This is a genomic window from Mycolicibacterium brumae (assembly GCF_025215495.1).
GTDB lineage: Bacteria > Actinomycetota > Actinomycetes > Mycobacteriales > Mycobacteriaceae > Mycobacterium > Mycobacterium brumae.
The window spans coordinates 839,021-894,424 of the sequence record NZ_CP104302.1 but is presented as its reverse complement, the minus strand read 5'-3'; the positions used below and the strand labels follow the sequence as shown (position 1 = coordinate 894,424).

General features: G+C 69.2%; 56 protein-coding genes (2 of these 56 only partly in view). 23 read left to right on the top strand and 33 right to left on the bottom strand.

All coding sequences use genetic code 11. The features are described from left to right. The 3 genes from L2Z93_RS04635 to L2Z93_RS04625 form a co-directional block, all read left to right on the top strand. Positions 1-58: the 3' end of an SDR family NAD(P)-dependent oxidoreductase gene (locus tag L2Z93_RS04635; protein WP_090586930.1), read on the top strand. It extends 773 nt beyond the left edge of the window; 58 of the gene's 831 nt are visible here — the last part of the coding sequence; its start codon lies off the left edge, out of view; it ends in the stop codon at positions 56-58. Between the two features lie 166 nt (positions 59-224). Then, positions 225-1,223 carry an AurF N-oxygenase family protein gene (locus tag L2Z93_RS04630; protein WP_090586932.1) on the top strand — a complete coding sequence of 333 codons (999 nt, stop codon included), beginning with the start codon at positions 225-227 and terminating at the stop codon, positions 1,221-1,223. Then, a complete protein-coding gene (locus L2Z93_RS04625; RefSeq protein WP_090586933.1) occupies positions 1,223-2,653 on the top strand; it encodes an FAD-dependent oxidoreductase in 1,431 nt (476 codons plus the stop codon). Before L2Z93_RS04630 ends, L2Z93_RS04625 begins: the two co-directional genes overlap by 1 nt. On the opposite strand, the gene L2Z93_RS04620 is transcribed toward L2Z93_RS04625, so the two are convergent. Next, the gene (locus L2Z93_RS04620; protein WP_090586935.1) at positions 2,633-3,361 is read right to left on the bottom strand and encodes a TetR/AcrR family transcriptional regulator; all 729 of its coding nucleotides are present in this window, start codon (positions 3,359-3,361) and stop codon (positions 2,633-2,635) included. The genes L2Z93_RS04625 and L2Z93_RS04620 overlap by 21 nt on opposite strands. A 35-nt stretch (positions 3,362-3,396) precedes the next feature. Continuing rightward, complete coding sequence (locus tag L2Z93_RS04615; RefSeq protein WP_234786037.1) at positions 3,397-4,197, bottom strand: glycine betaine ABC transporter substrate-binding protein; 801 nt, start codon at positions 4,195-4,197, stop codon at positions 3,397-3,399. A 175-nt stretch (positions 4,198-4,372) separates the two neighbouring features. Here L2Z93_RS04615 and L2Z93_RS04610 point away from each other — a divergent pair, with 175 nt between their 5' ends. After that, positions 4,373-5,491 (top strand): magnesium and cobalt transport protein CorA, encoded by a 1,119-nt coding sequence (locus tag L2Z93_RS04610; protein ID WP_090586939.1) that lies wholly within the window; start codon positions 4,373-4,375, stop codon positions 5,489-5,491. 60 nt (positions 5,492-5,551) lie between these two features. Here L2Z93_RS04610 and L2Z93_RS04605 read toward each other — a convergent pair whose 3' ends face one another. From L2Z93_RS04605 to L2Z93_RS04580, 6 genes are all read right to left on the bottom strand, one after another. Then, positions 5,552-6,139 carry a suppressor of fused domain protein gene (locus L2Z93_RS04605; protein ID WP_090586942.1) on the bottom strand — a complete coding sequence of 196 codons (588 nt, stop codon included), beginning with the start codon at positions 6,137-6,139 and terminating at the stop codon, positions 5,552-5,554. Between the two features lie 9 nt (positions 6,140-6,148). Beyond that, on the bottom strand, positions 6,149-7,321 hold the full coding sequence (locus L2Z93_RS04600) for an ABC transporter ATP-binding protein (RefSeq protein WP_090586945.1): 1,173 nt from the start codon (positions 7,319-7,321) through the stop codon (positions 6,149-6,151). Positions 7,322-7,323: 2 nt separating this feature from the next. Continuing rightward, positions 7,324-8,163, bottom strand: a complete 840-nt coding sequence (locus L2Z93_RS04595) for a carbohydrate ABC transporter permease (RefSeq protein ID WP_090586948.1) — start codon at positions 8,161-8,163, stop codon at positions 7,324-7,326. Then, complete coding sequence (locus tag L2Z93_RS04590; RefSeq protein ID WP_090586951.1) at positions 8,160-9,065, bottom strand: carbohydrate ABC transporter permease; 906 nt, start codon at positions 9,063-9,065, stop codon at positions 8,160-8,162. Before L2Z93_RS04590 ends, L2Z93_RS04595 begins: the two co-directional genes overlap by 4 nt. Further along, positions 9,062-10,462 carry an extracellular solute-binding protein gene (locus tag L2Z93_RS04585; protein ID WP_090586954.1) on the bottom strand — a complete coding sequence of 467 codons (1,401 nt, stop codon included), beginning with the start codon at positions 10,460-10,462 and terminating at the stop codon, positions 9,062-9,064. The genes L2Z93_RS04590 and L2Z93_RS04585 overlap by 4 nt, the downstream gene beginning before the upstream one ends. Positions 10,463-10,595: 133 nt before the next feature. Continuing rightward, positions 10,596-11,123, bottom strand: a complete 528-nt coding sequence (locus L2Z93_RS04580; RefSeq protein ID WP_090586957.1) for a YflT domain-containing protein — start codon at positions 11,121-11,123, stop codon at positions 10,596-10,598. A gap of 87 nt (positions 11,124-11,210) precedes the next feature. Between L2Z93_RS04580 and L2Z93_RS04575 the strand changes: the two genes are divergently transcribed. After that, the gene (locus L2Z93_RS04575; protein WP_090586959.1) at positions 11,211-11,768 is read left to right on the top strand and encodes a DUF4190 domain-containing protein; all 558 of its coding nucleotides are present in this window, start codon (positions 11,211-11,213) and stop codon (positions 11,766-11,768) included. Here L2Z93_RS04575 and L2Z93_RS04570 read toward each other — a convergent pair. Further along, positions 11,765-12,781 (bottom strand): HpcH/HpaI aldolase/citrate lyase family protein, encoded by a 1,017-nt coding sequence (locus L2Z93_RS04570; protein WP_090586962.1) that lies wholly within the window; start codon positions 12,779-12,781, stop codon positions 11,765-11,767. The two genes, L2Z93_RS04575 and L2Z93_RS04570, sit on opposite strands and share 4 nt — an antisense overlap. Positions 12,782-12,793: 12 nt before the next feature. On the opposite strand from L2Z93_RS04570, the gene L2Z93_RS04565 reads away from it, so the two are divergent. The 4 genes from L2Z93_RS04565 to L2Z93_RS04550 all read left to right on the top strand — a co-directional run bounded on the left by L2Z93_RS04565 (position 12,794) and on the right by L2Z93_RS04550 (position 17,958). Next, positions 12,794-14,068, top strand: coding sequence for a magnesium transporter MgtE N-terminal domain-containing protein (locus L2Z93_RS04565; protein ID WP_090586964.1), 1,275 nt, complete (start codon positions 12,794-12,796; stop codon positions 14,066-14,068). Beyond that, positions 14,065-14,649 carry a DUF1003 domain-containing protein gene (locus tag L2Z93_RS04560; protein ID WP_234786033.1) on the top strand — a complete coding sequence of 195 codons (585 nt, stop codon included), beginning with the start codon at positions 14,065-14,067 and terminating at the stop codon, positions 14,647-14,649. Before L2Z93_RS04565 ends, L2Z93_RS04560 begins: the two co-directional genes overlap by 4 nt. 426 nt (positions 14,650-15,075) lie before the next feature. Beyond that, positions 15,076-16,773 carry a lytic transglycosylase domain-containing protein gene (locus L2Z93_RS19285; RefSeq protein ID WP_264000683.1) on the top strand — a complete coding sequence of 566 codons (1,698 nt, stop codon included), beginning with the start codon at positions 15,076-15,078 and terminating at the stop codon, positions 16,771-16,773. Between the two features lie 45 nt (positions 16,774-16,818). Beyond that, the gene (locus tag L2Z93_RS04550) at positions 16,819-17,958 is read left to right on the top strand and encodes an Mrp/NBP35 family ATP-binding protein (protein WP_090589332.1); all 1,140 of its coding nucleotides are present in this window, start codon (positions 16,819-16,821) and stop codon (positions 17,956-17,958) included. A gap of 15 nt (positions 17,959-17,973) precedes the next feature. Here L2Z93_RS04550 and tatB read toward each other — a convergent pair whose 3' ends face one another. From tatB to sigE, 4 genes are all read right to left on the bottom strand, one after another. After that, positions 17,974-18,414, bottom strand: a complete 441-nt coding sequence (tatB, locus tag L2Z93_RS04545; protein WP_090589331.1) for a Sec-independent protein translocase protein TatB — start codon at positions 18,412-18,414, stop codon at positions 17,974-17,976. A 1-nt stretch (position 18,415) separates the two neighbouring features. Then, positions 18,416-19,945, bottom strand: a complete 1,530-nt coding sequence (gene htrA, locus L2Z93_RS04540) for a serine protease HtrA (protein ID WP_090589330.1) — start codon at positions 19,943-19,945, stop codon at positions 18,416-18,418. 101 nt (positions 19,946-20,046) lie between these two features. Continuing rightward, positions 20,047-20,466 (bottom strand): zf-HC2 domain-containing protein, encoded by a 420-nt coding sequence (locus L2Z93_RS04535; RefSeq protein ID WP_109395662.1) that lies wholly within the window; start codon positions 20,464-20,466, stop codon positions 20,047-20,049. Between the two features lie 83 nt (positions 20,467-20,549). Then, positions 20,550-21,200, bottom strand: a complete 651-nt coding sequence (gene sigE / locus L2Z93_RS04530) for an RNA polymerase sigma factor SigE (protein WP_370745842.1) — start codon at positions 21,198-21,200, stop codon at positions 20,550-20,552. Between the two features lie 587 nt (positions 21,201-21,787). Here sigE and L2Z93_RS04525 point away from each other — a divergent pair. The 6 genes from L2Z93_RS04525 to L2Z93_RS04500 all read left to right on the top strand — a co-directional run bounded on the left by L2Z93_RS04525 (position 21,788) and on the right by L2Z93_RS04500 (position 27,086). Then, positions 21,788-22,417 carry an O-methyltransferase gene (locus L2Z93_RS04525; protein ID WP_090589384.1) on the top strand — a complete coding sequence of 210 codons (630 nt, stop codon included), beginning with the start codon at positions 21,788-21,790 and terminating at the stop codon, positions 22,415-22,417. An 89-nt stretch (positions 22,418-22,506) separates the two neighbouring features. After that, positions 22,507-23,163: a TetR/AcrR family transcriptional regulator gene (locus tag L2Z93_RS04520; protein WP_090589328.1), complete on the top strand. Its 657-nt coding sequence runs from the start codon at positions 22,507-22,509 to the stop codon at positions 23,161-23,163. After that, a complete protein-coding gene (locus tag L2Z93_RS04515) occupies positions 23,163-24,062 on the top strand; it encodes an ABC transporter ATP-binding protein (protein WP_090589327.1) in 900 nt (299 codons plus the stop codon). The genes L2Z93_RS04520 and L2Z93_RS04515 overlap by 1 nt, the downstream gene beginning before the upstream one ends. Then, positions 24,059-25,705 (top strand): ABC transporter permease, encoded by a 1,647-nt coding sequence (locus L2Z93_RS04510; protein ID WP_090589326.1) that lies wholly within the window; start codon positions 24,059-24,061, stop codon positions 25,703-25,705. The genes L2Z93_RS04515 and L2Z93_RS04510 overlap by 4 nt, the downstream gene beginning before the upstream one ends. Positions 25,706-25,727: 22 nt before the next feature. Further along, entirely contained in the window at positions 25,728-26,396 is a 669-nt protein-coding gene (locus L2Z93_RS04505; RefSeq protein ID WP_090589325.1) for a methyltransferase family protein, read from the top strand. Between the two features lie 45 nt (positions 26,397-26,441). Then, on the top strand, positions 26,442-27,086 hold the full coding sequence (locus L2Z93_RS04500) for a DUF4126 domain-containing protein (RefSeq protein WP_234786155.1): 645 nt from the start codon (positions 26,442-26,444) through the stop codon (positions 27,084-27,086). A gap of 61 nt (positions 27,087-27,147) precedes the next feature. On the opposite strand, the gene glgC is transcribed toward L2Z93_RS04500, so the two are convergent. Then, positions 27,148-28,362, bottom strand: a complete 1,215-nt coding sequence (gene glgC, locus L2Z93_RS04495; RefSeq protein ID WP_090589324.1) for a glucose-1-phosphate adenylyltransferase — start codon at positions 28,360-28,362, stop codon at positions 27,148-27,150. Between the two features lie 127 nt (positions 28,363-28,489). Between glgC and glgA the strand changes: the two genes are divergently transcribed. Next, complete coding sequence (gene glgA, locus L2Z93_RS04490; RefSeq protein WP_090589323.1) at positions 28,490-29,647, top strand: glycogen synthase; 1,158 nt, start codon at positions 28,490-28,492, stop codon at positions 29,645-29,647. Between the two features lie 55 nt (positions 29,648-29,702). Here glgA and L2Z93_RS04485 read toward each other — a convergent pair whose 3' ends face one another. From L2Z93_RS04485 to dapE, 8 genes are all read right to left on the bottom strand, one after another. Next, on the bottom strand, positions 29,703-29,870 hold the full coding sequence (locus L2Z93_RS04485) for a DUF3117 domain-containing protein (protein ID WP_162561930.1): 168 nt from the start codon (positions 29,868-29,870) through the stop codon (positions 29,703-29,705). A 375-nt stretch (positions 29,871-30,245) separates the two neighbouring features. Then, positions 30,246-30,800: a DNA-3-methyladenine glycosylase I gene (locus L2Z93_RS04480; protein ID WP_090589322.1), complete on the bottom strand. Its 555-nt coding sequence runs from the start codon at positions 30,798-30,800 to the stop codon at positions 30,246-30,248. Next, positions 30,797-31,186: a DivIVA domain-containing protein gene (locus L2Z93_RS04475; protein ID WP_090589321.1), complete on the bottom strand. Its 390-nt coding sequence runs from the start codon at positions 31,184-31,186 to the stop codon at positions 30,797-30,799. Before L2Z93_RS04475 ends, L2Z93_RS04480 begins: the two co-directional genes overlap by 4 nt. Positions 31,187-31,205: 19 nt before the next feature. Continuing rightward, positions 31,206-32,150: a glucosyl-3-phosphoglycerate synthase gene (locus L2Z93_RS04470; RefSeq protein ID WP_090589320.1), complete on the bottom strand. Its 945-nt coding sequence runs from the start codon at positions 32,148-32,150 to the stop codon at positions 31,206-31,208. Beyond that, a complete protein-coding gene (gene folP, locus L2Z93_RS04465) occupies positions 32,147-32,971 on the bottom strand; it encodes a dihydropteroate synthase (RefSeq protein WP_090589378.1) in 825 nt (274 codons plus the stop codon). Before folP ends, L2Z93_RS04470 begins: the two co-directional genes overlap by 4 nt. An 85-nt stretch (positions 32,972-33,056) precedes the next feature. Further along, positions 33,057-34,838, bottom strand: coding sequence for a long-chain-acyl-CoA synthetase FadD6 (gene fadD6, locus L2Z93_RS04460; RefSeq protein ID WP_090589319.1), 1,782 nt, complete (start codon positions 34,836-34,838; stop codon positions 33,057-33,059). 14 nt (positions 34,839-34,852) lie between these two features. Further along, positions 34,853-35,425 (bottom strand): cytokinin riboside 5'-monophosphate phosphoribohydrolase, encoded by a 573-nt coding sequence (locus L2Z93_RS04455; protein ID WP_090589318.1) that lies wholly within the window; start codon positions 35,423-35,425, stop codon positions 34,853-34,855. 55 nt (positions 35,426-35,480) lie between these two features. After that, positions 35,481-36,545: a succinyl-diaminopimelate desuccinylase gene (dapE, locus tag L2Z93_RS04450; RefSeq protein ID WP_090589317.1), complete on the bottom strand. Its 1,065-nt coding sequence runs from the start codon at positions 36,543-36,545 to the stop codon at positions 35,481-35,483. Between the two features lie 66 nt (positions 36,546-36,611). Here dapE and dapD point away from each other — a divergent pair, with 66 nt between their 5' ends. Further along, on the top strand, positions 36,612-37,565 hold the full coding sequence (dapD, locus tag L2Z93_RS04445) for a 2,3,4,5-tetrahydropyridine-2,6-dicarboxylate N-succinyltransferase (RefSeq protein ID WP_090589376.1): 954 nt from the start codon (positions 36,612-36,614) through the stop codon (positions 37,563-37,565). 11 nt (positions 37,566-37,576) lie between these two features. Here dapD and L2Z93_RS04440 read toward each other — a convergent pair whose 3' ends face one another. The 4 genes from L2Z93_RS04440 to pruA are packed head-to-tail and all read right to left on the bottom strand — an operon-like array spanning position 37,577 to position 41,927. Next, positions 37,577-37,921 (bottom strand): VOC family protein, encoded by a 345-nt coding sequence (locus L2Z93_RS04440; protein WP_090589316.1) that lies wholly within the window; start codon positions 37,919-37,921, stop codon positions 37,577-37,579. Continuing rightward, on the bottom strand, positions 37,918-39,318 hold the full coding sequence (locus L2Z93_RS04435; protein ID WP_090589315.1) for an acyl-CoA synthetase: 1,401 nt from the start codon (positions 39,316-39,318) through the stop codon (positions 37,918-37,920). Before L2Z93_RS04435 ends, L2Z93_RS04440 begins: the two co-directional genes overlap by 4 nt. A gap of 21 nt (positions 39,319-39,339) precedes the next feature. Then, positions 39,340-40,299, bottom strand: a complete 960-nt coding sequence (locus tag L2Z93_RS04430; RefSeq protein ID WP_090589314.1) for a proline dehydrogenase family protein — start codon at positions 40,297-40,299, stop codon at positions 39,340-39,342. After that, positions 40,299-41,927, bottom strand: a complete 1,629-nt coding sequence (gene pruA / locus L2Z93_RS04425) for an L-glutamate gamma-semialdehyde dehydrogenase (protein ID WP_090589313.1) — start codon at positions 41,925-41,927, stop codon at positions 40,299-40,301. Before pruA ends, L2Z93_RS04430 begins: the two co-directional genes overlap by 1 nt. A gap of 84 nt (positions 41,928-42,011) precedes the next feature. Between pruA and L2Z93_RS04420 the strand changes: the two genes are divergently transcribed. Further along, entirely contained in the window at positions 42,012-43,577 is a 1,566-nt protein-coding gene (locus tag L2Z93_RS04420; protein WP_090589312.1) for a PucR family transcriptional regulator, read from the top strand. A 58-nt stretch (positions 43,578-43,635) separates the two neighbouring features. Here the strand turns inward: L2Z93_RS04420 and dapC are convergent, their stop codons facing one another. Then, positions 43,636-44,721, bottom strand: a complete 1,086-nt coding sequence (gene dapC, locus L2Z93_RS04415) for a succinyldiaminopimelate transaminase (RefSeq protein WP_193438872.1) — start codon at positions 44,719-44,721, stop codon at positions 43,636-43,638. A 35-nt stretch (positions 44,722-44,756) separates the two neighbouring features. Beyond that, a complete protein-coding gene (fdxA, locus tag L2Z93_RS04410) occupies positions 44,757-45,077 on the bottom strand; it encodes a ferredoxin (RefSeq protein WP_090589310.1) in 321 nt (106 codons plus the stop codon). Between the two features lie 180 nt (positions 45,078-45,257). Between fdxA (L2Z93_RS04410) and L2Z93_RS04405 the strand changes: the two genes are divergently transcribed. Further along, positions 45,258-47,282, top strand: a complete 2,025-nt coding sequence (locus L2Z93_RS04405) for an NADPH-dependent 2,4-dienoyl-CoA reductase (protein WP_090589309.1) — start codon at positions 45,258-45,260, stop codon at positions 47,280-47,282. A 605-nt stretch (positions 47,283-47,887) separates the two neighbouring features. Then, positions 47,888-48,244, top strand: a complete 357-nt coding sequence (locus L2Z93_RS04400) for a hypothetical protein (RefSeq protein WP_090589374.1) — start codon at positions 47,888-47,890, stop codon at positions 48,242-48,244. Positions 48,245-48,583: 339 nt separating this feature from the next. Here L2Z93_RS04400 and L2Z93_RS04395 read toward each other — a convergent pair whose 3' ends face one another. The 4 genes from L2Z93_RS04395 to fdxA (L2Z93_RS04380) are packed head-to-tail and all read right to left on the bottom strand — an operon-like array spanning position 48,584 to position 50,416. Continuing rightward, the gene (locus L2Z93_RS04395) at positions 48,584-49,012 is read right to left on the bottom strand and encodes a group III truncated hemoglobin (protein WP_090589308.1); all 429 of its coding nucleotides are present in this window, start codon (positions 49,010-49,012) and stop codon (positions 48,584-48,586) included. 2 nt (positions 49,013-49,014) lie between these two features. After that, on the bottom strand, positions 49,015-49,452 hold the full coding sequence (locus L2Z93_RS04390; RefSeq protein WP_090589307.1) for a hypothetical protein: 438 nt from the start codon (positions 49,450-49,452) through the stop codon (positions 49,015-49,017). Then, positions 49,449-50,078, bottom strand: a complete 630-nt coding sequence (locus L2Z93_RS04385; RefSeq protein WP_090589306.1) for a helix-turn-helix transcriptional regulator — start codon at positions 50,076-50,078, stop codon at positions 49,449-49,451. Before L2Z93_RS04385 ends, L2Z93_RS04390 begins: the two co-directional genes overlap by 4 nt. Continuing rightward, the gene (gene fdxA, locus L2Z93_RS04380; protein ID WP_090589305.1) at positions 50,075-50,416 is read right to left on the bottom strand and encodes a ferredoxin; all 342 of its coding nucleotides are present in this window, start codon (positions 50,414-50,416) and stop codon (positions 50,075-50,077) included. Before fdxA (L2Z93_RS04380) ends, L2Z93_RS04385 begins: the two co-directional genes overlap by 4 nt. 75 nt (positions 50,417-50,491) lie before the next feature. On the opposite strand from fdxA (L2Z93_RS04380), the gene L2Z93_RS04375 reads away from it, so the two are divergent. Next, the gene (locus L2Z93_RS04375; RefSeq protein ID WP_090589372.1) at positions 50,492-50,977 is read left to right on the top strand and encodes a DUF309 domain-containing protein; all 486 of its coding nucleotides are present in this window, start codon (positions 50,492-50,494) and stop codon (positions 50,975-50,977) included. Positions 50,978-51,046: 69 nt separating this feature from the next. Then, positions 51,047-51,385, top strand: coding sequence for a hypothetical protein (locus tag L2Z93_RS04370; RefSeq protein ID WP_128111808.1), 339 nt, complete (start codon positions 51,047-51,049; stop codon positions 51,383-51,385). A gap of 28 nt (positions 51,386-51,413) precedes the next feature. Here L2Z93_RS04370 and L2Z93_RS04365 read toward each other — a convergent pair whose 3' ends face one another. Beyond that, positions 51,414-53,993 (bottom strand): bifunctional FO biosynthesis protein CofGH, encoded by a 2,580-nt coding sequence (locus tag L2Z93_RS04365; protein ID WP_090589303.1) that lies wholly within the window; start codon positions 53,991-53,993, stop codon positions 51,414-51,416. A 250-nt stretch (positions 53,994-54,243) separates the two neighbouring features. Here L2Z93_RS04365 and L2Z93_RS04360 point away from each other — a divergent pair, with 250 nt between their 5' ends. After that, positions 54,244-55,404 carry the 5' portion of a hypothetical protein gene (locus tag L2Z93_RS04360; RefSeq protein WP_090589302.1) on the top strand. 72 nt of this gene lie beyond the right edge of the window, so only the first 1,161 of its 1,233 coding nucleotides appear in the window; its start codon is at positions 54,244-54,246; the stop codon falls past the right edge of the window.

The following is a 55,404-nucleotide window of genomic DNA, read 5'->3' as shown; positions in this document are numbered from 1 at the left end:
GGGCTACCAGCGGTTGTTCTCCACAATGATGGGCAAGCTCGTCCCCGGCTCGCACTGACGGAGTCGAGCGGTGAGCTTGCGAACCGCGAAGAGCTCCGTCACCAATAGGCACCGCCTGCCGCCCCCCTCGGACTGGACGGCCGTCAACTATTTACTGGGATGCATAGTCCCGGTAAACTGTGTGACATGCGCCATGAGTTTGCCAACCGAGCGAAGGGGCGAGAATGTCTTCGGTAGCCGCCACCACGACCACAGCGCGCAACCCGCAGTACGCGGCGACGCTGGCGATGCTGTCCGAAGGCTCGGTGCGCCGGCACTTCGACCCGTACGCCGACATCGACTGGGACGCCCCGGACATGCAGATGGACCCGGGCGACCCACGCTGGGTGCTGTCGCCGACGCTGGACACCCTGGGCGGCACCGAGTGGTACCGGAATCAGCCCCTGGAACGGCAGATCGAGATCGGCCGCTGGCGCACGCTCAACAGCGTCAAGGTGGGCGCGGCCTTCGAGAGCATCCTGATCCGCGGGTTGATGGCGTTCATCATGAAGCTGCCGAACAACTCCCCGGAGTTCCGCTACGCGTTGCACGAGATGACCGAGGAGTGCAACCACATCCAGATGTTCCAGGAGTTGGTGAACCGCTCCGGCACCGACGTGCCCGGGATGCGGCCGCTGTTCCGGAAGCTGTCGCCCTACATCGGGCTCGTGGGGCATTACTCCCCCACCGCGTTCATGGCCGGCATCCTGGCCGGTGAAGAGCCCATCGACCACTTCCAGAAGGGCGTGATCCGCGAAGGCGCGAACGTGCCGCCGGCGGTGCTGCGCACCATGCAGATACACATCGCCGAGGAGGCCAGGCACATCTCGTGGGCCAACGAGTTCCTCAAGACGCACATGGCCAAGCGGTCCCGGGGGTTCAAACTCTTCGCGACGTTCGCGTTCCCGCTCACCCTGCGCTGGCTGGCCACCGAGATCATGACACCGCCGAAGTCGATGGCCCGTGAGCTCGGCATCCCGCGCAAGGTGTGGAAGGAAGCGTTTTGGCGCGGCCCGCACGCGCGCAAGGTCATGGCCGGGTATTTCCCGGAGATGCGGGCGCTGAGCCACGAACTCGGGATCATGACACCGCTCGGCCGCCGGATGTGGAAGCTCGCGCGGATATCCGGTGAAGAGGCGCGTTACCGCGGCGAGCCGGACCGCGAAGCGATCGCGATCGCCTGATGCCGCACGTCGTCACGCAGTCGTGTTGCAGCGACGCCTCCTGCACGTACGCATGTCCGGTGAACTGCATCCATCCGACCCCGGATGAACCGGACTTCCACACCGCCGAGATGCTCTACATCGATCCGGTCGACTGTGTCGACTGCGGCGCCTGCGTGTCGGCCTGCCCGGTGGACGCGATCAAGCACTACAGCACGCTGACCGCGCAGGAGTCGGTGTTCGCCGACTTGAACGCGGACTTCTACCGGGAGCCGCGCCCACGGCCGCTGCTGGCGCCCCCGGTCCCGGCGCTGCAGGTGCGCTCCGGCGCGGATCTGCGGGTCGCCATCGTCGGCTCCGGACCGGCCGCGATGTACGCCGCCGACGAGATCCTGACCATCCCCGGCGCCCGGGTGCGGATGTACGAGCGGTTGTCCGAGCCCTACGGCCTGGCGCGGTTCGGCGTGGCGCCGGATCACCAGCGCACCCGCCGCGTCACCCGCCAGTTCGACACGATCCGCGAGGATCCCCGGCTGGAGCTGATCCTCGGGACTCAGGTCGGCGTCGACGTCACCCACGAGGAACTGCTGGCGTCACATCACGCGGTCGTCTACGCCGTCGGCGCCTCCACCGACCGCCGCCTCGATATCCCGGGGGCCGAGTCTTCCTGCTCGGCAACGGAATTCGTGGCGTGGTACAACGGGCACCCCGACTTCGCCGACCGCGCCTTCGACCTGTCACAGCCGAACGCCGTCGTGATCGGCAACGGCAACGTCGCCCTGGACGTGGCGCGCATCCTGACCATGGACCCCGAGGCGCTGGCCGGCACCGACATCGCTGGGTATGCGCTGGACGCCCTGCGCCGCAGCAAGATCGAGGAAGTCACCGTCGTCGGCCGGCGGGGCGCCGAACAGTCCGCGTTCACCGTCGGAGAGCTCATCGGCCTGTGCTCCACGCCGGGTGTCGACGTGGTGGTCGCCGACGAGCACCTCGACAGCCTGCCGGACTCCGATCCGCGCGCCGACATTCTGCGCGGCGCGACACCTCGCGCCGGAAGCCGCAATCGGCGCGTGGTTCTGGACTACCTGCTGTCCCCAACCGCCATCGACGCCGGTTCGGTGCGTTTCGTCCGCAACGAGCTCGTTCCCGCTCCGGATGGATCCATGCGGGTCAAACCCACCGCCGACGAGCACGCCATCGACGCCGGTCTGGTGCTGACCTCCATCGGCTATCGAGGGGTCCCGGTGCCCGGGCTGCCGTTCGATGAGGCAAGCGCGACGGTGCCGAACACCTCCGGCCGGGTGCAGGGGATGCGGCGCACCTACGTGACGGGCTGGATCAAACGCGGCGCGAATGGGTTCATCGGAACGAACAAGTCGTGCGCCCAGGAGACGGTGCGCAGCCTGGTCGACGAGTACAACGCCGGTCGGCTACTCGGCGCGCCCGTCTGACGATCGACCCGCGGTCAGTCCGACGAGCAGCTCGGCGAACGGTTCATCGGGCTGCAACACGACGCCGCCCATCCGCGCTCGACCGTCGATCACGCACCACACGTAGTCGGCCAGGTCGGCCACGATCTCCTCGCGGGTGCTGTTCGGCGCGACTCCGCGCACCCAGCCGTACAGGGTGGCCTCGACCATGGTGATCACCGCGAACGGCACCGTCTGGAACGGCGCGGGATCGGCGCCGACCAACTGCGCGACCGAATCGATCAACTCATGCCCGACGACGATCATCCGGTTCTTCAGCTCGCTGACCGCGTCGAGGGCGCCGTCGCCTTCGAAGGTGGGACCGGAGCGCACGAAGGTGTTGAGCCGCGGATGCTCCAGCATCCAGTCGGCCACGGCGGCAACGGTGCGGGTCAGGATGTCACGCAGCGACCCCGCTTCCAGATCGAGGCTGGCGTCGAGCACCTGCGCGAAGTCTTCGACGATCAACGATCGCGCCCGGCGCTCCAGCTCCTCCTTGCCACCGAACTGGCGATACACCACCGATTTCGCCAGCCCGGCGCGCCGGGCGATGTCGGCCACGGACACCGCGACGTCCGGCGGGCTCTGCTCGATCAGCTCGATCGTCGCCTCCAGGACCTGCGTCCGACGCTCGTCGTTGTGCTCACGCCAACGCTCCTCATAACCGCTGAGGGCCGGGGACGTCGTCATTCCGGACAGCCTACAAGCGTCGCGTTCCCACCCGGTCAATTGCCGATCGGGTTCTCGGCCAGCCAGGCGTCGGCCAGCGCCCGTGGGTCCGCGCCGTCGGCCAGCTGCGCGCGCATGCCCTTGAGCGCCGCGGTGTCCAGCACACCGGCAACCTCATTGAGCGCCACCATCTGCTGGGGGTCCAGCTCGTTGCGGCGGTACAGCGGCAAGGCGTTCTCCCCGCGGATCAGCGCGGGCTTGCGATCGTCGAGCAGCACCACCCCGACCGGGACGGCCGGGTCCGCGCTGCTGCTCCACGCGGCGTTGATCTGATTCGACCGCAGGGCGGCGAACATCGCCGCGCTGTCGGGGAACTCGCGGGGCTTCGAAGCCCGGCAGGCGCCGACGGCCGAGGGGGTCTGGGCTCCGGCGACCCTGCCGAAACGCAGCTGCTCGCATTTGCTCACCAGCTGGGTGAGAGTGTGTCCGCCCCAGGCGTCCACCGTGTCCTCGGTGACCGCGACGGCCGGTTTGTCCTCGGCGGCGGTGGCGTAGTCGCCGGCGGTCACGCCCTCGGGCAGCACCCCCAGCAGCGCCTTGTACACCGCCTCATCGCTGCGACCGGCGGTGTCCGGGGACAACCGGTCCAGCAGCTCACCGGTCAAACCCGGGGCGATCAGCGCCTCCCCGGAATCGAGCGCCGCCAACGGATCATCGAATTCCTGCACCCGCACCGGGGTGCCGTAGTAGCGCAGGGCGGCGCCGTAGAGGTTGGCCAGCAGCACCGAATCCGGCTCGCCGGACGCGGCGATCACCACCTCCGGCGGCGGTCCCGGGCTGGCCGCGCAGGCGCTCATCGACACGGCCAGCACCGCGGCGAACACGAGACGGACCCAGCGCGCTACCACGGCGCCAGGGTACTGCAGCGGGCGCGGGCGGACGGCGATCCATCGGCGGGATCGCCCGGCCGCGCGTAGCATCTGCGCTGTTCGGCTCAACACCTGCGGCGCCGTGGGAGGGAGGTTCGTCACCATGTCCCAGTTCCGCCCGATGTCCCCGCAACGACTGGCGCGCGAAATGCTGGCGCGCGAAATGCTCGGGCATCAGCCGAGCCACCCGTCCAAGGTTCCGGTTCCCGTCGCCCGGGCGACGGTGGATTGCGCGGTCTACGTCGACGGGAAGCGGCTGCCGGGCCGGTTCACCCATGAGTCCGGGGTGGCCAAACTGCGCGAGCTGCGCGCCGAGGGGCGCTCGGCGTTCGTGTGGATCGGCCTGCACGAGCCCGACGAGCACCAGATGCAGTCGGTGGCCGACGCCTTCGGCCTGCACGCGCTCGCGGTGGAGGACGCCGTGCACGCCTACCAGCGACCCAAGCTGGAGCTGTACGACAACACCATGTTCCTGGTGCTCAAAACGGTGGTCTACATTCCGCACCAGTCCGTCGAGCAGGCCCATGAGATCGTCGAAACCGGCGAGATCATGGTGTTCGTCGGCATCGATTTCGTGGTGACCGTTCGGCACGGCGAGCACAGCGGCCTGGCCGCCATCCGCAGGCAGCTCGAACAGGACCAGAATCAGCTCCGGCTCGGCCCGTTCGCCGTCATGCACGCCATCGCCGACCACGTCGTCGACAACTATCTGGACGTCACCGCGCTGATGGAGGTGGATGTCGACAAGATCGAGGAGGACACCTTCTCCCCCGGCAGCAAGACCGACATCGCCGCCATCTACCTGCTCAAACGGGAGGTGGTGGAACTGCGTCGGGCGGTGACGCCGTTGACCGACGCGCTGGAGAAGCTCCAGAACGAATACCGTGACCTCTATCCCAAGGAGGTTCGGCGCTACATGCGCGATGTGCTGGACCATCAACTCCACGCCGCCGAGCAGATCGCGTCCTACGACGAGCAGCTGACCTCCCTGGTGCAGGCAGCGCTGGCGAAGGTCGGGATGCAGCAGAACGCCGATATGCGCAAGATCTCCGCGTGGGTGGCGATCGCCGCGGTGCCGACCATGATCGCCGGCATCTACGGAATGAACTTCGAATTCATGCCCGAACTGAGCCATCCGATGGCGTATCCGATGGTGCTGCTCGGAATGCTGCTGGTGTGCCTGACCCTGCACCGGATTTTCCGGCACAACCACTGGCTCTAGCTGGCTAGGGGCTTTTGCGCCGGGCCTCTTCCTCGCTCGTTCCTCGCTCGTCGAACCCGGCTACGGCGCCCAGGCCGGCCGCGCCGGATCGGTGGGGTCCACCTCGTCCTGCGCCCATGCCTCGGCGAGCGCGTCGGCGCCCTTGAGCCGCACCCAGGCCGCCTCGTTGGCGGTGATCGGGGTGGCCGCAAGGAACACCACCGGATCGGCCGGCGGGTCCAGTTCCAGGTCGCCGATATCGCTGGGGCCCAACAGGAATGCGCTGAACACTCCCGAGCCCGGCGGCGACTCCCATAGTGCGGCGCCGACGTCGATCAGCGCGCCGGAGCGCAGCACCACCCCTTCGACGGCCGGGGTCGCGGCCAGCAGCGCGACCGCCCGCGCCAGCCCCCTGGTGGGGACGCCGGCGCGCAATCGGACCACCACTTCGGCGCGTGGGCCGCGCACCGAATCCGCCACCGCCGCACCGGGATCGGCCATCGGATACTTCGAACAGCCCACCGAGACGTAGTGCAGCAGGTTCTCCGGATCGGGACCGAATCGCTGGATGGCGATGGGCTCCAGACCCAGGAACGTGACGCTCGCCTGGTCCGGATCCTGCCCGAAGTGCGCCCGCAGATGCGCCCTGACCCGCGCGAGGACGTCCACGTCAGCGCATCATGACGGCGGGATGGACAGATTCACCCCGGTGTCGGCGTCGAACACCGCGAGTTTCGAGGTGTCCAAAGCCAATTCGACCTGCGCGCCGGTGACGGCCGCCGAGTCCGCGGACAGTCGCGCGACGAAACTCTCGCCGCCGCCGTTCTCCAGCTCGGCCAGCTGCGCCGCCCGCGCGGCGCCCGCGCCGGGGGTGTGGAAGTGCAGGTACTTGTCCGCGCCGAGGGATTCCACCCGGTCGGCGGCGACGGTGAACGTCAGCGCCTGAATCCGCTGGTACCCGTCGATCAGGGCGGCGTCCTCGAAGTGCTCGGGACGGATCCCGACGATCACATTGCGCGGAGTCGGGTGCTGCTCAACGATTTTCATCTGGTCCGGGGTGAGGGTGATCTCACCGACGGCCAGTTCGACGCCGACCTCGGTGAGCTTGGCCGGGAAGAAGTTCATCGCCGGGGAGCCGATGAAGCCGGCGACGAACAGGTTGGCCGGCCGTTCGTAGAGTTCGGTCGGGGATCCGATCTGCTGGGCGACGCCACCGAGCATCACCACCACCCGGTCCCCGAGGGTCATCGCCTCGGTCTGGTCATGGGTGACGTAGACGGTGGTGGTGCCGAGGCGCTGCTGCAGCGCCGCGATCTCGCCGCGCATCTGCACGCGCAACTTCGCGTCCAGATTCGACAGCGGCTCATCCATCAGGAACGCCTTGGGGTTTCGCACGATCGCCCGCCCCATCGCCACCCGCTGCCGCTGGCCACCGGAAAGCTGGGCGGGGCGGCGGTCGAGCAGTTCGGTCAGTCCGAGGATGCGCGCGGTGTCATCGACCTTGGCGGCGATCTCCTCCTTGCCCAACTTGGCCAACGTCAGCGGGAACGCGATGTTCTGCCGAACGGTCATATGCGGGTATAGCGCATACGACTGGAACACCATCGCGATGTCGCGATCCTTGGGCGCCTTCTCGTTGACCCGCTCACCGTCGATGAGCAGATCCCCGGAGCTGATGTCGTCCAGGCCCGCGATCATGTTCAGCGTGGTGGATTTCCCGCAGCCCGACGGGCCCACCAGGATCAGGAACTCGCCGTCGGCGATGGTCAGCGACAGGTCGCGGACCACTTCCCGCACGCCGTCCCCGTCGGGATAGCTCTTGGTCACATGCGAGAGCACAATCTCTGCCATCGCTACCCTTTCACCGCGCCGGAGGTCAGTCCGGCGACGATCCGCCGCTGGAATATCAGAACAAAGATGATGATCGGGACCGTGATGACCATCGCGCCGGCGGCGATGGACCCGGTCGGCTCCTCGAACTGCGAGCTGCCGGTGAAGTTCGCGATCGCCACCGGGGCGGTGATGGACCGCTCCGTGGCCGTCAGCGACAGGGCCAGCAGCAGGTCGTTCCAGGCGAAGATGAACACCAGGATCGCGGCGGTGACGATGCCCGGGGCGGCCAGCGGCGCGATCACCCGGCGGAACGCCTGCGCCGGGGTGGCGCCGTCCATCTTGGCGGCCTTCTCCAGCTCCCACGGGATCTCCCGGAAGAACGCCGAGAGCACGTAGATCGCCAGCGGCAGCGCGAAGGTGATGTAGGGGATGATCAGGCCGAGCCAGGTGTCGAACAACCCGATCTGGCGCCACATGTTGAACAGCGGCGTCACCAGCGAGATCTGCGGGAACATCGCGATCAGCAGTGCCATCCCGATCAGCAGTTTCTTGCCACGGAATTCTAACCGGGCCACCGCGTAGGCGGCCATCCCGCCGATCAGCACGGCGACGACGGTGGTGATCAGCCCGACGCCGAGCGAGTTGATCAGCGCCGACCCGAATCCCGATCCGCCGGCGAAGATCGACTTGTAGTTGTCGAAGGTGATCGAGGTCGGGATCAGTTTGCCGTCCTTGACCGACGAGGTCGGTTTCAGCGACAGCGACAGGATCCACAGCACCGGCAGCAGCGCGTAGATCAGCACCAGGATGTTGACGATCGACCAGCCGGCCACCCGGGCCGGGGCAACGTTGCGGCTCATCGGTTGGCCTCGGTATCCGCACCCGGCGCGGCGGCCCCGAAGAGCTTGATGAAAATGAACGCGATCAGCGCGACGCACAGGAACACCAGCACGCTGATCGCCGACCCGAGGCCCAGCGAGAAGCCCTTGAACAGGTTGTCGTACCCCAGGATCGACACCGACGCGGTGCCGTTGGACCCGCCGGTGAGCACGTAGATGTTGTCGAAGATCCGGAACGCGTCCAGGGTGCGGAACAGCAGCGCAACCAGGATCGCCGGTTTCATCAGCGGCAGGATCACCCGGAACAGCCGCTGCCAGGCGCCGGCGCCGTCGACCTGCGCGGCGCGCAGCAGATCGTCGGGCACCAGTGCCAGCCCGGCCAACAGCAGCAGCGCCATGAACGGGGTGGTCTTCCACACTTCGGCGAGCACCACCACGGCCAGCGAGGGCCACTGCTCGGTCAGCGGGGCGGTCCCGTCGGGCAGCAGGTTGGCGAGGTACCCGGTGCCCGGTGTCCAGGCGTAGTACCAGCTGTAGGACGCCGCGACGGTCACGATGCCGTACGGGATCAGGATCGCGGTGCGGATGGCGCCGCGGCCGAAGATGGTGCGGTGCATGACCAGCGCCAGCGCCAGGCCGAGCACCAGCTCGATGGCCACCGACACCACGGTGATCACGGTCGTCACACCCAGCGCCGACCACCAGTAGCCGTCGGTGAGCACCGTGACGTAGTTGCCCAGGCCGACGAAGTGCTGGTCGTCGGGCATGGCCAGGTTGTAGTTCTGCAGGCTCAGCCACACCGCGTACAGGATCGGGTAGGCGGTGACCAGCACCATCAGCGCCACTGCCGGGGAGATCAGCCAGTAGGCCAGCCGACGCTGGGCCTTGCGGTCATCGGTGCGCGGCGGCGCCTGCGCGGTCATGGGATCAGCCCCTTCCCGTCGATCGCCTTCTGCGCCTGGGCGGCGATTTCGTCGGCGGTGCGCTCCGGATCGATGTCGCGCACCGGCGCGAGAGTGGCCGACAACCGCATCGACAGCGCCTGGTAGGCCGGGGTGGCCGGGCGGATGGCCGCGGTCGCCAACTGGTCCCGGATGATCGCGTACTGCGGGTAGGTGGCCTGGAACGCCGGATCGTCATACAGCGACGTGCGCACCGCGGGCAGCCCGCCCTCCACCGAGGTCAGCCACTGGTTCTTCGCGCTGCGGATGCAGCGCACCGCCTCGAACGCCTCGGCGCGGTGCTGGGTGGTCGCCGCGACGGCCAGGTTCAGCCCGCCGAGGGTGACCCGGGCGGGTTCCCCGTCGACGACGCCGGGATACGGCGCGAACCCGAACACCTGCTGGCTCTGGGTGTAGGCGGAGGCGAACTGCTCATCGGTCGGCGAGAAGCTGCCGACCTCGTTGATGGCGCTGGCCAGGCTGGGGTCGTCGTCCAGCGGCAGGAAGTCCACACCGCCCTTGATCGCGTTCTCCAGCATCGAGGGCAGCACGAACGGCCAGTTCACCTCCAGCGCGGCGTTGCCCTGCTCCAGCGCCAGCCGGGCGGTGCCCTCGTCGGTCTGGGTGATCGACGGGTCCGCGCCCGGCGCCGTGGCGACGTCCTTCATGATCTGCAGCGCCCGGACGGTGGCCGCCCGGTGTTCCGGGGTGTCGGTCAGCGTGACGGTCTTGCCGTCCTCGGACAGCACCGAGCCACCGGCGCTGGTCAGCAGCGTGTTGAACCACACCACCAGGCCCTCGTACTGCTTGGCCTGCACCGCGATCCAGCTGGGGCCGCCCTCCCGGTAGAGCCGGCCGGCCTCGGTCAGCATCCCGTCCCAGGTCGCCGGGGGCGCCGCCATCAGGTCGGCGCGGTACCAGAGCAACTGGGTGTTGGTGGTGACCGGCGCGGCGAACAGCTTGTCGTTCCAGGTCGCCGAGGCCAGCGGACCCTCCAGGGTGTCGGTCCGGGCGTCCTGCTCGGCCAGCCCGGCCGGATCGTCGGACAGCGGCAGCACCCAACCGGCCTCCGCGAACTCGGCGGTCCAGACCACGTCGATGGCCATGATGTCCAGGCTGTGGTCATTGCCGGTCACCCGTCGGGCCAGTTGCAGGCGCTGGTCGTCGGCGCCCTTGGGCAGCGCCATCTGGCGCAGCGTGAACCGGTCGCCGAACTCCTCGTTGCAGCGGTTGGCCACCGCGGTGAAGGTCGCGGTCTCACTGGCCGGGGTGTAGAAGCTGATCACCAGGCCGTCGTCGCCGGACGCGCAGCCGCTGAGCGTCGACGCCACCGTCACCGCCGCCAAGGCGCAGGCGCCCGCGCGCCGACGCGCCCGCACACCGAACCGCTGTCCCAGCGTCGCTGTCCCCAACGGTCGCACCGCCTCCCGACTCGCTCACAGGCCTGTTCAGGCCAGAACGCTAGAGGGCTGGTGTGGGCCGCGCAACACTCGGGTCGCCCCGGCGCGTCCTTTAGATGCTCAGACGGGCGAGCATGTCACGGGCGCGTTCGGCGTTCTGCGGGTCGCACAGCACGTCGTAGCGTCCGGCGACCAGCTGCATGGTCGAACTGAAATCGCGGGTGCCGCGGGCCATCGCGTAGGGCACCGCCGAGGTGATCAGGCCGAACACCACTCCGGCGAGCACGCCGGCGGTCAGCGATCCGGCCAGGTTGTTGCTGAAGATGCCCAGCACCAACCCGATGAACACACCCAGCCAGGCGCCGGTGAGCACCCCACCGCCGAGCACCTTCGGCCAGGTCAGCCGGCCGGTCACCCGCTCGACCTGCATCAGGTCGACACCCACGATGGTCACCTGCTGGACCGGGAACTGCTGGTCGGACAGGTAGTCGACGGCCTTCTGCGCCTCCGCGTAGGTGGGATAGGAGCCGATCGGCCAGCCGCGGGGCGGAGTCGGCAACCCCACCGGGGCGCGGCGGGATCCACCGGGGCCGCCCGGGGCGGCGCCCATCGGCGAGCCGGATTGAAAAGGACTGGTCATCGCCGCCCATTGTCCTGCATACCCAGCCGAATGTCACAGTGACCCGCGCAACCCGCCGCGGCGCGCCGGGCGGGGATAATGACGCCCATGACGTTTCCGCATCCGCCGTCCGGCCATCCGCAGGACCCCGCATCGCAACCGCCGCAGGGTTTCGCGCCGGTGGAGTACCCGGCGGTGGAGTACCCGGCGACGGACTATCCGGGCGACGCCACCCAGATCGCCCCGCCGGCGTACAACCCGTCGTCCTACCCGCAGCAGGCGCCGTTCGCGGCGCCGCCGTCGCACCCGCAGGGTCAGGTCGGGCCGTCGTACCCGCCGGGCTACGCCCCGCCGCCCATGCCGAGCCCCTACTACGGCGGCTACGACCCGTACGGCGCCCCGGGGGTCCCGATGGGAACCAACGGAAAGGCGATCGCCTCGCTGGTCTGCTCACTGCTCGGCCTGTTCTGCGGGATCACCTCCATCGTCGGGATCATCCTGGGTTTCCTCGGCATGAACGAGACCAAGCGCACCGGCCAGGACGGCTACGGCCTCGCGCTGGCCGGCACCATCATCGGCTTCCTGTGGATCGGCGTGTGGGTGCTCTACGTGCTGTGGGCGATCGTGATGGCCGCCAGTTTCGGCACCTCCGGCACCTGGACCTAGGCCGGCGGGACGAACCGCTCTCCGGTTCGCGCCATTGCGGCCGCGCGGCCCTTCCCGGCGATCACCAGCGCCATTTTGCGGCTGGCCTCGTCGAGCATCTCGTCGCCGAGCATCACCGCCCCGCGCGCGCCCCCGGCTTGGGAGGTGTGCCACGCGTAGGCGTCCAGAATCAGTTCGGCCCGGTCGTAGTCGGCCTGGCGGGGACTGAAGATCTCGTTGCCCGCGGCGATCTGGTCCGGGTGCAGCACCCACTTGCCGTCGTAGCCCAGCGCCGCCGACCGGCCGGCCACCCGGCGGAACGCCTCGACGTCGCGGACCTTGAGGTACGGGCCGTCGATCGCGGCGACGCCGTGGGCCCGCGCGGCGATCAGGATCGACATCAGCACGTGGTGGTAGGCGTCGCCGACGTCATAGCCCTCCGGCTGCTCCCCGACCACCAGGGTCCGGGTGTTCAGGCTGGCCATCATGTCGGCCGGCCCCAGCACCAGGGCCGCGACCCGCGGGTGCGCGGCGATCGCGTCGAGTTGGGTCAGTCCCCCGGCGGTCTCGATCTGCGCGTCGACGCCGATGCCCCGGACCGGCCGTCCGTGCCGGACCTCCAGCTGGTTCAGCAGCAGATCCAGCGCGTGGATGTGGCTGACCTCGGCGACCTTCGGCAGCACCACCACGTCGATCCGGCCGCCGGCGGCGAGCACCGGGTCGATGACCTCCATGACGTCCAGATACGTCCACGGGGTGGTCCAATCGTTGACCCGCACGCCCAGCAGCCCGACGTCGTCCCAGCCCGGTTCGGTAAGCGCGGCGGCCACCGTCTGCCGCGCGCCCGGTTTGGCGTCGACGGCGACGGCGTCCTCGAGGTCCAGGAAGATCTCGTCGGCGGCCAGCCCCTTGGCCTTGTCGATCATCTTGCGGCTGCTGCCCGGAACCGACAGGCAGGTGCGCCGCGGCCGCAGATAACGGTCGTCGTCGGCATTTCCGTGGGGTCGATACGCGCCGTTCACGGTTTCACTCATACCCTGTGACCTATGGCGGCGGTCAACAGGGTGTTCGCGGCGCAACTCGCCGGCCTGGTGGTGCTCGGCCCCGACGGTGAGTCGCTGGGCCGGGTGCGTGACGTGGTGATCAGCATGAGCATCGTCCGCCAGCAACCGCGGGTGCTGGGGCTGGTCATCGAGCTGCTCACCCGACGCCGGATCTTCGTGCCGATTCTGCGGATCACCGCGATCGAGCCGCACGCCATCACGCTCAACACCGGGACGGTGTCGCTGACCCGGTTCTCCCAGCGGCCCGGTGAGGTGTTGGTGCTCGGGCAGGTGCTCGACACCCGGGTGCGGGTCGACGATCCCGAGCTGCCGGAACTGGCCGCGGTCGACTCCACCGTGGTGGATCTGGGCCTGGAGCAGAACCGGGCCCGGGACTGGATGGTGAACCGGGTGGCGGTGCGCAGCTACCGGCGGCTGCGGCGCAACTCTCTGCACGTGGTGAGCTGGCAGAACGTCCACGGCCTGACCCCGTCGGGGCTGGCGATGCCGGACCAGGGCGTGGCGCAGCTGCTGCACCAGTTCGAGGGCCGAAAGCCGATCGAGGTCGCCGACGCGGTGCGCGACCTGCCCGCCAAGCGCCGCGTGGAGGTGATCAACGCCCTCGACGACGAGCGGCTCGCCGACATCCTGCAGGAGCTTTCCGAGGACGAGCAGACCGAACTGCTGCTGACCCTGCCGACCGACCGCGCCGTCGCGGTGCTCGAGGAGATGGACCCCGACGACGCCGCCGACCTGCTCGGCGTGCTGAACCCGACGTTGGCCGAGAAGCTGTTGACCCGGATGGACCCGGAGGACTCCGACCCGGTCCGGCGGCTGCTCTCGCACTCCCCGGACACCGCCGGCGGTCTGATGACGACGAACCCGGTGACGATGAACCCCGACACCACCGTCGCCGAGGCGCTGGCCCGGGTGCGCGACCCGGACCTGACCCCCGCCCTGGCGTCGCTGGCGTTCGTCGTCCGCTCCCCCACGGCCACCCCGACCGGACGTTATCTGGGCTGTGTCCACCTACAGCGGCTGCTGCGCGAACCGCCGGCCGAACTGGTCGGCGGTCTGCTCGACAACGAGATGCCGACCCTGTCACCCGGGCAGTCACTGACCTCGGTGACCCGCTATTTCGCGGCCTACAACCTGGTCTGCGGGCCGGTGATCGACGCCGAGGGCCACCTGCTGGGCGCGGTGTCGGTCGACGATCTACTCGACCACCTACTCCCGACCGACTGGCGCGCCAGCGACGACCCCGAGATGGCGTCGTGAGCCCCCGCAGGCTGGATCAGCCGCGCATTTCGCGCGGACCCCGGCTGCCGACGCTCAACATGGACACCGAGGCGGTCGGCCGGGTCAGCGAATCGGTGGCCCGGTTCCTGGGCACCGGCCGCTACCTGATGTGGCAGACCATCTTCGTGATCGTCTGGATCACACTGAACCTCGCCGCGGTCAGCCTGCGCTGGGATCCGTACCCGTTCATCCTGCTGAATCTGGCGTTCTCCACCCAGGCCGCCTACGCCGCACCGCTGATCCTGCTGGCCCAGAACCGGCAGGAGAACCGGGACCGGGTGTCGCTGGAGGAGGACCGCCGCCGCGCCGCCCAGACCAAGGCCGACACCGAGTTCCTGGCCCGCGAACTCGCCGCGTTGCGCGTCGCGATCGGCGAGGTGGCCACCCGTGACTACCTGCGCCGCGAGCTCGAGGAGCTGCACGAGCGCCTGGACGCGCTGACGCCACCCTCGGATCCCGGGTCCACCGCGCCCGTCGCGCACGTGCCGCCCCGCAAGAAGCGCCGCAAGAAGCCCAGGCCGGTCGAGCAGCCGCTGGCGGAGTCCGTCGAAGGGGATTAGCGCCGGTTCGGCGAATGATCCTGGTTCCGCTTCGGGAAGCGAAGCCGCGCCAGCGTGCGCTCGGGTTCGGATTCAGGCGCGAAGGTACAGCCAGGTTCGGATTCAGGCGCGAGGGTGCAGCCAGGTTCACCCCCTCCTGGGGAAACGCGAACCTCAGTGCACGCTCACGGCGAATCCCGGACGTCGGTGCCCGCTCAGTGGCAACGAACCCGCTGAGCCATACTGCGGGCCAACCGCCGTTCAAGCGGGAAGCTCATGAGGGGCGCCCGCGGCTGCTCGGTGTTGATTTAAGGGCTACCCGGTGTGAGACGCGCGTTACTGGAATGTGACCATTGTGGCGACAGCTGCCTACTGAGTCGGTAAGGTGACGCTGTTCACAGGTTTTGACGCCGGGTTTCTGCCCGGCACGAACGCGAGGACAGTCGAGTGCGTATTTGGGGCCGCAAGGGCGCAGCACCGTCCCCGTCGGGCCCCGATGCGATCGACACCGCGGATGTGACCTCCTACACCGGCAACGCCGAGACCGACGAGACCACCGCCGTGGAAGCTCTGGAGCCCGTCGCCGAAGTGGACGACACCACCGTCATCGAGACCGTTGAGGACGATGAAGTCATCAAACCCGAAGCTGAGACCGACGAAACCGTCGTCATCGAAGCTGTCGAGCCCGAGGTGCTCGAGCCGGCGTACGCCGAGGCCGACGAAACCGTCGAACTCACAGCCGTCGGCGAGCTCGACGACACCGACCAGCTCGAAGACACCGACGAACTGACCGAGCCGGAGCTGGTCGACGCCGGTGTGTACGAGCGCAAGCCCAAGCGGTTCCTGCGCCCGCTGGCCGGCGCCGCGGTGCTCACCCCCCTGATGCTGGCCGCCGCCGTGGCGGGCAGTGGCCCGCCGCTGCCCGGTCAGGCCCCCGCGATCGGCGTGGACATCAGCCCGATGGCCGCGGTGATGCCGGCGCCGCCGGACCTCACCGTCGGACCGAGCGTCGTCTCGGTGGCCAAGGCTCCGGAGACGTTCAACTTCGCGACCAAGGCGATTTCCGCGCCTCCGCCCGCGGTGGTGATGGCCGCCATCGGATCGCTGCGCATCCCGGCGATCTCGCTGGACTCCTACCGCAACGCCGAAGCGATCATGGCCCAGTCCGCCCCGAACTGTGGAGTGAGCTGGAACCTGCTCGCCGGTATCGGCAAGATCGAGTCGGGGCACGCCAGCAGCGGAGCGACCGACCGCGCCGGCACCACGGTGAACCCGATCTACGGCCCGACCCTGGACGGTTCGCTGGCCGGCAACGAGGTCATCGTGCAGAGCGTCACCTCCGGCCGGGTGGTCTACGCCCGCGCCATGGGTCCGATGCAGTTCCTGCCCGGCACCTGGTCGCGGTATGCCTCCGACGGCAACAGCGACGGTGTCGCCGATCCGCAGAACGTCTACGACGCCTCCCTCGCCGCAGCCCGCTACCTGTGCAGCGGCGGGATGAACCTGCGGGACCAGAGCCAGGTCGTCACCGCGATCCTGCGCTACAACAACTCGATGGCCTACACCCAGAACGTGCTGGGCTGGTCGGCCGCCTACGCCACCGGCGTGGAGCCGGGCGAGTTGCCCGCCATCGGCGCGGACACGCACAACATCACGCCGCGGACCGCCGATCAGCACCTGGCCGAAGCGGCCACCCGCGGCCTCGGCCCCGATATGAACGACGATGGCGAGACCATCGATCCGCTGGCCAACCAGCATTCCGCCGTCGCCAACCAGATGGTGGTGCCGCCGGGACCCGCCCAGGAGGGCGAGGAGTCCCCGGTCGTCGGTCGTTGCGCGGTCTTCTGCCTGGAGAACAGCGTCGCCACGCCGGCCGCGGTGAATCCGGCCGCCGAGCAGATCAATCCGATGGCCCCGCCGGCCCCGTTCAACCCGTTCGCGCCCGCCGCCCCGGCGCCGGCCCCGTTCAACCCGTTCGCACCGGCGGCGCCCGCACCGGCCCCGGCGGCTCCGGCCCCCGCCATTCCCGCGCCTGCTGCCCCCGCACCCGCCGCCCCGGCGCCCACAGCTCCGGCCGCCCCGGCGAACACGGCGCCGGCGAACACCGCGCCGGCCCTCGGGCCCGCGCCCGGCCCCGCCAACTAAGGGCCCGTCGACGTCCATCCGGGCGCAGATAGACTCGGACGCAATATGTCTGATTCCGCGCGCACCGAAGATGATCTGACCGCCGCCATCCGATCGGCGCTGACCAAGGTCATCGACCCCGAGTTGCGGCGACCCATCACCGACCTGGGCATGGTCAAGAGCATCGAGGTGCGCGCGGACTCCAGCGTCCACGTCGAGATCTACCTGACCACCGCGGCCTGCCCGAAGAAGTCCGAGATCTCGGAGAAGGTGACCCAGGCGGTCGCCGACGTGCCGGGCACCGGCGCGGTCACCGTCGGCCTGGACGTGATGAACGACGAGCAGCGCGCCGAGCTGCGCAAGCAGCTGCGCGGCGACTCCCCCGAGCCGGTGATCCCGTTCGCCCAGCCCGGCTCACTGACGCGGGTCTACGCGGTGGCCTCCGGCAAGGGCGGCGTCGGAAAGTCCAGCGTCACGGTCAATCTGGCGGCCGCGCTGGCCGCCCGCGGACTGTCCGTCGGGCTGCTCGACGCCGACATCTACGGGCATTCCGTGCCGCGAATGATGGGCACCAACGACCGACCCACCCAGGTCGATTCGATGATCGTGCCGCCGGTGGCCCACGAGGTGAAGGTCATCTCCATCGCCCAGTTCACCCAGGGCAACACCCCTGTGGTGTGGCGCGGCCCGATGCTGCACCGCGCGCTGCAGCAGTTCCTGGCCGACGTGTACTGGGGTGACCTGGATGTGTTGCTGATGGATCTGCCGCCGGGCACCGGTGACGTGGCGATCTCCATCGCGCAGTTGGTCCCGAACGCCGAGATCATCGTGGTGACCACCCCGCAGTTGGCCGCCGCCGAGGTCGCCGAGCGGGCCGGCGCGATCGCCATCCAGACCCGTCAGCGCATCGCCGGCGTGGTGGAGAACATGGTCGACAGCCCGACGCTGAAGATGTTCGGCGAAGGCGGTGGCCGGCAGGTCGCGGAGAATCTGACCCGCACCGTCGGCGCCGACGTTCCCTTGCTCGGCCAGGTGCCGCTGGATCCGCGGCTGGTCGCCGCCGGCGACGACGGCGTGCCCCTGGCGCTGTCCGCGCTCGATGACGGCGCCGGCGCCGAACTCAATCGGGTCGCCGACAAGCTGGCCTCCAAGAAGCGCGGGCTGGCCGGCATGTCGCTGGGGCTGGACACCACCCGCCACCTCTGAATCACACGTCTCACATCAGGTGGCGTCGGGGTCGAACCGCGGCGCGGCAGGTTTGGCCGGTCCGTCGCCGTCGTCGTCCGCAGGTGGCGTCAACGGCATGGCCGCGGTGGGCACTGCGGGCGCGGCAGGCACCGCCGAACCGATCGGCGGCCCGTCCAGCGGCTCGGTCAACGCCTTCAGGACGGATTCGTCACCGTCGAGCAGGTGCTTGGTGATCGCCGCCCGCGGTGTCATCCCGCGCAGTTTGTTCAGCTCTCCCAGCGGCTCGCGCAGATCGTCGAACTCCGGTCCGAGGTCCTGCCGGATCTGGGTGGTGGCGTTGTTCAGGTAGTCGCGGGCTTGGCGCAGCGCGCCGGAGGTCCATCGGATGGCGCCCGGCAGCCGCTCCGGGCCGAGCACCACGAGGCCGATGAGCACCAGCAGCATCATCTCGCCCCAGCCGACGTTGGCGAACATCTCAGCTACCCGGTCGCGGTTCCAGATCCGATACCGGGGTGATCTCCATGGTCACCGGGCGGCCGTCGCGGATCACTTCGATCTCGGTCGGCTCGCCGATCGCCAGGCCCAGTTCCGCGACGATGAACTCCTCGGCGTCGGCGATGGTTCGCCCGCCGAGCTTGACCACCACGTCGTTCTCCTGGACCCCGGCGGCGGCGCCCGGGCCGGTGGTGGACACGTTGACCACCATGGCGCCCTCGGCCAGGTCCTTGCTGGCCGACTTGGTGTTCAGCCCCAGGTTGGGGTGAGCGGCCTTGCCGTCGCGGATCAGTTCCTCGGCGATGGACTTCACCTGGTTGACCGGCACCGCGAAGCCCAAGCCGCTGGCGCTGTCCGACAGTGACTTTCCGGCGGTGTTGATGCCGATCACCTCGGAGTTCATATTGATCAGCGGGCCACCGGAGTTGCCGTGGTTGATCGAGGCGTCGGTCTGCACCGCGTTGATGACGGTGGGGGTGTCACCGTCACCGGGCAGCGGCACCGGGCGGTTCAGCGCGCTGATGATGCCGTGCGTCACGGTGCTGCGCAGGCCCAGCGGGGCGCCGGCGGCGATGACTTCCTCACCGACCACCAGGTCGTCGGAGTTGCCCAGTCGGGCCACAGTCAGGTTGTCGACGTTGTCGACCTTGAGCACCGCCAGGTCGGTCTTGGGGTCCCGGCCGACCAGGTTGGCGGGCACGGTCTTCTTGTCATTGAAGACGACGGTGATCTTGTACTGCCCCGGGTTGGTGGCGGCGTCGGCGATCACGTGGTTGTTGGTGACGATGTAACCCAGCCCGTCGATCACGACGCCGGAGCCCTGGGCGCCGGAGCTGGTCTCCTTGTTCATCACCTCGATGGTGACGACCGAGTCGGCGACCGAGGCGGCCACCGCCGCGAACTCCCCGCGGTCGGTGATCTCGTTGTCGTTGGTCTTCAGGGTGACCTTGGAGGTGGTGAACGCCTGCACGGTTTCGGCGGTCTTGCGGCCGACCACACCGCCGAGTACACCGATCACCAACGCGATCAGCGCCAGCACGACGAGCGCCCGGACGGACACCCGGGAGCCGAACAGCACCTCGCGCACCCCGAGCTTTCCGGTCGGCGCGGGACTGGTGGTCACGACGGTCTGCGCCACCGCCGGGGAACCCAGCGACGGGGCGGCGTCGGGGTCGCGCCAGGGGTCGGCGAACTCTTCGGCGTCGCTGTCACGCTCCTCTTCCAGGGCGCGGGCGTCGACGGGATGACGCTGCAGCGAATCCCCGCCCGGGTGCGGCCGTCCGAACGCCTGGGCCAGCACCGGGTCCGGCGGCTGGTCCGTCGGCTGGAACTCGTCGCTCTCCTGGAACCGGCGCGCCCGGACGTCCTTGGCAATGAACGGGCCTTGCACACCCTGGGGCCGGCCGAAGGTGCGGCGGGACGCCTCGTCGACCGGGGGCCGGGACACCGGCCGCGGCGCCAATCGGGGCCCGTTGGGACCCTGGCCGGGATGATCCTGGTTCGAACTCAACTGGATTCCTGTTCTGCGCTACCTGCGACGCGGCTGGTCAGGGAAAAACCTTCGGTTGCGTCGGGTCCACCCTACCGGCGGTTGTCGCAGCGTCCTGACGTCTATCGACGTCGGCCCGGATTGCGTCGTGGATCGTCGTCGCCGGGCGTGTGGCCCGAAGAATCCTGAATCAGGTCGTCGGGCGGCACCGGCGGGGCCAGCGGGATCTTGGACAGCATGCCCAGCAGCGTGCTGGGGGCAGTGATGGGGTTGGAGTCGCGCAGCGCCGAGCGGGCCTGCCGCTGCGCCTCGACCTCGGCGGTGCACTGCGGGCACAGCGACAGATGCTGGTTGGCCCGGACCTGCGCGCCCATCGGCAGCTCACCGTCGACATAAGCCGCCAGCGCCTCCGTCGACAGGTGTTCGGTGGAGCCGAAGCGGCGTGGGCCGGGGGCGTTGGGGACCGGCTGGAATCCGAGGTGGGCGCCGTGACTGGGCAGCCAGGAGGCGATGCGACGGAAGAACCGTCCCTGCTCGTCCATCCCGACTCCTCTTCCGGTGTGCGTCCACGCCGTATCGAGGGTAGCGCGCAGCGCGCCGGCAATCACGGAAGTCCGCCCGGTGGTCAGGCGGCGCCGCCGACGGCGGAACGTCCGGAGTTCGCGGCCAAGTGGTCGCGGATGGCCTGGCGTCCGCGGTGGATCCGGCTGCGCACGGTGCCGAGTTTGATGCCCAGCGTCGCGCCGATCTCCTCGTAGGAAAAACCTTCGATGTCACAGAGCACCACGGCGGCGCGGAACTCCGGCGCCAGCGAATCCAGCGCGGCCTGTAGGTCGGCCTCCAGCCGGGCGTCGTGGTAGATCTGCTCCGGATCGGGGTCGTTGGCCGGCACCCGGTCGTAGTCCTCGGGCAGCGCCTCCATCCGGATCCGGGCGCGGCGGCGCACCATGTCCAGGAACAGGTTGGTGGTGATGCGGTGCAGCCAGCCTTCGAAGGTGCCGGGCTGGTAGTTCTGCAGCGAGCGGAACACCCGGATGAAGGTTTCCTGGGTCAGATCCTCGGCGTCCTGCGGGTTGCCGGACAGTCGGTAGGCCAACCGGTAGACGCGGTCGGCGTGCTGGCGGACCAGCTCGTCCCACGACGGCATGGCCGCCTTGTCGCCGGTGGCGTCGAATACCGCCGTGCCCGACGGCTGGTCGGACGTCTCGATCCAGGTGTCGCCATAGTCCTGTTCCAAACCGGACATGGTCACCGGGGCTGCGATGGTCGTTGTCATCTCCTGACCGCTCTCGGAGCAATCCCCCACCCGCGCGTCCATTGCGCGCACGATCGGTTGCTCGACCATGGCAACACCCGGAAGCACGGCGGTATTCCGTTGCTCTCGGGGCGTCGGGACAACTGCGCGGTCGGTCATGCTCAATACCGTGGTGCATCGGCGTGTGGGGGCTGTGTGAGGACAATGTGGCCAACCTGAGAAAGCCGGCTAAAACGCGTTGAGCTGCGGCGATCTGGCCGAATCCTCATAATTCCGTTACTTTGGGCTGGCGTGTCGGGACCGGTGCGCCGCCGATACCCGTACGCTCAGCGAACATGGGCAGCTCTCACGACTCCTCCAATCGTCCGGATCCATTGGACGCGCTGTTCGGGCCGCCTCCCAGCCGCAAGGCAGACCCCGAACCTCCGGTGGTTGAGCCGGAGCCGGAGCCGGTCATCGAGCAGGTCACCGTCGAGGCCGAGTCCGTCGAGCCGGAACCCGTCGAGGCCGAACCCGTCGAGCCGGAACCCGTGGTTACCGAGCCCGAGCCCGAGCCCGAACCCACGCTCGCCGATCCGGCGCCCGCGCCGCCGTCGGCCGCCGAGGCGATGCTCTACCACGCCGAGGGCTCGATCTCCGAGGACACCGTGTTGGGCGCGGTCCGCGAACGTGCGCACGACATCGGGGCCGGCGCGGTCAGCGCCGCGGCCGGCGCGCTGCTCAGCCTGCTGGCCCGGCTGTCCGGCGGCAAGGCCGTCGTCGAGGTCGGCACCGGCGTCGGGCTGTCCGGCCTGTGGCTGCTGTCCGGCATGCGCGCCGACGGCGTGCTGACCACCATCGACATCGAGCCCGAGTACCAGCGCATCGCCCGGCAGGCGTTCGTCGAAGGTGGGATCGGCCCGTCGCGCACCCGGCTGATCAGCGGCCGCGCCCAGGAGGTGCTGACCCGTCTGGCGGACGCGTCCTATGACCTGGTGTTCATCGACGGCGACCCCGCCGACCAGCCCGACTATGTGGCCGAAGGCATCCGGTTGCTGCGCCCGGGCGGGGTGATCGTGGTGCATCGCGCCGCTCTCGGCGGGCGCGCCGGGGACCCGAACGCGAACGACGCCACCGTCGCCGCAGTCCGCGAAGCCGCCCGGATGATCGCCGAGGACGAGCGGTTGGCGCCGGTGCTGATCCCGTTGAGCGACGGGATTCTGGCCGCGGCCCGGGAGCACGACACCGGCGCCGGCTGAGTCCGCAGCCGCGCTCACAGCAAGTTGTACGACTCTTCACGTGGGTGATTCCTTGACGCGTCACTGAACGCTTGTTTAACGTATTAAACATGCGTTCAGTCGATGATCTCACCGCCGCAGCCCGCATCCGCGACGCCGCGATCGACCAGTTTGGCCGGCACGGATTCGGCGTCGGCGTGCGGGCCATCGCGACCGCCGCCGGCGTCAGCCCCGGCCTGGTGAACCACCACTTCGGCTCCAAGGAGGGGCTCCGCGCGGCCTGCGACAACTACGTCATCGAGACCGTCCGGGCCGCCAAATCCGAGACCATGCAGACGCACGACCCCGCGGCGTGGCTGGCGGCCGTCGCCGAGATCGAAGAGTTCGCGCCGCTGACCGCCTACCTGGTCCGCAGCCTGCAGTCCGGCGGCGACCTCGCCCGCGCCATGTGGCGCCAGGTGATCGACAACGCCGAGCAGTACCTGGACGAAGGCGTCCGGTCCGGGACCATCAAACCCAGCCCCGACCCGAAGGCGCGGGCCAAGTTCCTGTCTATGGCCGGCGGCGGCGGGTTCCTGCTCTACATCCAGTTGCACGACGACCCCACCGACCTGCGCCGCGTGCTGCACGACTACGCCCAGGACATGATGCTGCCCGCATTGGAGCTCTACTCCAACGGCCTGCTCGCCGATTCCAGCATGTACGAAGCGTTCCTGGCCCGCCGTGAACAGGGCCTGCCCATCCCCACCCGTCCCGAGGAGCTCTGATGAACCAGCCGGACATCGACATTCGGGGTCTGACAAAGCGATTCGGGCGTACCCCGGCGCTCGATGGACTGAGCCTGTGCGTCGCGCCGGGCGAGGTGCACGGGTTCCTCGGCCCCAACGGCGCCGGAAAGTCCACCACCATCCGGATCCTGCTGGGCCTGGCCCGCGCCGACGGCGGCAATGTTCGCCTGCTCGGCGCGGATCCGTGGACCGACGCGGTGGCGCTGCACCGTCAGATCGCCTACGTGCCCGGGGATGTGACGCTGTGGCCCGCGTTGACCGGCGGCGAGATCATCGACCTGCTGGCGCGGATGCGCGGCGGTCTCGACGAACGCCGTCGCGCGGAGTTGACCGAACGCTTCGACCTCGATCCGCGCAAGCGGGCGCGCAGCTACTCGAAGGGCAATCGGCAAAAGGTCGCGCTGGTCTCGGCCTTCGCCTCGCACGCCCGGCTGCTGCTCCTCGATGAGCCCAGCACCGGACTGGACCCGTTGATGGAGAACGTTTTTCAGCAGTGCGTGGCCGAAGCGAAGCAGCGCGGGGTCACCGTGCTGCTGTCCAGTCACATCCTCGCCGAGACCGAGCGGCTGTGTGATCGGTTGACCATCATCCGGGCCGGCCGAACGGTGGAGACCGGATCGCTGGCGTCGCTGCGGCACCTGTCGCGCACATCCATCACCGCCGAGTTGCTGGCCGACCCCGGCGACCTGCGCCGGATCCCCGGCGTCCAGGACATTCGGTTCGAGGGCCCGGTGTTGCACGCCCAGGTCGACGGCAACGCACTCGGCGAGCTGGTCCGAGTGCTCGGTCAGGTCGGAGTGCGCAGCCTTGACAGCCGCCCCCCGACGCTGGAGGACCTGTTCCTGCGCCACTACGGGGCCGAGCCGGTGCGGGCATGACCGTCACCCTCGCCCCGTCTCCGCCCCCGCCGGTCGCGGCGGCGTCGAACTTCGCCGGAACCGGCAAGCTGTTGCGGCTGTGTCTGCGCCGCGACCGGATCATCGCGCCGCTATGGATCCTGATCCTCTCCGTTCCGCTGGCCAGCGTGTACGTCGGCAGCATCGCCGCGCTGTACCCGACGGAGGACGACCGGGCCGCGATGGCGGCGACCATCATGGCCAGCCCGGCCCAGCGCGCTATGTACGGCAACATTTACGCCGACAATCTCGGCGCGGTCGGACTGTGGAAGGCCGGCGCCTACACCCTCCTGCTGGCCGTCGCGGTCATCCTGACCGTCATTCGGCACACCCGCGCCGAGGAGGAGACCGGGCGCGCGGAGCTGATCGGCTCGACGGCGGTGGGCCGCTTCGCCGAGCTCACCGCTGCGCTGACGCTGGCCTACGGCGCTGCCCTGGCCACCGGGCTGATCGGCTTCTTGGCGCTGTTGACCACCGATATCCCCGCCGCCGGATCGCTGGCTTTCTGCCTGGGGCTGGTCGGCGCCGGACTGGTGTTCGGCGCCGTCGCGGCACTTGCCGCGCAGGTGACCACCTCGGCGAGAACCGCACGCGCCCTGTCCCTTTCACTGTTGGCGGCGGCCTTCACGTTGCGCGCCGCCGGCGATGTTTCCGCCGCCGACGGGTCCAGCGCGTTGTCCTGGCTGTCGCCGCTGGGCTGGTCGCTGCAGCTGCGCGCGTTCGCCGGGGACCGGTACTGGGTGTTCGCGCTGCACATGCTCGCCGGTGCGGTGCTGACCGGGCTGGCCTATCTGTTGTTGTCCCGCCGCGATGTCGGCGCCGGTCTGCTGCCCGAGCGGCCCGGTCCGGCTCGCGCCGGCGCCGGGCTCGGCGGTGTCTTCGGCCTCGGGTGGCGGGTCAACCGTGGTTCGGTGTTGTTGTGGACGGCCGGATTGTGCCTGTACGGCCTGATGATCGGTTCGGTGGCGCACGGCATCGGCGACGAGCTGGGAGACCAGGAAGCCGTCCACGACATCGTCACCCGCCTCGGCGGCACACCCGCTCTGGAATCGGCTTTCATCGCGGTCGCGTTCAGCATGATCGCGGTGCTCACCTCCGCTTTCGCCGTGTCGGTGACGCTGCGAGCACACCAGGATGAGATCAGCGGCCGTGCGGAGACGGTGCTGTCCGGCGCCGTGCCGCGAACCCGTTGGCTGGCAAGCTATCTCGCGATCGCACTCGCCGGCTCCGCGGTGGCGCTGATCTTCGCGGGCGCCATCGCGGGCGCGATCTACGCCGTCAGCGCAGGTGACATCGGCCTGGCGCCCTCCGTGATCGGCTCCGCGGCAGTCCAGCTCCCAGGGGTCTGGCTGCTCGCCGCGGTGACCGTGTTCCTGATCGGCCTCGCGCCCCGGTGCGCGCCGGCCGCCTGGGCGGTGCTGGTCGCCTTCGTCGCGCTGCACCTGCTCGGGTCCATCGGTGAATTCCCCTGGTGGGTAAAGGATCTAGAACCCTATTCGCACGCGCCGCTGGTCGGCGCCGGGCATTTCACCGGACAACCGCTGCTGTGGTTGCTGGTGATCGACGGCGCGCTGATCGCTGCGGGGGCAGCGGCTTTCCGTCGTCGCGACGTGAACTGTCAATAACGACAACCGTGAGGAGATCGAGATGATGCTACGAGTGTGGCTGTCCACCATCGGCGGCCTCGTCCTGCTGGGCGCCCTACTGTTCGGATCGGCCGGCACCCTGGACTATTGGCAGGGGTGGGCCGAGATCGCGGTGATGGTTGTGCTGTCACTGCCGTACACCTATTACCTGCTCGCCAAGGCGCCCGACGTGCTGGAGCGGCGGATGCACGCGGGCCCGCGGGCCGAGACCCGACCGGCCCAGAAGGTCGCGGTGGGTGTGCTGCAGCTCAGTTTCCTGGCGATCATCGTCGTCGGCGGGCTGGACCGGCGCTTCGGCTGGTCGCATATGCCGACCTGGTTGTGCGTCGTCGGGCTGGCGGTGACGGCGATCGCACTGTGGCTGACGATGTGGGTGGTGGTGCAGAACGTCTGGGCGGCGGCGACCATTCGGGTCGAAGGCGGCCAGGAACTGGTGACCACCGGGCTCTACGGCGTGGTGCGCCACCCGATGTACAGCGGCTCGCTGGCGATGGCCGCGGGGATGGCGTTGGGACTGGGGTCCTACTGGGCGCTGCTGCTCCTCGTGCCGTTGTTCGGCTCGCTGGTCGCCCGGATTCTGGATGAGGAGTCGATGCTGCGCGAGGATCTCCCCGGATACGACGCGTACACGACCCAGACCCGTTCCCGGCTGATCCCGGCGATTTGGTGAGGCTAGAACTCATGATTTGGTGACGCCAGAACTCATACTGAGACCGTGGAAGCGTTGCTGACCGGCCTGGGACTGTCGACGGCCGCCGGGTTGAATGCCTATATCCCGCTGCTGATGGTCGGGTTGCTGGCCCGATTCACCGATGTCGTCACGTTGCCGGCGGGCTGGAACTGGCTGCAGAACGGCTGGGTGCTGATCATCGTCGCGGTGCTGCTGGTGTTCGAGGTCGTCGCCGACAAGATCCCGGTGCTCGACTCCATCAACGACACCATTCAGACGGTGGTCCGGCCCGCGTCCGGCGGCATCGTGTTCGGTTCGGGGACCGCCGCGCAGACCGACGCCATCGCCGACCCGGGCCAATGGGCACAGTCCGGCGGTTGGGTCCCGGTGCTGGCCGGTGTGTTGATCGCGCTGACGGTGTCGCTGGCGAAATCGGCGGTCCGCCCGGCGGCCAACGTCGCCACCGCCGGGGTGGCCGCCCCGGTGCTGTCCACCGCGGAGGACATCACCAGTTTCGGATTGGTTCTGGTGGCGCTGTTGCTGCCGGTGCTCGTGCTGGTTCTGCTCGCCGTGATGGCGTGGTGGGCGTGGAAGCTGTGGCGCCGGATCAAGACCCGCAAGCGCGAACCCGCGCCGTACTCACCGCCGACGGACGTGCCGCCGGACTGGCACGAACCGACGCCGCGCTAGATCGCCAGCAAAGCCGGAGCCTGCGGAGGCTTTGCGCAGCGGGTCTAGCGCATGTATCCCGCTAGATCCAGATGCCCTTGCCGACGGCCACCACGCCGCCGGAGCTGACCGAGAAGCGGTCCCGATCGCGTTCCAGATCCACCCCGACCATCTCGCCGGGGCCGACGACGACGTTCTTGTCCAGGATCGCGTGGCGGACCACCGCGCCGCGGCCCACCCGCACACCGGGCATCAGCACACTGCCTTCGACGATCGCGCCGTCCTCGACGGTGACGTTGCTGGAAAGCACCGAGTTGCGGACCGAGGCCGCCGAGACGATGCTGCCGGCGCCCACCACCGACTCCAGCGCCGCGCCGCCGTTGACGAACTTCGCCGGGGCCAGGTTCTCCGAGCCGCCGCGGATCGGCCAGCGACGGTTGTACAGGTTGAACACCGGGTGCACCGACACCAGATCCATGTGCGCGTCGTAGAACGCGTCGAGCGTTCCGACGTCACGCCAGTAGCCGTGGTCGCGTTCGGTCGCGCCGGGCACCTGGTTGTCGTTGAAGTCGTAGACGTCGGCCATGTTCTGCGAAACCATCCGCGGGATGATGTCGCCGCCCATGTCGTGATCGGAATGGTCGTCTTCGGCGTCGGCCTTGATCGCGTCGACCAGCACGCTGGTGGTGAACACGTAGTTGCCCATCGAGACGTACGTCGACTCCGGGTCGTCGGCGCATCCCGGCGGGTCGGCCGGCTTCTCCACGAACTCGCGGATCTTGCCGTTGGCGTCGGCGTCGATGCAGCCGAACGCGTGCGCCTCATTGCGCGGCACCCGGATGCCCGCGACGGTGGCGCCGGCGCCGCTGTCGATGTGCTGCTGCACCATCTGCGACGGGTCCATCCGGTACACGTGGTCGGCGCCGAAAATGACGATGTAGTCGGGGTCCTCGTCGTAGATGAGGTTCATCGACTGGTAGATCGCGTCCGCCGATCCGGTGTACCAGCGCGGGCCGAGCCGCTGCTGCGCCGGGACCGGGGTGATGTACTCACCGGCCAGGCCCGACAGTCGCCAGTTCTGCGAGATGTGGCGGTCCAGTGAATGCGACTTGTATTGCGTGAGAACGCAGATCCGCAAGTAGCGGGCGTTCACCAGGTTCGACAGCACGAAGTCGATCAACCGGTATCCACCGCCGAACGGAACTGCCGGCTTGGCGCGGTCGGCCGTCAACGGGTAAAGGCGCTTGCCCTCTCCGCCGGCGAGAACAATTCCCAGCACATGTGCTGCTTCCCTCATGCGCCCTAACCTATCGGCCGATGGCGGATGCGGCCAGGCATTGCGACGATTGATGGGTTATTGCCGTAATCCACCGGTTGTGACAACCCGCGGTGTCGGGCGCCGGGTTCGGCTACCGTCTGCAGGTATGCGCGTGGCGATGATGACAAGGGAATATCCACCGGAGGTCTACGGCGGCGCCGGAGTCCACGTCACCGAGCTGGTGGCCCAATTACGCAAGCTCTGCGAGGTCGACGTGCACTGCATGGGCGCGCCTCGCGACACCGCCTTTGTGCACCAACCGGATCCCGCGCTGGCCGGCGCCAACGCGGCGATCTCGACGCTGTCGGCGGACCTGGTGATGGCCAACGCCGCCGGCGACGCGAACGTCGTGCACTCGCACACCTGGTACGCGGGGATGGCCGGGCACCTGGCCTCGCTGCTCTACGGCGTCCCGCACGTGGTCACCGCGCACTCGCTGGAGCCGATGCGGCCGTGGAAGGCCGAGCAGCTCGGCGGCGGGTACCGCATCTCGTCGTGGGTGGAGCAGACCGCGATGGAGGCCGCCGCCGCGGTGATCGCCGTCAGTTCCGGCATGCGCGACGACGTGCTGTCGGTGTACCCGGGGCTCGACCCGGACCGGGTGCACGTGGTCAAGAACGGCATCGACACCTCGGTGTGGCATCCGGTCGAGGTGGGATCCACCTCGGTGCTCTCCGACCTCGGCGTCGACCCGAGCAAGCCGATCGTGTCGTTCGTCGGACGGATCACCCGGCAGAAGGGCGTCAAGCACCTGGTCGCCGCGGCGCATCAGTTCGCGCCCGAGGTGCAGCTGGTGCTGTGCGCCGGCGCGCCGGACACCCCGGAGATCGCCGCGGAGATGACTCAGGCCGTGGCCGGCCTGCAGGAAGCCCGCAGCGGGGTGTTCTGGGTGCAGGAGATGCTGCCGATGCCCAAGGTGCGCGAGATCCTGTCCGCGTCAGCGGTGTTCGTCTGCCCGTCGGTGTACGAGCCGCTGGGCATCGTGAACCTGGAGGCGATGGCCTGCGGGACCGCGGTGGTCGCCTCGGCCGTCGGCGGTATCCCCGAGGTCGTCGACGACGGCGTCACCGGCACGCTGGTGCGGTACACCCCCGAGGATGTGGAAACGTTCGAGGCCGGTCTGGCCGAAGGGGTCAATGCCCTGGTCGCCGACGCGGATCGGGCCGCGGCCTACGGATCGGCCGGGCGGCAGCGTTGCATCGACGAGTTCTCCTGGGCTCGGATCGCCGAGCAGACCCTGGAGATCTACAACTCGCTGGTTTAGCTGGTGACCCCCGCGCCGTTCAATGGCGCGGGGCCCACGGCGCTGAGGCTGGGTCTTAGCTTGTGACCCCGCGCAACTCCTCGCCCAGGGCAGCGGCTTCGGCCGGGGTCAGCTCGACGACCAGGCGTCCGCCGCCCTCCAGTGGTACCCGCATCACGATGCCGCGCCCTTCTTTGGTCGCTTCCAGCGGACCATCACCAGTACGGGGCTTCATCGCCGCCATCGAGCACTCCCTCCGGTTTCGGGCCGGACCGCCTTCGCGGCCCGTGGCCTTCTTCGGCCCTCTATTGTTCCCTATCGGCGTGGGCAGGTGTGAATTGACCACCCGTGCGCCGCGTATTCATCCGCCGACGAGCGCCGAACGCGATTCCACGCAGCCTGACCGCGCACGGCGGACGCGTGACCGTCGCATCGATCCGCGCCAGTGACCTCAGGCCGGGCAACAGCCCGCATCACCGCCCGCCAGTGACCTGAGGCCGGGCAAACAGCCCGCACCATCGCTTGCCAGTGACGTCAGGCCGGAATCAATCGACGCCAGTGACTGGAGGCCGAAATACCGGCGTCTCGCCGCCCTGCGGTAACTGGCACGAGGCGCCGCCTAGAACTCCGTCGAACAACTCGCCAGGTGGTCATCGACCATCCCGGTGGCCTGCATCAGCGCGTACGCGGTGGTGGGGCCGACGAACCGGAAGCCACGGCGTTTGAGCTCCTTGGCCATCGCGGTGGATTCCGGTGTGACCGCGGGTATGTCGGCCAACCGCGCCGGTCGCGGCCGGGCCGGCGGCGCGAACGACCACAGCAGTTCGGTCAGGTCGACGTCCAGGTCGCAGACCGCGCGGGCATTGTTGATGGTCGCTTCGATCTTGGCCCGGTTCCGCACGATGCCGGCGTCCGCGAGCAACCTTGCGACGTCGTCGTCGCCGAAGGCGGCCACCGTCTCCGCGTCGAAGCGCGCGAACGCGGACCGGAAGTTCTCCCGCTTGCGCAGGATGGTCAGCCAGGACAATCCGCTCTGGAAGGACTCCAGGGCGATCTTCTCGAACAGCGCGGTGCGTCCGCGCACCGGCCGGCCCCACTCCTGGTCGTGGTAGTCCAGGTAGATCTGCGGGCCATCGGCGACCCAGTCGCACCGAACCGGTTCGACGGCCGTCATTCGGGCGCCTCGTCGGGCGCGGATCCCGCCCGGACGCCGGCCGCGGAGTCCTCGGGTGCCTCGTGCTCGCCGTGCGGAGGCGGTTCCACCTCGATCCCCGCCAGGGCCCGCGTCGTCGCCAATTCGCCACGCAGTGAGTCGATCTCGGCGGCCAGCCGGTCCAGAACCCAGTCGACCTCACTGGTCCGGTACCCGCGCAGCACCTGCGCGAACTTCACCGAATCGACGTCGTCGCCGGTTACGCCGCTGGCCGGCAGCATGGTGGCCGTCGTCCCGCGGGGTAGCGGAGGCAGTTGCTCGCCGCGCCCGAACAGGACGCTGGCCAACACGAACAGGATTCCGGCGACGATCACCAACACAACCAGGTAGAGCAGGACCAGAGTCACGCCTCCGATCCTGCCACGCTCAGCGCAGGGTGTTCATCGGCGGCCGGTCGGCCAGCGACACGTCGTTGACGCGTGGGGTGAAGGTGTCGCCGTCGGCGAAGAACTGGGTCAGCCCGACACCGGAGTCGTCGATGCCGCACCGCGACAGCAGGGTCGCGATCACCTGCCGGCTCATCACGGCCAGCTCGGTCAGCGGCCGGTTGCGGTGCACCCGGACGCCGAGGTTGACCTGCGCGATCGAGCTGATGCCCAACCGGTCGTAGGCGTCGATCAGCAACCCGACCTCGACGCCGTAGCGCGGCGCGAACGGCACCGCGGTCAGCAGTTCGCGGGTGCCCGCGTACTCCCCGCCCAGCGGCTGCAGGATCAATCCGAGTTCGGGCCGCAGCGCGGTGAGCAGCGGACGCGCCACCAGTTCGGTGACCCGACCGCCGCCGCTGGCGTCCTCGCTGCCGCTGATCTTCAGCGGCCGCCGGTAGTAGCCCTTGACCAGGTGGATGTTGTCGCCGGTCAGGATCGGGCCCAGCAGTTTCGGCACGAACATGGGGTCCGGGTCGATCAGGTCGGAGTCCACGAACACGATGATGTCGCCGGTGGTGGCGGCCAGCGAGCGCCACAGCACCTCGCCCTTGCCGGGCGCGGTGGGGACCTCCGGCAGCGCCCGCTCGCGGCTGACCACCCGGGCGCCCGCGGCAACCGCGCGGATCTCGGTGTCGTCGGTGGAGCCGGAGTCCATCACGATCAGCTCGTCGACGAGCCCGCCGAGCATCGGCTTGATGGAGTCCACCACGGAGGCGACGGTGTCCTCCTCGTTGAGCGCGGGCAGCACCACCGACACGGTCCGGCCGGCCTTGGCGGCGGTCAGTTCGTCCACGGTCCACCGCGGGCGGTTCCAGCTGTGGGTGTTGACCCAGCGCTCGGCGCCTTCGTCGAGGTGGAACTTATCGGCTGATGCCGTGGTCATGCCAAACCCCTCACCGTCCGGGCGGGCGGGCGCCGCCCCTGGATCGACGCGACCATCTCCAGCACGCGTCGGGTGGGCGCCACCTGATGCACCCGGAACATCCGGGCCCCGTCGGCCGCCGCCAGCGCGGTGGCGGCCAGGGTGCCCTCCAGGCGTTCGGTGAGTTCCACACCAAGAGTCTCGCCGACGAAATCCTTGTTGCTCAGCGCCATCAGGACCGGCCACCCGGTGTTTACAAGATCTTTCAGGTGACGCAACAAAGCGAGGCTGTGGTGGGAGTTCTTGCCGAAGTCATGGGTGGGGTCGACCAGGATCGCGTCCCGGTGGACGCCGAGGGACACCGCGTGCTCCGCGGCGGCGACGACCTCGGCGACCACGGATTCGACGACGCCAGTGCCGGCGGTCCCGTAGTTGACCCGGAACGGGCGGGTGCGCGGGGTCGCGCCGCCGGTGTGCGAGCAGACCAGCCCCGCGCCGAACTCGGCGGCGACCTCGGGCAGCCCCGGGTCCGCGCCGGCCCAGGTGTCGTTGATCAGATCCGCTCCGGCCGCGCAGGCCAGTTTGGCGACGTCGGCGCGCCAGGTGTCGACGCTGATCAGTTGCTCCGGGTAGGCCGCGCGCAGCCACTCGATGAACGGCACCACCCGGGCGGTCTCCTCGTCGGGCCCGACGAACTGCCCGGGCCCCGCCTTGACCCCGCCGATGTCGATGACGTCGGCGCCGTCGGCCACGGCACGGTGCACGGCGTTCTTGGCGGCTTCGTCGGTGAAGGTCGCGCCGCGGTCGAAGAACGAGTCCGGCGTGCGGTTGACGATCGCCATGATCAGGGCCCGGTCAGCGGCGACCGGTTTGCCCAGGAACTGCCCGTCGACTGCCACGCCTACCAGGCTACGAGACCAGCGCCCGCTACGGCTTGGGGCTGGCCCCGGTCGCCACCTCTTCGGGGTAGGCGTCGTGGAACGGGATGTAGCCCTCGCGGCGTCCGCCGAGCACGTACAGCGGATCGGACACCTCGGGACCGTAGGCCTGGTCGCGCAGGTCGACCTTGCGGCTCTTGAAGGTGGAGGTGGCTTCCAGCGAATCCACGATCCGGATGAACAGCGGCATCGCGTAGCTCGGCAGCTTGGAGTAGCAGGTCTCCGACAACTCGATGCCGTCGAAGTTCTCCCCGTCGCGCAGCTTGATCGCGGCCATCCCGGCCCGGCCGCCGGTGTTGGGCACCTCGACGCCGAACACCGTGCACTCCTGCACCTGCGGATCCGAGGACAGCGCGGCCTCGACCTCGGTGGTGGCGACGTTCTCGCCCTTCCAGCGGAAGGTGTCACCGAGCCGATCGCCGAACGCGGCGTGGCCCATCCCCTGCGGACGCATCACATCGCCGGTGTTGAACCAGACGTCGCCGTCCTTGAACGCGTTGCGGATCAGTTTCTTCTCGCTGGCGGCCTTGTCGGTGTAGCCGTCGAACGGCGAGAGCCGGTTGACCGGGCTGATCAGCAGGCCGGGCTGGCCGGCGGGCACCTTGCGCAGCCGTCCCGACTCGTCGCGGATGGGGTCGCCGGTCTCCACGTCGTACTCGACGTAGGCCAGCGGGAACCAGCTGAATCCGGTGGTCTTGTCAATGTTGAACATGTTGATGAACGCGGCGTTGCCCTCGCTGGCGGCGTAGAACTCGCAGATCCGCTCGATGCCGAACCGCTCGGCGAACTCGTCCCACAGGTCCGGGCGCAGGCCGTTGCCGGCGATGACCCGGACCTTGTGCGCGCGATCGGTGGGCTTGGGCGGCTGGTTGACCAGGTACCGGCACAGTTCGCCGATGTAGAGGAAGGCGGTGGCGTCGTAGCCGATGACCTCGTCCCAGAACCGGGACGCGGAGAACTTCTCCCCCAGCGCCAGCGCCGAGCCGGAGTTCATCGCCGAGCTGATCCCGACGGTCAGCGCGTTGTTGTGGTACAGCGGCAGGCAGCAGTACAGCACGTCGTCGGGGCGCAGTCGCAGGCCGATGCCGCCGAATCCGGCCAGCGCCTTGAGCCAGCGGGCGTGCGTCATCACGCTGGCCTTCGGATTGCCGGTGGTGCCCGAGGTGAAGATGTAGAACGCGGGGTCGCAGGCCTGCACCTCCGACGCCGACGACGGGTTGCCGACGGGCCGGCCCTCGGCGAGCTTGTCGAAGTCCGAAACGGTCATCAGGACGTCCTCGGGCAGCTGCACCCCGCACTCGGCGATGTGCTCGACCAGGTCGGATTCGCTGACAATCAGCTTGGCGTCGAGCAGGCCGATGCTGTGCGCCAGCACGTCACCGCGCTGATGGAAGTTCACCATGCCGGCCACCGCGCCACGTTTGACGGTGGCCAGCATCAGGAAGATGGTGTGCGGCGCGTTGCGGGTCAGGATGCCGACGACGTCGCCCCTGCCCACCCCGCGCTCGGCCAGCACGTCGGCGTACCGGTTGGCCACGGCGTTGACCTGCGCATAGGTCCACTGCTGATCGCCGAACTTCAGGAACACCCGGTCGGAGTATTTGCGCGCCCGATCCTGGAACACCTTGCCGATCGAGGTCTTCGAGGTCGGCAGCACCGGCAGGCCGGTGGCGATCCCGCGGACGATCGCCGGGAGGTCGCGTGCCACACCGGGCAGCTGGCGCAGCAGATCGCGGGCACTGACGGTCGAGCGGGAATCAGACGCAGGCATGCCGCACAGCCTAACTAGCGCGGCGCGCCACCCGGTACCGACGGTCCCGGGGCGCACATGCCCAGCGCGGTCTCGACGTCCCGAGCGACCGGCAGCAGCTTCATCGCCGACGGCGCGACGTACCCGGAGTCGACCAGCCCGTCCAGCCAGCGCAGCAGCCCGTCGTAGTGGCCGGACGGATCCAGCAGCACCACCGGTTTGCTGTGCATGCCGAGGTAGCCGGCGGTCCAGGTCTCGAACATCTCCTCCAGCGTGCCGATGCCGCCGGGCAGCGTGATGAACGCGTCCGCCCGGTCCTCCATGAGCTGCTTGCGCTGCCGCATGGTGTCGGTGACCAGCAGCTCGTCGGCGTCGACGTCGGCGACCTCGCGGTGCACCAGCGCCTTCGGGATCACCCCGACGGTGTGTCCGCCGCGGGCCCGGGCGCCGCCGGCCACCGCGCCCATCGCCGAGACGTTGCCGCCCCCGGAGATCAGGCTCCAGCCGCGTTCGGCGATGCCGCGCCCGACGGCGTCGGCCAGCGCCAGCAACTCCGGGTCCATCGGGCCCGACGCGCAGTACACGCACACCGACCAACTCATAGTCATGCGCTCGCTCCTCCTCAGGGCTCGTCCCTCGCCCCGCATCGTCGACTCGCGGACCTCATGCGCTCAGGTACTTCCGCAGCATGTCCGTGCCCTCGGTGATCAACGAGGTCTGCACCCGCTCGTCGCGGCGGTGGGCCAGGTTGGGGTCGCCGGGGCCGAAGTTCACCGCGGGGATGCCGAGTGCGGCGAACCGGGACACGTCGGTCCAGCCGTACTTGGCCCGCACCGCGCCGCCGGCGGCGGCCACCAGCGCGGCCGCGGCCGGCTGGTGCAATCCGGGCAGCGCGCCCGCGGCCCGGTCGGTCAACTCCGCGGTGACATCCAGGCCGTCGAACACCTCGACGACGTGCGCGAACGCCTGCTCCACCGAGCGGTCCGGGGCGAACCGGAAGTTGACGGTGACCGACGCGGCGTCGGGGATGACGTTGCCGGCCACCCCGCCGTCGACCCGGACCGCGGACAGACCCTCCCGGTACACGCAGCCGTCGATGTCGACGCTGCGCGGCTGATAGTCGGCCAGCCGCGCCAGCACCGGCGCGAGTTTGTGAATCGCGTTGTCGCCCATCCAGGATCGGGCCGAGTGCGCGCGGGTGCCCGCCGTCGAGACCACGACGCGGATGGTGCCCTGGCAGCCGGCCTCGATGTAGCCGCCGGTCGGTTCGCCGAGGATCGCGACGTCGGCGGCCAGCCAGTCCGGCAACTCGGATTCGATGCGGCCCAGGCTGTTGAACTCCGCTTCGATCTCCTCGCAGTCGTAGAAGATCAGCGTCAGGTCGTGGGCGGGTTCGGCGATGGTGGCGGCCAGGTGCAGGAACACCGCGTCACCCGCCTTCATGTCGGAGGTCCCGCAGCCGTAGAGGAAGTCCCCGTCGTAATGGCTGGGCAGGTTGTCGGCGATCGGCACGGTGTCCAGGTGCCCGGCCAGCAGCACCCGACTGCTGCGGCCCCGGTTGGTGCGGGCCAGCACCGAGTTCCCGGTGCGCAGGATCTCGAAGCCGGTGGTCTGCGCGCGCAGCGCGGCTTCCACCTCGTCGGCGATCCGCTGTTCGTCGCGGGAAACGCTGGGGATGTCGACCAGCGCCGCGGTCAGGGCGATCGGGTCACCGTGTAAGTCCAACACCCATCCAGATTAGTGCGCGCAGGCGCCACCGCCGTGCCCAGTCGCGAGAAGCGGCCATCCGATAACCTGACCAGCGTGACTGGAGCTTGTGGCATTGGAGTGGCGACGCTGGCCGCCGACGGATCCGTTCTCGACACCTGGTTTCCCAACCCGCTGCTGGGCGAGTTCGGCGAACCGGGCACCACGATTCTGACCGGCGACGACGCTCCCCCGGATCTCGCGGCGCTGGCCGGCGACGACGAGGACCGCGAGGTGCGGACCGTCGTCGTGCGAACCGTCATCGACGACCTGTCCGAGCCCGCGGTCGACGCGCACGACGTCTATCTGCGGCTGCACCTGCTGTCGCACACGCTGGTCGCCCCGCACGGGCTCAACGCCAACGGCTTCTTCGGTCTGCTGACCAACGTGGTGTGGACCAACTTCGGACCGTGCCGGATCGAGGGTTTCGAGAACACCCGCGCCCGGCTCCGCCGCCGCGGCCAGGTCACCGTCTACGGGGTGGACAAGTTCCCGCGGTTGGTCGACTACGTGCTGCCCAAGGGTGTGCGCATCGCCGACGCCGACCGGGCCCGCCTCGGCGCGCACCTGGCGCCGGGGACGACGGTCATGCACGAGGGCTTCGTGAACTTCAACGCCGGCACGCTGGGCACCTCGATGGTGGAGGGTCGCATCTCGGCGGGCGTGGTGGTCGGCGACGGCTCCGATATCGGTGGCGGCGCGTCGATCATGGGGACGCTGTCCGGCGGTGGCGCCGAGGTGATCTCGCTGGGCGAGCGCTGCCTGCTCGGCGCGAACTCCGGTCTGGGTATCTCGCTGGGCGATGACTGTGTGGTGGAGGCCGGGTTGTATGTCACCGCCGGCACCAAGGTGACCCTCGGCGATGGCCGCACAGTGAAGGCCCGTGAGCTCTCCGGCGGCAACAACCTGCTGTTCCGGCGCAATTCGGTGTCCGGCGCGGTCGAGGTGGTCTCCCGCGACAGCCACGGCATCGCCCTCAACGAGGACCTGCACGCCAACTAACGCGGTTCTTTTCAACGCGCGGCGAGCACGCAGAACTCGTTGCCCTCCGGGTCGGCGAGCACCACCCAGCTCTGTTCGCCTTGCCCGACGTCGACGTGCCGCGCGCCGAGCGCGATCAGCCGGTCGACCTCGGCCTGCTGGTCATCGGGCACGAAGTCGAAGTGGACGCGGTTCTTCACCGTCTTGGCCTCGGGCACCGCGATGAATGTCCACAGCGGCGCGCCGACATCCGGCGGGCGCACCACGTGCATATCGTCCTCGACGTCGGCCGGCCATCCCAGCGCGGCCGACCACCAGGCGGCCAGCGCCTCGGGATCGGCGGCGTCGACGCAGAATTCGGAGAACCTCAGCGTCACTTCGCGCCTCCTGCCAGTTGCCTCTTGAGCACCTTGCCCATCGCATTGCGCGGAAGAGTGTCGACCTTGCGCACCTCGCGCGGCCGCTTGTGCGCCGAAAGCTGCTGGGCGACATAGTCGATCAGCTCCGCCTCGTCGGCGTCCCCGACGACGTAGGCGACGATCCGTTGGCCGAGGTCCTCGTCGTCGACGCCGACGACGGCCGCCTCGGCAACGCCCGGATGCCCCAGCAGCGCGGTTTCGATCTCCCCGGCCCCGACCCGGTAGCCGCCGGTCTTGATCAGGTCGACCGACTCGCGGCCGACGATGCGGTGCATGCCGTCGGCGCCGATGACGGCGACGTCGCCGGTGCGGTACCACCCGTCGTCGAATGCTTCCTCGGTCGCATCAGGGCGGCCGAGGTAGCCGCCGAACACCATCGGACCCCGAACCTCAAGGCGGCCAATGGTTTCCCCGTCGTGCGGCGCCAGGGTTCCGTCCTCGCCGACCAACCGGGTCGACACGCCGTCCAGCGGTGTGCCCACCCAGCCCGGGCGGCGTTCGCCGTCGACGGTGGTGGACAGCGTGATCAGCGATTCGGTGCTGCCGTAGCGCTCGATCGGGGCGTGGCCGGTCAGCTCCCGCAGCCGTTCGAAGACCGGAGTCGGCAGGGCCGCGGACCCGGAGATCAGCAGCCGGGCGCCGCGCAGCGCGCTGGCGGCTTCCGGGTTCGCGGCAATCCGCGACCACACCGTCGGCACCCCGAAGTACATCGTCCCGCCCGCGGTCGCGTACGCCTCCGGGGTGGGCTTTCCGGTGTGGCAGAACCGGTTTCCGATCCGCAGCGACCCGAGCAGACCCAGCACCAAGCCGTGCACGTGGAACAACGGCAGGCCGTGCACCAGGGTGTCGTCGGCCGTCCACGCCCAGGCCTTGGCCAGCGCGTCGATATCGGCGGCGATCTGGGCGCGGCGCACCGGAACACCCTTGGGCGCGCCGGTGGTGCCCGAGGTGTAGATGATCAGCGCGACGGCGTCCGGATCGGGTTCGCGGTAGCGGTGCCAGGACCGGGCGTGGACGCGCACCGGGACGACGGGCAGGGTGTCGTCGCCGGGGGCGCCCAGCCAGGCCACGGCCCCGGAGTCGCCGAGGATGTGCGCGCGTTCGGCCGCGCCAACATCGGAGGGCACCGGGATCACCGGAACCCCGGCGATCAGGGCGCCGACGATCGCCAGCACGGTGCTGACGGTCGGTTCGGCGAGAACCGCGACCCGCGGCAGACCGGCGACCCGCTCGGCCACCGAGGTGGCCGCGCCGACCAGATCGCTTCGGCTCAGTGTCGTGCCGTCGATGGTGACAGCGTCGGACCGGTCGCCTCCGGCGGCCACCGCGGCCGGGTTCAGGGATGCCAGCAGCACTTGCCCGACGCTACTCGCCGGCTACCTCTTCTCGGCCAGGGCCCGCAGGAAGAAGGTCAGGTTGGCCGGACGCTCGGCGAGCCGCCGGACGAAGTAGCCGTACCACTCGGTGCCGTAGGGGATGTAAACCCGCACATGCGAACCGACGTTGACCAACCGCTGTTGCTCGCTCTCCCGGATGCCGTAGAGCATCTGGTACTCGAAATCGTCTGTGCCCCGGTTGTACTGGGCGGCCAGACCGGGAACGGCGGCGATGATCACCGGGTCGTGCGAGGCGATCATCGGGTAGCCGGAGCCGGCCATCAGGGTGCGAAGGCAGTCCAGGTAGTTGGCCGTCACCTGCTCCGGCTCGCGGTAGGCGACCGAGGCGGGCTCATCGTAGGCGCCCTTGCACAGCCGGATCCGCGCGCCGGAGGCGGCGAACTCCTCGCAGTCGGCGTGGGTGCGCTTGAGGTAGGCCTGCAGCACCGTGCCGACCCAGTCCCATTCGGTGCGCAGTTGGCGCACGATGCCCAGGGTGGAATCGGTGGTGGTGTGGTCCTCGGCGTCGACGGTGACCCAGACTCCGACCTCGGCGGCTCGCTCGCAGATGCGCCGGGCGTTGTCGAGGGCGATCTTCTCTCCGTCGCCGGGCAGCGCCTGGCCCAGTGCCGACAGTTTCAGCGACACTTCCATCGGCTTCGGCGACTCCTCGGCCGGGAACCAGCCGGCGAACGCCTCCAACAACTGCAGGTAAGCCTCCACCGTGGCGGTGGCCTGCGCCGGGTCGGTGGTGTCCTCCCCGAGGTAGTCGACGGTGGCGAAGCAGCCACCGGCGCGCAGATCCACCACGGCGCCGACGGCGTCGGAGGTCCGCTCACCGGGAACGAACCGCGACACCACCTTGCGGGTGACGGGAACCTTTTCCGACACTTGCCGCAGCCGGGCGGACCGGCTGGCGGCCAGGATCGCCGGGCGTGCGACGGAGAACAGGCCGGCCATCAGGCGCCCTGATGCGGGTAGATGTGGTTGCGCGGCGGGACCAGGGTCTCCTTGATGGAGCGCGCGGAGGTCCAGCGGAGCATGTTCAGCGCGGAGCCGGCCTTGTCGTTGGTGCCCGAGGCCCGCGATCCTCCGAACGGCTGCTGTCCGATGACTGCGCCGCTGGGCTTGTCGTTGATGTAGAAGTTGCCGGCGGCGAAGCGCAAGGCCTGCGACGCCTGCTCCACCGCGAACCGGTCGGTCGCGACGATCGACCCGGTCAGGGCGTACTTCGAGCCGGTGTCCACCAGCGAGAGGATGTCGGCGAACTTGTCGTCGGGGTAGACGTGCAGCGCCAGGATCGGGCCGAAGTACTCGGTGGAGAACTCTTCACCGGTGGGGTCTTCGGACAGCAGCACGGTCGGCCGGACAAAGTAGCCGACGCTGTCGTCGTACCCGCCGCCGGCGGCGATGGTGACCCCGGGCGCGGACTTGGCGCGCTCGATGGCGGCGACCTGCTTGGCGTAGGAGCGCGAATCGATAACCGCGCCACCGAAATTGGACAGGTCGGTCACGTCACCGTAGGTCAGCGCCTCGACGTCGGCGAGGAAGCCCTCACCCATCTCGTTCCACACCGAAGCCGGGATGAACGCCCGCGAGGCCGCCGAACACTTCTGGCCCTGGTAGTCGAAGGCGCCGCGGATCAGCAGGGTGCGCAGCACATCCGGCTGGGCACTGGCGTGCGCGACGACGAAGTCCTTGCCGCCGGTCTCGCCGACCAGCCGCGGGTAGGCGTCGTAGTTGTTGATGTTCTCGCCGACCTGACGCCACAGGTGCTGGAAGACGTTGGTGGAGCCGGTGAAGTGGATGCCGGCCAGCCGCGGGTCGTTCATCACGACCTCGGAGACCGCCAGCCCGTCGCCGGTGACCAGGTTGATCACGCCCGGCGGCAGGCCCGCCTCTTCGAGCAGCTGCATGAACAGGTAGGCCGCGAAGTTCTGGGTGATGGACGGCTTCCACACCACGGTGTTGCCCATGATGGCCGGCGCGGTCGGCAGGTTGCCGGCGATGGCGGTGAAGTTGAACGGGGTGATCGCGTAGATGAAGCCGTCCAGCGGGCGGTAGTCGGTGCGGTTCCACACGCCGCGGGAGTTGACCGGCTGGGTGGCCATGATCTCGCGGGCGAACGCCACGTTGTAGCGCAGGAAGTCGATCAGCTCGCAGGGGGTGTCGATCTCGGCCTGGTAGGCGGTCTTGGACTGTCCGAGCATGGTGGCCGCGGCGAGCTTCTCCCGCCACGGTCCGGCCAGCAGGTCGGCGGCGCGCAGGAACACCGCGGCGCGCTCGTCGAACGGCAGGTTGGCCCAGTCGTTGCGGGCGGCCATCGCGGCGTCGACGGCGGCGTTGGCCTCGAAGTGCCCGGCGTTGGTCACGGTGCCCAGCACGTGCGCGTGGTTGTGCGGTTGCACGACGTCGATGCGGGCGCCGTCACCCATCGCGTGCTTGCCGCCGATGACGTGCGGCAGATCGATCGGCGAGCTCTGCAGGTCGGCCAGCGCCGCCTCCAGGCGCGCGCGTTCCGGGGTGTTCGGGGCGTATTCGTGGACCGGCTCGTTGACCGGCGCGGGTACCTGGGTGATCGCGTCCATGCCGATCAGCCTTCCGTAGTCGCGCGCCGCTTTGTTTAGCCGATACGCCAATGTCATTGACATCGACTAGTAGGATCGGACAATATGCGGGTGAGTGGTGTGGCCCTCGCGCAATTGCTGCAGGCTCTGGACTCCACCCTGGTCAGCGTGGTGCGCGCACCCCGGGGTCTGGACCTGCCGGTCGCCTCCGCCGCGCTGATCGACTCCGACGACGTCCGGCTGGGGCTGGCCCGCTCCGCCGAGTCCGCCGACGTCTTCTTCCTCGTCGGCGTCGCCGGCGCCGACGCGCTGGGCTGGCTCGACGGGCAAGCCGCCACCCGCGTTCCGACCGCCATCTTCGTCAAGGAACCGCCACCGGAGCTGGTGGCCCGCGCGGGGGCGCTCGGCGCGGCCGTCGTCGCCGTCGAGCCGCAGGCCCGCTGGGAGCGGCTGTACCTGTTCGTCAACCATGTCTTCGACCATCACTCCAACCCGGCCGACCCGCGCTACGACTCGGGCACGGACCTGTTCGCGCTGGCCCAGTCCATCGCCGATCGCACCCACGGCATGGTCACCGTCGAAGACGCGCAGTCCCACGTGCTGGCCTACTCGGCGTCCGGGGACGGCGCCGACGAGCTGCGCCGGCTGTCGATCCTGGGCCGGGCCGGGCCGCCCGAGCATCTGCGGTGGCTGTCGCAGTGGGGCATCTTCGCGGCCGTGCGCACCGAGGGCGAGGTGGTGCACGTCGACGAACGCCCGGAACTCGGGCTGCGGCCGAGGCGAGCCGTGGGAATCCTGCATCCCTCCCCCGACGCGCGCCGGGCCCCTCGGTATGACGGCACCATCTGGGTGCAACAGGGTGACCGGGCGTTGGCCGACGACACCGACGACACCCTGCGGGGCGCCTCGGTGCTGGCAGCCCGGATCATGGCCCGACTGGCCGCCGCGCCGTCCACCCACACCGTGCGCGTCCAGGAGCTCTTGGGATTGCGCGAAACACCGGACCCCGCTGAGACGCTGGCCCGAGAGCTCGGCATCCCGGCGGACGGCCCCGGCACGGTGGTCGGCCTGCAGAGCGCCACCGCCCACCCTCGCCTCGGTGACATTCTCGCGTTGAGCGCCAACGCTTTTCATCGCGATGCTCAGGTGGCCGCCCAGGACTCGCGGGTGTACGTGCTCATTCCCGGCGCCACCAAAGGGGTGGCCGTCACGTCGTGGGCGCGCGGGGTGGTTCACGCGATGCGCGCCGAACTGGACCTGGACCTGCGCGCCGTCACCGGCGCGGTGGCGAATATGGACGGCGTGGCCGCGGCGCGGGCGGACATCGACCGGGTGCTCGACAGCGCGAGCCGCCATCCCGAGCAGATCGAGCGGGTGACCTCGCTCGCAGCGGCCCGCACCACCGTCATTCTCGACGAGATCGTCAGCTGGGTGGCCGCCAATCCGCGGCTGGCGGACCCGCGGTTGGCCAAACTCGGCGCGATGCTGACCGAGACCCTGCGGGTTTATCTGGACGCGTTCGGGGAGGTGGCGACCGCCGCCGAGCGGCTGCACGTGCATCCGAACACCGTGCGCTACCGGGTGCGGCGAATCGCGAAGCTGCTGGGCGCCTCCCTCGACGATCCGGAGACGCGGCTGTTGCTGGCGCTGAGCCTCCGAGCGGCCGGTTAGCAAGGCTCAGCGGAGCTTGCCGAGCTGAGTCGAAGCTGGACCGGCCCGTCCAACACCGTCAGGCCAGGCGTTTGACGGCGGCGTCGATGGCGTCGTCGGTCGCGGTCAGCGCGACCCGGACGTGCTGGGCGCCCTTGGGCCCGTAGAACTCCCCCGGCGCGACCAGGATCCCGCGATCGGCCAGCCAGCTGACGGTGTCGCGGCAGGGTTCGCCGCGGGTGGCCCACAGGTAGAGCCCGGCCTCGGAGTTGTCGATGGCAAAGCCCGCGTGGCGCAGCGCCGGCAGCAGCTTGCGGCGCCGGCGGGCGTACCGCTCGCGCTGGATCGCCTCATGCCCGTCGTCGTCGAGGGCGGCGATCATGGCGGCCTGCACCGGGGTCGGCACGATCATCCCGGCGTGCTTGCGCACCGCCAGCAGTTCGGCCACCAGCCACGGGTCACCGGCGACGAATCCGGCCCGGTAGCCGGCCAGCGACGAGGTCTTGGACAGCGAGTGGATGGCCAGCAGCCCGGTGTGGTCGTCGTCGCAGACCGCCGGGTGCAGCACCGACAGCGGCTGGGCGTCCCAGGCCAGGCCCAGGTAGCACTCGTCGGAGGCGACGATGACGCCGCGCTCGCGAGCCCAGCCGACCACCTTGCGCAGATGCTCGACGCCGAGCACCCTGCCGGTCGGGTTCGACGGCGAGTTCAGGTAGATCAGCGACGGCCGTCGCGGGCCGATCTGGGTCAGCGAATCGGCGGCGGTCACCTGCGCGCCGGCCAGCCGGGCGCCCACGTCGTAGGTCGGGTAGGCCAACTCGGGGATGACGACGAGGTCGCCGGCGTCGAGTCCGAGCAGGGTGGGCAGCCAGGCGATGAGCTCCTTGGTGCCGATCACCGGAAGCACGGCGTGTTCCGGCAGGCCGGTGATGCCGTAGCGGCGGCGCAGCGAGCCGATGATCGACGCGCGCAGCGCCGGGGCGCCGGCGGTGGCCGGGTAGCCGGGCTCGCCGGCGGCGGCGGTCAGTGCCTGCTGGATGACCGGCGCCACCGGATCGACCGGGGTGCCGACGGACAGGTCGACGATGCCCTCGGGATGCGCGCGAGCGGTGTCGGCGGCCTCGGCGAGGGTGTCCCACGGGAACACCGGCAGCCGAGACGACACCCGCCGGGAGTGCGCCCGATCCGGGTTCGGCGCGCTCACTCGCCGCGGGGGTCCAGCGACTTGATGAAGGCCGGATCGTGTTCGGTCTGACCGACCTTGGCCGCGCCACCCGGTGAACCGAGTTCGTCGAAGAAATCGGCGTTGGCCTGGGTGTACTCGGTCCACTCGTCGGGCACATCGTCCTCGTAGAAGATGGCCTCCACCGGGCAGACCGGTTCGCAGGCGCCGCAGTCCACGCATTCGTCGGGGTGAATGTAGAGCATCCGCGCGCCTTCATAGATGCAGTCGACGGGGCATTCCTCAATGCATGCCTTGTCCATCACGTCGACGCACGGTTCGGCGATCACGTATGTCACTGAACTCTCCTCGGGCCGTACTGCGCTGGCGTACTGCGGGGCCGCTGTCCGCGGGAGGAATTGCGGCCGCCCATCAGTATCCCCGGCCGATTCCTGACCGCCAACACAGTGTGCCCTAACTTCAGCCGCTTCGGTCGGGTCGGTTGCACGGTACCGCCGGTATCGCATAACGTTCGGGCTGTGACCGGTGTCTATCCGAAGCTGTTGTCCCCGTTGGACCTCGGCTTCACCACGCTGCGCAACCGCGTGGTGATGGGCTCCATGCACACCGGGCTGGAAGACCGCGCCCGTGACACCGGCCGGCTGGCCGAATATTTCGCCGAACGGGCTCGCGGCGGCGTCGGGCTGATCATCACCGGCGGATACGCGCCGAACCGCACCGGTTGGCTGTTGCCGTTCGCCGCCGAGATGACCACCGGCGCCGACGCCCGCAGGCACCGACGGATCACCTCCGCCGTGCACGACGGCGGAGCGAAGATCCTGCTGCAGGTGCTGCACGCCGGCCGCTACGCCTATCACCCGCTGTCGGTGAGCGCCTCGGCGATCAAGGCCCCGATCAACCCGTTCCGGCCGCGCGCGCTGTCGGATCGCGGTGTCGTGAAGACGATCGACGACTTCGTGCGCTGCGCGTTGCTGGCCCGCGAGGCCGGCTACGACGGCGTCGAGATCATGGGCAGCGAGGGTTACCTGCTCAATCAGTTCCTCTCCCCGGCCACCAACAAGCGCACCGACCGCTGGGGCGGATCCCCGAGGCACCGCCGCCGGCTGCCGGTGGAGATCGTGCGCCGCACCCGCGAGGCCGTCGGCCCGGATTTCATCATCGACTACCGGCTGTCGATGGCCGACTACGTGGAGAACGGCCAGAGTTGGCAGGAGATTCTGGCGCTGGCCTCGGAGGCGCAGGACGCCGGGGCGACGCTGATCAACTCCGGTTTCGGCTGGCACGAGGCCCGGGTCCCGACGATCGTCACCTCGGTGCCCTCGGGCGCCTTCGTCGACATCTCCAGCGCGGTGGCCGAGCACGTGGACATCCCGGTGGTCGCGTCCAACCGGATCAACATGCCCGAGGCGGCCGAGCAGATCCTGGAAGACACTCACGTGCAATTGATTTCGATGGCGCGCCCGATGCTGTCGGATCCGGACTGGGTCAATAAGGCCGCCGCCGACACCGCCGACGAGATCAACACCTGCATCGCCTGCAATCAGGCCTGCCTGGATCACGCGTTCGTGCACAAGAAGGTGTCGTGCCTGCTGAACCCGCGGGCCGGACGCGAGACCTCGCTGGTGCTTGAGCCGACCCGCGCGGCGCGCTCGGTGGCCGTGGTGGGCGCCGGGCCGGCCGGGCTGGCAGCGGCGGTCAGCGCGGCGTCGCGTGGACACCGGGTGACCCTGTTCGACGCCAACGAGTTCATCGGCGGCCAGTTCGATTTGGCGCGAAGGATTCCCGGCAAGGAGGAGTTCGCCGAGACCATCCGCTACTACACGACGATGCTGAACAAGCACGCTGTGGATGTGCGGCTGGGCTCGCGGGTGGGCGCCGAGGAGCTGACGACTTTCGACGACGTGGTGTTGGCCACCGGGGTGACGCCGCGGCTGCCGTCCATCCCGGGCGTCGACCACCCGATGGTGCTGACCTATCCGGAGGCGATCTACGGGACCAGGCCGGTGGGCGCGCGAGTGGCGGTGATCGGGGCCGGCGGCATCGGGTTCGACGTCACGGAATTGCTGACCACCGACGAGTCGCCGACATTGAATCTCAAGGAGTGGAAGGCGGAATGGGGGGTGGCCGACCCCGCCGAGGCGCGCGGCGCGCTGACCAAACCGTTGCCCGCGCCGCCGGCCCGCGAGGTGTACCTGCTGCAGCGAACCGCCGGCCGGCAGGGAACCAAGCTGGGCAAGACCTCCGGCTGGGTGCACCGGGCATCGGTGAAAGCCAAAGGTGTGCAACAGCTTTCCGGGGTGAACTACGAGCGCATCGATGACTCCGGACTGCACATCAGCTTCGGCGAGAAGCATTCGCGGCCGACGCTGCTGGAGGTCGACAACGTGGTGATCTGTGCCGGGCAGGATTCGGTCCGCGACCTGGAGGACGAACTGCGCGCCCGCGGGATACGTCCGCACGTGATCGGCGGCGCCGCGCTGGCCGCGGAGTTGGACGCCAAGCGCGCGATCAAGCAGGGCACGGAACTGGCCGCGTCGCTGTAGTAGCCGGGGTACGACGCTGTCGGCGCGGGGGCACGGCGCTGTCGACGCCGGGCACCCCCTATCGACGTCGAGGCACGCCGCTGTCGACGCCAGCGAATCAACGCCCTCGCGATGCCAGCGAATCAACGCCGCCTCGGCACCGGTGATGCGACACCGCTGCCTGTCGTCCTGCCTGCCGTCCTGCCTGTCCTCCTGCCTGCCGTCCTGCCTGCCGTCCTGGCTGAACTCGACGGTCAAACTGGTGTCCGCCTCCGAGCGACACCCGCTCCACTATCGAGCGACACCCGTGGCACTGGCCCCCCATAGCCAGCGACACAGCAGTGCCCCGCCTCCCACTGCCAGCGACACTCGCGCCGACGTACCCACCAGAAGCGACACCGTCCCAGCGCGAGCGACTAACCCGGGGCACGCACCGTCGCGGGTCGCGGCGAGCCCTACGCGACAGGCCTGACGCGATGGACCTGACAGACAGGCCTGATGCGATGGACCTGACGCGACGGACCTGACGGACGGGCCTTACCCAGATCGGGCTCGTACTGACCGCCCTGTGGATAACTCGCCCCAGCTGAACTACCTTGGGGCCGGCCAAGCGCGACGATCAGGCCATGACCGAACGCAAATGCCTCATTGGCCTGGAACTGCGGTACATGTTGGCCCACACGTTGTCGCAGTCCGGGGTCCTCACCGTGGCTGAACTGACCGATCTCCTCGCCGCAGACGGATTCACCGTCGCCGGGCGCCCATCGAAGACGATTCCCGACGCACTGCGCTGGGAAGTCCGCCGCGGCCGGGTGATACGGCGCGGCCGCGGCCTGTACGGGCCGGGCGACATTCCCCGATCCACCGAGCACCGCATCAAGACCCGCGTCGCCAAGCTCAAAGAGGAAGCTGGCGCGGCTAGCTCGTCGTGGGCTGGCGGCCGATCCGGGCCCTGGAACTCCGAATGGGACTACGCAGACTGACCGACACCGGCACCTACGCCGGCACCTACGCCGGTGCCCGCGACCGTGCTGGGGTGTCGCTCTCTGTGGAATCGCGTCGCTGCCCGTGGGCACTTTCCGCACGTTGTCGCTGGGGATGAGAATGTACCGGCCACAGATTCGCTCACACCGAGACGGCTCCGGTGCCAATGTCGCTGGATAGTGAATCAGGTGTCGCTCCAAGGCGGACAAGAGTTTCCGTGCACTGCGGACGCCGGAAAGCCTTGATGCCGGGGAAGCCCGGGAAGCAGGACCAAGGAAGCGGGAAGCGGGAAGCGGGGAAACCGGCCCGGGAGGCCAGGGAAGCCGGACCCCGGGCGATCAGCGGATGATCAGCGCCTCGCGATCGACGAACTCATCGAGGTCGTCGGCGTCGTGACCGACCAGCGCCCGATGCATGGCCCAGGCGGTGCGACGGCCGAACAGCTTGGCCTGCTCGGCCACCGGCCCGGCGAACATCGCGTCGACGGTCGCCCACCACAGCGTCAGCCAGCGGATAAAATGGGCGCTGGTTAGCGGATGTTCGGAGTGCACGTGGCGATGCACCGACAGCGCGCTGCGCCGGTACTTGCGCTCGCGGAACAACATCGTCTCCCAGAAGTCGCACATCACCGGCAGGTGCGACTCCAGACCTTGGTCGCGAATCTCGGCGAACGGGCCGGCCAGCAGGTCGTCGACCAGCGCCAGTCCGTAGAACGCCGAGAGCAGCGCGTACAGGTCGTCGCGGGTGGCGATGTCACTCTTGGCCATGACTACCCGCCCAGGAGGGCGAACCCTCCGACCACCAGGGCGATGACCTTCACGATCTCCAGCCCGGTGTAGTAGAAGTGCGCGGTGGACCGTTTGTGGGTCACCGACCCGTCGGCATCGGCCAACACCGCGTTGGAGCGCCGCTTCAGGAACGGCCGCACCCCGGCGACCTGGCCGATCAGCGCCAGCATCGCGATCGCCAGCGCCACCACAGCAAGGCATTCCGGTCGCGAAATCACCAGCGCCACAACGATCACCGCCGCCAGCACTCCCTCGACTGTGTTGAGCGCTTTGAAGACCAATCGCCCGATGCCCAACCCGAGTTGCACGGTGATTCCCGGCGCCCGGAACTTCAACGGCGCCTCAATGAAGGAAATCGCCAGCACCATGCCCAGCCAGGTGAAGGTCGACGCGATCGCGATCGACGTCCAGATGTTCATGACGACGCTCCCATCTTCGGCGTGCTCAGTTTCGCCAGGCACAAGTCGGGCCGGACGAACGGTGTGAGCGTTTCGACAGTAACCGGGGCGCCCCAGGCGTCCAACGCACCCTGCATCAGCCCGTGGTGCAGCGGGCAGACGACATCTCGGTGCTCGCTCGTGAGTTCCAGAAAAGGACAGTGCCGCAACTCGATTCGCCGTTCCCGAGCGGACGGAGAGAAGCCGAACTCATCCATCAGCGCGACCAGCTCGTCGACCGGACGGGCCGACCCGGCCGGCATCCGGCGCTGGCCCAGCCGCACACCGATGGTGCGACCGGCAGCGCGGGCCTGCCCGGATGGGTCCGGCGCGCCGGCCATCGAATCCGCCAGCGCCTCGGCGAGCAGCCGGTAGTGCCGCGGCCCGCCCGGATCCATGCCCGCGGTGGCGACGAACAGCTGTGGCGGTCGGCCCGGACGCGAAGCGGGAGCGTCAACACGGCCAGCCTGACCGGACTCGGCCAGCGCCAGCAGGTGGAACCGCGCGGTGTTGACGGGCATGCCGAGTCGCTCGGCGACCTCGGCGATGGTCAGCGGACCGTCGGCCGCGCGCAGCGCCGTCAGCACCCGCGCCCGTCGGGTGTTCATGATTGCCGCGGCAGTCCGGCGACCAGCGGGGCGTCGGCGTCAATCGCGCCGAGCTTGGCCGCTCCCCCCGGCGATCCCAACGGGGCGTCCTGCCCGGGCAGCACCTCGGTGAAGAAATCGGTGTTGTCCTGCAGGTACGGCACGAACTCCTCCGGTAGATCATCCTCGTAAAAGATGGCTTCCACCGGGCAGACCGGTTCGCAGGCGCCACAGTCGACACACTCGTCGGGATGGATGTAGAGCGCGCGAGCGCCCTCGTAGATGCAATCGACGGGGCATTCCTCGACGCAGGCTTTGTCCTTGACATCGACGCAGGGCTGGGCGATGACGTATGCCATGCCCGATAGTTTACACATGTTGAATTTGTATAAATTGTCGGGGTGCTCGCGCCCGTCGTCCCGCCACCGGCCACCATGGAGGACGTGAACACTGCGCGCGATCGCGACGAACGGGGCCGGCCGCTCAACGCCCGACCCCGCGACGCCCTCGGCCGCCCGCTGCCACCGGGCAGCCCCGGGGTGCAGCGATTGCCCGAAGACCTCGATCTGGCGCCCGACGATGCGCTCACCCTCGCCCAGCAGCTGATCGACGATGGTCGCGCGTTCTATGCCCACGAGGTCTTCGAATCCCTGTGGAAGAGCTGCGCGGCGGAGCGCCGCCCACTGTGGCAAGGACTGGCCCAGCTCGCGGTCGGCGTCACACATCTGCAGCGAGGCAACCGCGCCGGCGCGGTGTCGCTGCTGCGACGTGCCGCGACCCAGTTGTCCCAGGGTGGTGAGCCGCCACACGGCATCGACGTCTCGGGCCTCATCGGCTTCGCCGACGCACTGGCCGCCGATGTCGACGCCGGCGTCGACATCGACCCGCACCGGTTGCGGCCCCGGCTGCGTTCCGCCTAACCGCGGCAACACCCCCACGGGACGCCCGACCTGGGAATACACTGCGTGGACCCACAAGAGAGGGCCATCATGACAAAGACCGCACTCCTGATCAGGACGTTCACCGCGGCAACCGCGGCGATGCTGCTCTCGGCGCCGATGGCCTACGCCGGTCCCGACGACCAAAACGACACCGAGCAGTCCGAGGAGGAGCAGGACCAGAACGGCGCACCCAATATGCCCGACCTCAACCAGGGCCAACAGCAGCAGAGCTCGAGCATCGAGGAGTACATCGAGCAGCAGCGTGCCCAGGGGAAAAACGGTGTGATCTACATCGTCAACGGCGCTCCGGTGTGCGTCCTCTACGGTGAGGTCACGTCCTTCGGGGCCGCGGCGGTCACGGTCTCCAGTCCCGTCCAGTACTGCTGAGCGCCAGACGCCTGTCCGTCGGTTTGAATCAGGCCGACACCAGCGGCGCATAGGTCGTGGTGCGTTGACGGGCGGGCCGGCCGATGCCGGCGGCGATGTCAACCAACTCGGCGACGGTCTTCGCGGAGCCGTATTCCGAGCCGGCCATCCGGGAGATGGTCTCCTCCATGAGCGTGCCACCGAGGTCATTGGCCCCGCCCCGCAGCATCACCCGGGTGCGCTCTGCGCCGAGTTTGACCCAACTGGTCTGAATGTTGGAGATCCTGCCGTGCAACATGATTCGGGCCAGCGCGTGCACCGCCCGATTGTCGCGATGCGTGGGTCCGGGACGCGCCGCACCCGCCAGGTACAGCGGTGAGGACTGGTGCACGAATGGCAGCGGCACGAACTCGGTGAATCCGCCGGTGCGATCCTGGATGCCACGCAGCACGTTCAGGTGCCCCACCCAATGCGCGGGGGTGTCGACGTGGCCGTACATCATCGTCGAACTGGAACGCAGTCCCACTTCATGCGCGGTGCTGACGATGTCGATCCATTCCGCGGTCGGCAGTTTGCCTTTGGTGAGCACCCAGCGGACTTCGTCGTCGAGGATCTCCGCGGCGGTGCCCGGGATCGATCCCAGTCCGGCTTCGCGCAGCCCGGTCAGCCATTCCCGCACCGAGATGCCGCTGCGGGTCACCCCGTTGGCGATCTCCATCGGCGAGAAGGCGTGCACGTGCATCTGCGGCACCCGCGCTTTGACCGCGCGCACCAGATCGGCGTAGCCGGTGACCGGTAACTCGGGGTCGATGCCGCCCTGCATGCACACCTCGGTGGCGCCGGCGACGTGGGCTTCCCACGCCCGGTCCGCGACATCGGCCGACGACAGCGAGAAGGCGTCGGCGTCCCCCTTGCGTTGGGCGAACGCGCAGAACCGGCAGCCGGTGTAGCAGATGTTGGTGAAGTTGATGTTCCGGTTGATGACGTAGGTGACGTCATCGCCGACGGCGTCGCGCCGCAGCGAATCCGCAAAAGCCGCAACGGCTTCCAGTGCCGGACCGTCGGCGGTGGCCAGCGCTAGGTAGTCGGCGTCGCTGCAGCCGCCGGGGTCCCGCTCGGCGGCGCGCAGTGCGGCGAGCACGTCGGTGGCGACCCGTTCGGGTGCGGCGGCGGCCAGCTCGTGCACCCGATCACGGATGGATTCCCAGTCCCCGAACGCGCTGTCGATGTCGCTGCGGGTTTCGGTCAGCCGACCGTCAGCGTCGATGGCGGTGTGCAAGTCGGTGCGGCCCAGGGACTGCGCGGCCTCGTCGGGCTCCTGCCACGGCAGCCCGACGGGATTGACGTCGCGAGCCCAGCCGGTGTCCGGGTCGGCCAGCGCGTCGACGTGGGCGCGCACCCGCGGGTCGATCCAGGCCGCCCCGGCCCGGATGTACTTCGGGTGCGCGGTCAGCCGCTGCACTAGGTCGTAGCCGGCGGCGGCAGTGATGTCGGCGAGCGAATCCAGTGCGGGCCAGGGTCGTTCGGGGTTGACGTGATCCGGTGTCAGCGGTGACACCCCGCCCCAGTCGTCGACGCCGGCGCCGATCAGCGCGAGACATTCGTTCTGCGACACCAGGTTTGGCGGCGCCTGGATCCGCATGGCCGGGCCGAGCACCAACCGGGTCACCGCGATGGCGGCCTGGAACTCCTGCAGGTCGGCGTCGGGGGCCGAACGCATGGCAGTCCCCTGCTTGGCCCGGAAGTTCTGCACAATCACTTCTTGGACGTGCCCGAACTCCTTGTGCGCCTTGCGGATCGCGTGGATGGTCTCGGCGCGCTCCAGCACGGTCTCGCCGATGCCGATCAGCAGGCCGGTGGTGAACGGGATGGCGAGTCGGCCGGCGTCGACGAGGGTGCGCAGCCGCACCGCGGGGTCCTTGTCCGGGCTGCCGTAGTGCGCCTGGCCTTTGGTTTCGTAGAGCCGTCGGGAGGTGGTCTCCAGCATCATGCCCATCGACGGCGCGACCGGCTTGAGCCGGGAAAGCTCCGACCAGCTCATCACCCCGGGGTTCAGGTGCGGCAGCAGCCCGGTCTCCTCCAGCACCCGGATGCTCATGGCGCGCACGTAATCGAGAGTGGAGTCATAGCCGCGCTCGTCGAGCCACTGCCGCGCTTCGGGCCAGCGGGTCTCGGGACGGTCGCCGAGGGTGAACAGCGCTTCCTTGCAGCCGAGTTCGGCGCCACGGGCGGCGATGTCGAGGATTTCGTCGGGCTCCAGGTACATGCCTTGCCCGGCGGCGCGCAGCTTGCCCGGGACGGTGACGAAGGTGCAGTAGTGGCAGGTGTCTCGGCACAGGTGGGTGACCGGGATGAAGACTTTGCGCGAGTAGCTCACCGGCAGCCGGCCATTGGGACCGCGCGCGCCGGCCTGCAATCCGGCGTCGCGGACCCGGGCGGCGCTGGCGCACAGGTCGGCCAGGTCCGCACCGCGGGCGGCCAACGCAATGGCGGCTTCGTCGACGTTGAGAGCGACGCCGTCGCGGGCACGCCGCAGCACCCGACGCATGGCCGACACGGACGGCGCGGCGACGGAGGGGCCGGGCATCGGGGGCGCCGACAGGCTCACTGGCTGCGGGTTCAGCGCCACACCTCCAGAGCTCGGCGCAAGTGGAGTTTCATCCGCGCGTCCCAACAGTCTTCAAACCCGGCCGATTGACACAGTCCAGACTAACCACGCTTCCTGGCAGACGGGGGTCGGCCGTCCCACGGGCCACCCGCGACCGACCACGCGCCGTCCCGGTAACGCGAAACCAAGAGAAACCTATGATTCAGAGTAGATTTTTCTCAGCACCCGGCCACGACACGAGGGAAGTGCGATGCGAGTCTCCTACCGATCCATGCTCACCAGCGGCGTTGTGGCCCTGACGGCGACAGCCGTGGTCGCCGCCCCGGCGATCACCCCGGTCGCCCAGCCCGCGGCCGAGCCCGCCGCCGTGGCGATTCCGGTGCAGAACACGGCCGCGGTGCGTCCGTGGATTCCGCTGCCCTCGCCGCTGGGCGTCAAATCGGCGATCAAGGCCCCTGAGGCATCCGCCGCCAGATCGCTTCCGCCGGCGCCCTCAGGGCCAGCAGGTCCGACCGCGACGTCACCGTACGCGGCGGGGACCAGCCCCAGCACCGGGCTGATCATGGATATCTACACCGCTGTCGAGCCATGGGTGGCGTGGGGATTCGATGTCGCGGCCTGGGCGGTGGCCTGGCTTCCCTGGATTGGTTGGGTGGCCGCTGATCAGATTGAGATCCTTTACAACGCCGGCGAAGTGCTGGTGCGCAGCTGGTTCCAGGCCGCTCAGGACCTGGTCAACCTCAACTGGGCCAACATCCCACCCACGCTGATCAATGGGGTCACCGGTGGACTCCGCACCCTCGTTCGAGGCGAGATCAATTGGCTGTTCGGCTGGCTGCCGCCACTGCCGCCCATCGGCCTCACCGCAGCCAACGCGCGCCAGACGCTTGACGACACGAGCGAGGCAGTGGATCAAGTGGCGGCTCCCGTTTCCAGGGCGCTGTCCCGGCTGGCCGGAGGCGCCGAGGATGCCATCAAGAGCCTCGGCGACGTTTTCGGGCCCCAGGCCAGGACGGCCTCCGTCGAGGCCGATCCGGCGCCCGCGGTCGCGCTTCCGATCATCGGCGGCTCGCTCGGAAGCGGCACGGAGGTCTTTGCCTCCCGCGTCCAGACCCTGGCCAAGTCCGTCACCGAGAAGCTCGACCCCGCCACGCTTCTCACCGGTGAGAAGTCGCTGTTCAAGCTGCCCGGTGCGAAGTCCTTGCCCACGCGAGCCGAAGCCAAGCTGAAGCTGCCGTCGCTGCGCGATCTGCAAACCGGGGCGTCCGACAAGGTGGAGACGGTCAAGGATCGGGCCACGACGCGTTTCCAGAAGGCGACCGAGGCCGCCGACTCCGCCGTCAAGCGCCTGACGAAGCCTCTCACCTCAAGCTCCAGCGACGCCGGCAAGTCCGACGGAGCCAAGCCGGGCTACACGCCGAAAACCAAGATC

What these genes read in the sequence shown, in the direction of transcription:
- L2Z93_RS04515 (WP_090589327.1), top strand. Translation starts at nt 23,163, where the DNA reads ATGAACCAGCCGGACATCGACATTCGGGGTCTGACAAAGCGATTCGGG.
- L2Z93_RS04575 (WP_090586959.1), top strand. Translation starts at nt 11,211, where the DNA reads ATGACGTTTCCGCATCCGCCGTCCGGCCATCCGCAGGACCCCGCATCG.
- sigE (WP_370745842.1), bottom strand. Translation starts at nt 21,200, where the DNA reads ATGACAACGACCATCGCAGCCCCGGTGACCATGTCCGGTTTGGAACAG.
- L2Z93_RS04505 (WP_090589325.1), top strand. Translation starts at nt 25,728, where the DNA reads ATGATGCTACGAGTGTGGCTGTCCACCATCGGCGGCCTCGTCCTGCTG.
- L2Z93_RS04590 (WP_090586951.1), bottom strand. Translation starts at nt 9,065, where the DNA reads ATGACCGCGCAGGCGCCGCCGCGCACCGATGACCGCAAGGCCCAGCGT.
- L2Z93_RS04400 (WP_090589374.1), top strand. Translation starts at nt 47,888, where the DNA reads ATGACCGAACGCAAATGCCTCATTGGCCTGGAACTGCGGTACATGTTG.
- L2Z93_RS04390 (WP_090589307.1), bottom strand. Translation starts at nt 49,452, where the DNA reads ATGAACATCTGGACGTCGATCGCGATCGCGTCGACCTTCACCTGGCTG.
- L2Z93_RS04580 (WP_090586957.1), bottom strand. Translation starts at nt 11,123, where the DNA reads ATGACCAGTCCTTTTCAATCCGGCTCGCCGATGGGCGCCGCCCCGGGC.
- L2Z93_RS04615 (WP_234786037.1), bottom strand. Translation starts at nt 4,197, where the DNA reads ATGAGCGCCTGCGCGGCCAGCCCGGGACCGCCGCCGGAGGTGGTGATC.
- L2Z93_RS04470 (WP_090589320.1), bottom strand. Translation starts at nt 32,150, where the DNA reads ATGACCACGGCATCAGCCGATAAGTTCCACCTCGACGAAGGCGCCGAG.
- L2Z93_RS04375 (WP_090589372.1), top strand. Translation starts at nt 50,492, where the DNA reads ATGGAGGACGTGAACACTGCGCGCGATCGCGACGAACGGGGCCGGCCG.
- L2Z93_RS04535 (WP_109395662.1), bottom strand. Translation starts at nt 20,466, where the DNA reads ATGGACGAGCAGGGACGGTTCTTCCGTCGCATCGCCTCCTGGCTGCCC.
- L2Z93_RS04485 (WP_162561930.1), bottom strand. Translation starts at nt 29,870, where the DNA reads ATGGCGGCGATGAAGCCCCGTACTGGTGATGGTCCGCTGGAAGCGACC.
- L2Z93_RS04370 (WP_128111808.1), top strand. Translation starts at nt 51,047, where the DNA reads ATGACAAAGACCGCACTCCTGATCAGGACGTTCACCGCGGCAACCGCG.
- glgC (WP_090589324.1), bottom strand. Translation starts at nt 28,362, where the DNA reads ATGAGGGAAGCAGCACATGTGCTGGGAATTGTTCTCGCCGGCGGAGAG.
- L2Z93_RS04565 (WP_090586964.1), top strand. Translation starts at nt 12,794, where the DNA reads ATGGCGGCGGTCAACAGGGTGTTCGCGGCGCAACTCGCCGGCCTGGTG.
- glgA (WP_090589323.1), top strand. Translation starts at nt 28,490, where the DNA reads ATGCGCGTGGCGATGATGACAAGGGAATATCCACCGGAGGTCTACGGC.
- L2Z93_RS04600 (WP_090586945.1), bottom strand. Translation starts at nt 7,321, where the DNA reads ATGGCAGAGATTGTGCTCTCGCATGTGACCAAGAGCTATCCCGACGGG.
- L2Z93_RS04395 (WP_090589308.1), bottom strand. Translation starts at nt 49,012, where the DNA reads ATGGCCAAGAGTGACATCGCCACCCGCGACGACCTGTACGCGCTGCTC.
- L2Z93_RS04455 (WP_090589318.1), bottom strand. Translation starts at nt 35,425, where the DNA reads ATGACTATGAGTTGGTCGGTGTGCGTGTACTGCGCGTCGGGCCCGATG.
- L2Z93_RS04510 (WP_090589326.1), top strand. Translation starts at nt 24,059, where the DNA reads ATGACCGTCACCCTCGCCCCGTCTCCGCCCCCGCCGGTCGCGGCGGCG.
- fdxA (WP_090589305.1), bottom strand. Translation starts at nt 50,416, where the DNA reads ATGGCATACGTCATCGCCCAGCCCTGCGTCGATGTCAAGGACAAAGCC.
- L2Z93_RS04525 (WP_090589384.1), top strand. Translation starts at nt 21,788, where the DNA reads ATGCTCTACCACGCCGAGGGCTCGATCTCCGAGGACACCGTGTTGGGC.
- L2Z93_RS04550 (WP_090589332.1), top strand. Translation starts at nt 16,819, where the DNA reads ATGTCTGATTCCGCGCGCACCGAAGATGATCTGACCGCCGCCATCCGA.
- L2Z93_RS04595 (WP_090586948.1), bottom strand. Translation starts at nt 8,163, where the DNA reads ATGAGCCGCAACGTTGCCCCGGCCCGGGTGGCCGGCTGGTCGATCGTC.
- fadD6 (WP_090589319.1), bottom strand. Translation starts at nt 34,838, where the DNA reads ATGCCTGCGTCTGATTCCCGCTCGACCGTCAGTGCCCGCGATCTGCTG.
- L2Z93_RS04420 (WP_090589312.1), top strand. Translation starts at nt 42,012, where the DNA reads ATGCGGGTGAGTGGTGTGGCCCTCGCGCAATTGCTGCAGGCTCTGGAC.
- L2Z93_RS04430 (WP_090589314.1), bottom strand. Translation starts at nt 40,299, where the DNA reads ATGGCCGGCCTGTTCTCCGTCGCACGCCCGGCGATCCTGGCCGCCAGC.
- L2Z93_RS04610 (WP_090586939.1), top strand. Translation starts at nt 4,373, where the DNA reads ATGTCCCAGTTCCGCCCGATGTCCCCGCAACGACTGGCGCGCGAAATG.
- folP (WP_090589378.1), bottom strand. Translation starts at nt 32,971, where the DNA reads ATGGCGATCGTCAACCGCACGCCGGACTCGTTCTTCGACCGCGGCGCG.
- L2Z93_RS04620 (WP_090586935.1), bottom strand. Translation starts at nt 3,361, where the DNA reads ATGACGACGTCCCCGGCCCTCAGCGGTTATGAGGAGCGTTGGCGTGAG.
- tatB (WP_090589331.1), bottom strand. Translation starts at nt 18,414, where the DNA reads ATGTTCGCCAACGTCGGCTGGGGCGAGATGATGCTGCTGGTGCTCATC.
- L2Z93_RS04625 (WP_090586933.1), top strand. Translation starts at nt 1,223, where the DNA reads ATGCCGCACGTCGTCACGCAGTCGTGTTGCAGCGACGCCTCCTGCACG.
- L2Z93_RS04480 (WP_090589322.1), bottom strand. Translation starts at nt 30,800, where the DNA reads ATGACGGCCGTCGAACCGGTTCGGTGCGACTGGGTCGCCGATGGCCCG.
- L2Z93_RS04630 (WP_090586932.1), top strand. Translation starts at nt 225, where the DNA reads ATGTCTTCGGTAGCCGCCACCACGACCACAGCGCGCAACCCGCAGTAC.
- L2Z93_RS04520 (WP_090589328.1), top strand. Translation starts at nt 22,507, where the DNA reads ATGCGTTCAGTCGATGATCTCACCGCCGCAGCCCGCATCCGCGACGCC.
- L2Z93_RS04570 (WP_090586962.1), bottom strand. Translation starts at nt 12,781, where the DNA reads ATGAGTGAAACCGTGAACGGCGCGTATCGACCCCACGGAAATGCCGAC.
- pruA (WP_090589313.1), bottom strand. Translation starts at nt 41,927, where the DNA reads ATGGACGCGATCACCCAGGTACCCGCGCCGGTCAACGAGCCGGTCCAC.
- L2Z93_RS04385 (WP_090589306.1), bottom strand. Translation starts at nt 50,078, where the DNA reads ATGAACACCCGACGGGCGCGGGTGCTGACGGCGCTGCGCGCGGCCGAC.